Here is a 57,671-nt window from a genome sequence, read left to right on the forward strand (position 1 = left end):
ATCCCGAGATCGGCCAGGGCGTGAAGACCATGCTGCCGATGCTGATCGCCGAGGAACTCGACGTGGCGTGGAACCAGGTCCGCATCGAGCAGACCGACGCCGACGACAAGCGCTATGGCCTTCAGGTCGCCGGCGGCAGCACCGCGACGCCGAACAACTGGCTTCCCATGCGCCAGGCCGGCGCGGCCGCGCGCGCCATGCTGGTGGCGGCGGCGGCCAAGCAGTGGGGCGTCGCCCCGGCGTCGCTTTCGACCGAAGCCGGCAAGGTGATCGACAAGGCCGGCGGGCGCAGCATGCCCTATGCCGCGCTGGCGCGCGAGGCGGCCGGCATGCCCGTGCCCGATCTCGCCACGGTGCCGCTCAAGCCGGCGGATGCATTCCATATCATCGGCCAGCCGATGCAGGGCGTGGACACGCCCAAGATCGTCAAGGGCACGCCGCTGTTCGGGATCGATACGCACCTGCCCGGCATGCTCCACGCCGCGCTGGTCAAGTGCCCGGCGTTCGGCGGCACCATCGCCCGGATCGACGATGCGGCCGTGCGCGGGATTCCGGGCGTCGTCGCCGTGGTACCGGTCAACAGCGGCCTTGTCCCGCCGGGGCAGCAGGATGCCGTCGCGATCGTCGCCGACAGCTGGTGGAAAGCCAGCAAGGCGCGCGAAAAGCTGGTGGTGGCGTGGGACGATGCCGCGCAGAAGCAATTCTCGACCGCCGGCTATGCGAAGCAGGCCGCCGATGCGCTGGGCGCCGCGCCGCAGGCCGATCTGTTCAAGGCTGGCGACGCCGACAAGGCCCTGGCCGGCGCGACAAAGACCGTGACCGCCGACTATTCCTATCCCTTCCTGGCCCACGCCACGCTGGAGCCGCAGAACTGCACCGCGCTGTGGACGGCGGACGGCAAGCTGGAGCTGTGGGCGCCGACGCAGAACCCGGGCGCCGGGCGCAAGGAAGTGGCCGCCATGCTCGGCATCGCGCCCGAAGCGATGACCATCCACATGACGCGCATCGGCGGCGGTTTCGGCCGCCGGCTGATGAGCGACTACATGGTGCTGGCGGCGCAGGTGGCGAAGGGCGTACCCGGCCGGCCGGTCAAGCTGCTGTGGGACCGCACGGACGATCTGCGGCACGATTACTATCGTCCCGCCGGCTGGCACCGCTTCACCGCCGGCCTCGATGCCAAGGGCGCGCTGATCGCGTTCAAGGACCACTTCATCACCTTCGGCGCGGACGGGAAACCGATCCGCGCGGCGGAAATGAGCTCGACCGAATTTCCCGCTCCGGTCGTGCCTGATGCCCATCTGGGCGCGACTTATCTCAAGACCAACCTGCCGACGGGCTGGCTGCGCGCGCCGACCTCCAACGCCATGGCCTTCGTGTACCAGGGCTTCCTGGACGAAGTGGCCGAGGCCGCTGGCATCGACCTGCCCGAACTGATGCGCCGCACGCTGGGCGAACCGCGCGAACTGCCGACCGAGCGCAAGGGGCTGGTGTTCCACACCGGCCGCGCCCGCAGCGTGATCGACGCGGTGTGCAAGGCCGCGAACTGGACCGGGCGCACAGGCCCCGCAAAGGGCGCGGGCGACGCGGTCAAAGGGCGCGGCTTCGGCTTCTATTTCAGCCATCGCGGCTATTTCGCGGAAGTCGTCGACGTCACCGTTTCGGGCGGAACGTCGGTGAAGGTCGACAAGATCTGGATGGCGGGCGACATCGGCAGCCAGGTCATCAACCCGCTCAATGCCGAGCACCAGTCGCAGGGTGCGGCGATCGATGGCATCGCGCAGGCGCTGGTGTGGCAGCCGGTGGTGCAGGAAGCCGGCGCGGTCACGGCCGACAACTTCGGCGATTTCCCGCTGCTGCGCATCGATGCCGTGCCGCGCGATGTCGCGATCACCTGGGTGAAGAGCGATTTCCCGCCCACCGGACTGGGCGAACCGGCCCTCCCGCCGGTCATTCCGGCGATTGCCAACGCCATCCGCGCCGCCACCGGCAAACGGCTGCGATCCCTGCCGTTGCAGTTGACCTGATCGCGGCCCGAACGCCGCCCGTCAGGACAGCTTCCAACATCCAAAAGGCGTGTGATTCCAACCGGATCACACGCCTTTTTTCGCATCTGCAAAAAAGATGGGCGGCGCTGCAACAAAGGCGTTGACCAATCTTGGACAAGCGTCAAGCTTGCTCTCGTGACCCGCGCTCGAATCGCGCCGCTTCCGGTCCAATCAGGGGGATTTCGCGAGCATGGCCTACCCGGATACCGAGTCCCGTCCACACGACGCGCAGGATGCCGCCGCCAGCCCATCCTGGCGGGCCGCGCTGGCGACGCGCCTGTCGCTGCGCCCGCTGCTGCTGGCGGGCCTGTGCACCGCCACCGCCGTTGTCGCGCAGGCCGGGGGCATGACCGGCGGCATGGCTGGCGGGGCGGACAAGCCCGAAAGCGAGGAAGGCATCCCGGTCACCGATAGCCTGACCAAGGAAAAGTGCGGCGCCTGCCACACCGCCGACGCGAAGGGCAATCTTTCGCGCATTTCCTGGCTGCGCACCACGCCGGAAGGCTGGGCGCAGGCGATCAAGCGCATGGTCAAGCTGAACGGCTTGCAGATCACGCCCGAGGAATCGCGGCAGGTGGTCCGCTATCTTTCGAGCAGCCACGGGCTTGCCCCCGAGGAAGCAAGGCCGGTGATGTACCTCGTGGAGCATCGCATCCAGGACGAGACCAACATCCCCAGCGAATCCCTGCGCGGCGCCTGTGCCACGTGCCACGCCTTTGCCCAGCCGCTTTCCTGGCGACGGTCGGGCAGCGAATGGAAGCTGCTGCAGGATTTCCACGTCGCGCTCTATTCGCAGGCCGACGTCCAGTATCGCCGCCCCGCCACGGACGAACCCGGCGCGGTCTTCGGCCAGCCGACGCCGATCGTGACCAAGCCCGGCGCGACGCCGGTGACGCAGGGCCAGATCGCGCTGGACTATACGCGCAAGGTCGCCCCGCTACACACGCCCGAATGGACGCAGTGGAAGTCCCGGATGCAGGATCCGCGCCTGGCGGGCAAATGGCTGGTCAGCGCCTCCGCCCCGGGCAAGGGCCGGTTCATCGGCACGATGACCATCGGTGCCACGGCCGACAGCGACGAATTCAAGACCGGCATCGCGCTGCGGTCGCTGACCGACGGATCGACGCTGAGCCGGACCGGCAACGGCATCGTCTATGCCGGCTACAGCTGGCGCGGCCGCTCCGCGCCATCCGCGCAGCCTTCCGCGCCCGATGCGCTCGACAATCCGACGCGCGAGACCATGTGGTTCTCGCCCGATCGCAAGAACGCCGAAGGTCGCTGGTTCTGGGGGGAATATCAGGAATTCGGTTTCGACGTGAAGCTGGTACGCGCCGACGGCAGCCCGACGATCGGCGCTGTCTGGCCCAACGCGATCAAGGCCGGCACCAGGGGGGTGGACGTCCACATTTTCGGCGATAGCCTGCCGGCTGCGCCGACTGCGAAGGATATCGACCTTGGCGCCGGGCTAGCGGTGACCAGGGTCGTCACCGCGAGCCCCACCGAAATCGTCGTATCGGTCGATGCCGCCCCCGGCGCTGTCGCCGGCGTGCATGATGTTTCGGTGGGGAGCGCGGTGCTCGCTTCGGCCCTGCCGGTCTATCGCAAGGTCGATTACCTGAAGGTCACGCCTGACACCAACCTGTCGCGGCTGGGCGGCGCGCACTTCGCCAAGGGATACGCCCAGTTCGATGCCGTGGGCTTCGACAACGGCCCCGATGGCAAGCCCAACACCGCCGACGACGTGAACATCGGCCCCGTCGCCGCCGACTGGAGCATCCAGGAGTTCCAGTCGGTCTGGTACGATGACGACAAGGCCTATGTCGGTTCGATCAGCCAGAAGGCGCTGTTCACGCCGAACGTGGACGGACCGAACCCGCAGCGCAGCGGCAATCGCAACAACTATGGCGAGGTCTGGGTGGTCGCCACGGCCAAGGCCGAAAAGGACGCCCAGGGCAAGCCGCTGACGGCCAAGTCCTACCTCGTCGTCACCGTTCCCGCCTACAAGCGCTGGGATCAGCCGGAGGTTTCGCAATGACGACCATGCTGGCCCACCGCTACCGGCGCGGCGAACTTCACGAATTCCGCTCGTCCGACACGGACTTCATGTACCTGGTTTCGGCGGGCGCGATCTTCGCGCTCGACGAAGGCACCCGCGCCGTGCTCGATCTGCTCGACGAGGGCGAGATGAGCCACGAGGAACTGGCCACGGCGCTGGCCGGCGCAGGCCATTCCCCGGCGGACGCGGAGGACCTGATCCGCGAATTGCGGCAGGTCCGCGCGATCCATTCGGAACAGGTCACCATCGCACCCGCGCCGTCCGCCCCGCCGGCGGACTATCCCCTGCAGGCGCTGGTGCTCAACGTCACCAACCAATGCAACCTGGCCTGCACCTATTGCTACGAATTCGGCGCGGACAAGATCGCCACGCCCGCCGGCAAGCCGAAGTACATGGCGCTGGAAACCGCGAAGTCCTCGGTCGATTTCCTACTCGCCGGATCGGGCAACCGCGAAGCGGTGCACATCACCTTCTTCGGCGGCGAAACGCTGATGAACTTCCGCCTGCTGCGCGATGTGGTGGGCTATGCCAACGAGCAGGCGGCGGCGCAGGGGCGCAAGATCACCTTCAGCCTCACCACCAACGCCACGCTGCTGACCGACGAGATCATCGATTTCCTGTCGGACAACGCGATCGGCGTCACCGTCAGCATGGACGGCCCGGCGGAAATGCAGGACGCCCGCCGCGTCTACAAGAGCGGCAAGGGCAGCTATGCGGTGATCGAGCCGCGCCTGCGCAAGCTGATCGCCCGCCACAGGACGCGCGCGATCACAGCGCGCGTCACCCTGACGGCGGGGATCACCGACGTGATCCGCATCTACCGCCATCTCAAGGACGACATCGGCTTCCACGAAGTGGGCTTCGCGCCGGTGACGACCGCGGGCGAGGAGCGCGAATATTCGCTCAACGGCGATGACATGACCGGCGTCCTCGCCGGTTTCCATGCCCTCGCCGACGAATGGCTGGACTATGCGCTGCAAGGGCGGATGCACGGCTTCACCAACGTCAGCGAAACCATCGGTGAACTGATCCAGGGCACCAACAAGTCGCACCCGTGCGGCGCGGGCCTCGGCCTGCTGGGCGTGAGCCCGTCGGGCGACCTTTCGCCCTGCCACCGCTTCACCGATGCCGATACGCACACCCTGGGCCACATCTCCACCGGGATCGACCAGGGCAAGCGCGAGGACTTCCTTGCGCGCGGGCACGTTCAGGCCAAGTACGAATGCCAATCGTGCTGGGCGCGTCCGCTCTGCGCCGGCGGCTGCCATCACGAGGCCTTCGTCCGCTATGGCGATACCGGCCACGCCAACCTGCATTATTGCGACTGGATCCGCCAATGGACCGACACGTGCCTGAAGATCTACGGCACGCTGGCCGTGCGCAACCCCGGCTTCCTCGAACGCTTCGCTGAACGAAAGGGCTTGTCATGAAGCATCTCAAGCCGATCAATAAGAAGGCCCAGAAGATCGAAGAGACCATCACTTCGGTTGATGAAGACGTCGTCGCGCTGCAGCAGCAGCCGCGCCCACACGTACCGATGGGGTGCACCCTGTCGTTCTCGCCGGGGTGGGAAGTCGATGCCGGGGGCGGCACGGCGGGCCTGTGCCAGCCGGTCGAGCGCGACATCTACGATTGCTATGTCACCTGCTTCTGGCCGGTGCAGGTGCCCGACCACGTCAATTATTCGCCGGACTGGGCGAGCAATTGCGCGGCGGCAACGAAGGACTGGCGCAATCTCGATCTCGTCTTCCCGTGAGCGGGCGCGCCCGCGCCTGCCACGCCGAACCCTGACCATCCGGGGCGGACCTGCCGCGTTCCTGCGGCGCGCCCCTTCGAGGAAGAGAAGCACGATGAAGCAGCTTCGTTCCCTGCCCCGCCTGAAAGCCCTGATAGCGAAAGCACGGGTGGCGCCGGCACTCGTTACGGCGCTGGCCGCCGCGGCGCCCGCCCATGCCGGCACGATGATGATCGGCACGTATCCGGACAAGCTGTTCACGATCGACGACACCAACGGCGCGATCACAGACCGTATCCAGCTGCAGGCGGGCCTGCCCACCTCGCTGCGCCTGTCCAACGACAAGGCGAAGATCTACGTCACGACGATCACCACCAGCGGGATCGTGGTGCTGGACAGCGCCACGCGGCGCATCCTCAACCAGTTCAGCCTGAACACGCCCACCACCAAGTACCGCTTCATGGGCGGCGTTCCCGATCCGACGGGCCGCTGGTACTACACCCAGCTCATCCGCTTCGACAAGGAACCGGACCGCTACAAGGTTAGCAAGCCGCTCTACGCGGTGATCGATCTTCAGCAGAAGAAGGTCGCGCGGACAGTGGAAATCGATCCGCAGGACGATACGCTCGGCGGCTTCCGCCCCACCTTCGCGCTCTCGCCCGACGGCAAGACGCTGTACAAGTTCGGCGACAAGGTGCTGGTGATCGATACGGCGACCCTGAAGGTCAGCGACCGGCTGGACCTTGCCAAGCCGGAAACCACGGGCATGGAGAACGTGGCGTTCGGCGGCGGCGTGGAAGCGTTGCAGAATCCCAACGAGTTCGTCTCGCTGTTCAACGCTTCCGACCCCTATGTCCACGCCAAGATGTTCGGCATCGGGCGCTTCAACCTGACCAACCGCACGTTCGATTTCACCCCGATCGGCCCGGTGCCCACCGGCATGGCCGGGCTGGAAGTCACGCCCGACGGGAAGGACGGCTATACCGTCGTCACCAACGGCACGCTGGGCAACAAGCGCTGCGAATTCTGGCACTTCGACATGGCCACCAACAAGGTGATGGAGAAGGCGGAATTCCACTGCCGTTCGCGCTTCTCGTTCGGCATCTCGGCCGACGGCCAGAAGCTGTACATCCACGGCGCCAGCTATGACATCGAGGTGTACGACGCCAAGACGCTCAAGTACGAACGCACCTGGGATCTCGGTGCCGATGCCACCATGGCCGGCCTGCTCCACCTGAAATAGCGGGACGACGATGACAGGACGCCCATGACCGGACCACAGCCAGCGGTGCGATTGCGGGGCGGCGGCGTTTCCGTCGCGACCTGCGCGCACCTGCTGGCGCAAGACGGGTTTTGCCTGGCGGGGGCGGCGGTCGAACCGCGCGCCCCCGTTCCCGTGATCATGCTGAGCGATCCGGCGCTGGCGCTGCTGCGCGACATCTTCGGCCAGCCGGGCCTGTTCGCCGCCCTGCCTCGCATCGAACGACGTGTGGTTTCGTGGGGCGGCAGCGTGTCCGCGCCGCTGCCCCATGGCGCGGCGGTGGTGTCCGGCGCCCAGATCGAGGCCGAACTGGGCCTGCCGGCGCTGCCCGCCGACATGCTCCAGGAGGCACCCGCGCCGTTCACCATCCACGGCGCGCCGCCGTTTCCCGAACCCGCGCTGCACCGTTTCGGCACGCGCGAGGCCGTGGCTGTGCCGGTCACGCTGCGCGCGGGGGCCGATCGCGCGACCTGCCATGTCGAAGCCACGCCGGAAGGGTGGCTGTTCCTGATTCCGCAAGGGGCAGACGCCGCCTGGCTGCTGGGCGTGGGCAACGCGCCGGAAGCCTTGCTGGCGCAAAGCCGCATGGTCGCGCCGCTGGTCGACACGCTGGGGCCGGCAGGCGCCCGGTTCGAAACCGCGCCGCGCCTGCTCGACCGGCTCGCCGGTCCGGACTGGATCGCCTGCGGCACCGCGGCGATCGCCTTCGATCCGATCTGCGGCGACGGCACCGCGCAGGCCGCGCGCGAGGCCATCCTGGCAGCGGCGGTGCTGGCCGCGATCCGCGACGGCGGCGACCGCGAGGCGCTGCTCGCGCACTACCGGGCGATGCTGATCGCCTCGATGCGACGGCACCTGCAGGTCAGCCTGCCGTTCTACCGCTCAGGGGGCGACACGCCCTGGTGGCACGAACAGGCGGAGGCGCTGGCGCAGGGCCATGCCTGGTGCACCGGCCAGCTGGCGCGCGTGCCCGAACCGCGCTTCGTGCTGCGCGGCAACCGCCTGTTCGCGCGGGAGGCAGCCGCCTGAACCCGCCCCCCGCCCCGATGCCAGCCGCCCCGATGCCAGCGGCACCGCCGCCGCCCGTGGCCGACTGGGGCACCTATCGCCGGCTGCTGCCCTATGTGCGCCCCTATCTGCGGCCGCTGCTGGGCGTGCTGCTGGTCAGCCTGCTTTCGACCGGGGTGGGCCTGGCGCAGCCCTATCTTTCCAAGCTGATGATCGACGAGGCGCTGCTGCGCCGGAACATGGACGCGCTGCTCGCCGTGTCGGGCGCGATGATCGTGGTCACGCTGGCGGGCTTCGCGCTGAACATCCTCGCCAGCTATCGCTACGTCGGGCTGTCGGCGGCGATGCTCTACGACATCCGCGTGGCGCTGCTCCGCCACCTGCAAACGCTCAGCCCGCGCTTCTATGGCGGCTTCCGGCTGGGCGACCTGATGTCGCGCATCAACAGCGATGTCAGCGACGTGCAGCGGGCGGCGGGCGACACGCTGCTTTCGGTGCTGAGCAACGTGCTGTTCTTCATCGGCTGCGTGGCGATGATGGTGTGGCTCGACTGGCGGCTGTTCCTGATCGGCACGGTGCTGGTTCCGGTAGCGGTCATGGTCTTCCTCCACTTCCAGAAGAAGGTCACCGCGCTTACGCGCGAAATGCGCGAACGCGGGGCGGATCTCGGCAGCCTGCTGGTCGATACCGTCATGGGCATGCGCGTGGTCACCGCACTCGGCGCGGAAGCGCACGAGGTCGACCGCTTCGGCGCCCGCAACAGCGCCTTCGTGCGCGCCATGCTGAAGATGCAGGTCGCCTCGTTCATGACCGGCGCGCTCCCCGGCACGCTGCTGACCGCCTCGACCTCGGTGGTGATCCTCTATGGCGGCACGCGGATCATCCACGGCGAGATGACGATCGGCGCGCTCGTCGCCTTCATGGCCTATCACATGCGGCTGTTCGGGCCGATCCAGGCGCTACTGGGGCTGTCTTCGGGCCTGGCCTCCACCCGCGTCTCGCTGGCGCGGATCTTCGAGCTGTTCGATACCCCGGCGGAAGTGACCGAGCAGACCGATGCGCGCCCGCTCGGCCCGGTGCGGCAGGGCATCCGCTTCGAGCGCGTCTCGTTCCGCCACGATCGCGAACCGGTGCTGGCGGGCGTGGACCTGTTCATTCCCGCCGGCAGCTTCTGCGCGATCCTGGGCGAAAGCGGCGCGGGCAAATCGACCATGGCCGACCTGATGGTCCGCTTCCTCGATCCGCAACAGGGCCGCATCCTGGTGGACGGGCACGACCTGCGGCAGACGTGCCTGGCCGATCTGCGGCGCGAGGTGCTGCTGGTCGATCAGGCGCCGTACCTGTTCAACGACACCATCGCCGGCAACATCGCCTTCGCCATGGACGGCGTGCCCCGCGCGCGCATTGCGCAGGCCGCCGCGGCCGCCGGGCTGGAGCCGTTGCTGCGCCGCCTGCCGCAGGGGCTGGATACCCGCACCGGCGAGCGTGGCCTGGCGCTGTCGGCCGGCGAGCGCCAGCGCATCGCGCTGGCCCGCGCGCTGCTGCGCGAGCCATCGGTGCTGATCCTAGACGAACCGACCGCCGCGCTGGACGAGGGCACCGAGCAGCGCGTGGCCGACGGGCTGCGCGCGGCGCTGCCGCAGGCGACGATCGTGGTCATCACGCACAAGCCTGCGCTGGCCCGGCGCGCGGACCTGATCGTCACGCTGGACCGTGGCCACGCCACCATGGCCTCGAACGAGCCGGCTTTTGCCTGAAAGCCCTGCCCCGCCCGCCGGAAGCGGACGCAGCGTGCGCGTCGCCGTGATCGACAGCGGCGTCCACCCCGATCATCCACATATCGACGGCGCGAAGCTGCTGCCGGGCGTGGCCATCGCTTCGGACGGCACCCTGTCCGACGCAGCCGACGCCACGCTGGACCGGCTCGGCCACGGCACGGCCGTGACCGCCGCCATCCAGGAAAAGGCGCCGGACGCGCTGATCCTGCCGGTGCGCGTGTTCCACGACGCGCTGAAGACCAGCGCCCGCGCGCTGGCGCTGGCGATCGGCTGGAGCATCGAACAGGGCGCGGACGTGATCAACCTGAGCCTCGGCACGACCAATGCCGCGCATCGCGAAGGATTCGCGGCCGTGGCGGCCCGCGCGGCAGAGACCGGCGCGCTGATCGTTGCCGCGCGCGAGGCCGATGGCACCCCCTGCTGGCCCGGCGCGCTCGATGCGGACAACGTGCTGGGCGTGGGGCTGGACTGGGACTGTCCGCGCGAGACCTGGCGCGTGCGCGATGGCGTGCTGTTCGCCTCGGGCTATCCGCGCCCGATCCCCGGCGTTCCGCCCCGGCGCAACCTTTATGGCATCAGCTTCGCCACCGCGCAGGCGAGCGGCTTCGCGGCCCGGACGGGCGCCGGCTTGCCGCCCGATGGCAATCGCGCCGAACGGATGCGCGCGCTGCTGTTGTCCGGAGCGGAACTGCCCGCCTGACCGGCGCATCGCGCCACCTGCCCCACATCGCACGCCCATGAAAAATCCCCCCGCGACCGAAGTCGCGGAGGGATCATCCTGCGCTGCTATGCTGCGATCAGTATTTCACGCCGGCGCGCAAACCGAAGAACTGCGGCCGGATCGTGAAGTTACGCGACGATCCGGAGCAGAACGTGATCGAACAGAAGGTGTTCGTCGTCAACGTGCCACGCTTGTCGAACGCGTTCTGGATGAACACGTCGAAGCTCCAGTTGTTGATCTTGAGACCACCGGAGAAATCGAAGCTGACGAACCCCGGAGTGCTGCAGGATTTTCCGGCAGCGGTCTGCGAAGCGGCAAGCGCCAAGGTGCCGCAGGTCAGAAGGTTGTTCTGCTCGACGTTCAGGTCCTGCGTCGCCGAGGTCTGATACAACGCCGCGCCCTGCAGATAGACCGCATAGTCACCGACTGTGGTGTCATAGCGGATCGAGGTCGTCCCCTTGAACTGCGGCTGACGCGGCAGCCGGGTACCGTCTGCGGCAGCGACCGCGGAGGTCGAGGTGCCGTTCACGACGACCCTCGAACCGGTCGGACAAGAGGCCAGCTGCACGATCGACAACGCGGCACGGTCCGCCACGAAGTTGCAGAAGTTACCGGTCAGCTTGCCGTCGTTGTAAGCACCCGAGGTCGAGATGGTGACCTTGCCGAGCTTGAGATCGGCATCGTATTCCACGCCCTTAACCTGGGCCGTGCCGGCGTTGCCGGTATAACCCGCGCCCTGCGCGCCGGCGACAACCACGCCGTACTGGATATTATCCCAGTTTTCGAGGTAGATGGAGGCATTGAAGCGGAAGATGTTGTTCCACGTCGTCTTGATGCCCAGTTCGAAGTTGGTGAGCGTTTCCGACTTGAACGCCGGCGCGGCAACCGTCACCTGCGGCAGCCCGCCCGAAGCGCGGATGCGCAGCGGCCGGTTGTAGCCGCCCGGCCGGAAGCCGGTGGAATAGTTGAAATAGATCATCTTGGTTGGCGTGACCTGCCAGTCGAGCGCCACCTTGTGCGTTTCTCCCTGCTCCTTGTACCGGCCGTAGCCGTCCGCCGCGAGCGGGTTCTGGTTGGAACAGGCGAGCCGCTCGGCCGGCAGGGGCACGGTACAACCCACACCGAGCGCCGAAGCGGTAACGCCGGAGAAGCCCTTGATCTTGTAGTCGGTCCAGAAGTAGCGGATGCCGCCGGTCAGCTTCAGGTTCTCGAAGATCTTGTAGTGACCCTCGGCGAAGATCGCCTCGTCGTGGTAGCTCTGGTTGTTCTCGGTGATGTAGAAGCCATCGCCCTTCACCGCGGCGGACGGGCTGACGACCATCGTGCCGCCGGCCGCGGTCGGGATGCCGAAGCCCGCCAGAGACGTGGTATTGCCGCTGCCGGAGCTGTACGCGCCAGCCTTGGTATAGCCCGCGATCTGGTCAAGGCCGTGGATCGCGTAGTAGTTGTTGTTTTCCTGCTGTTGAGACTGGTAGAAACCGCCGATCGTCAGATCAAAGGGCCAGCTCTTCGGCGTCGAGATGCGCAGTTCCTGCGTGAACTTGTTACGGTTGTTATCCTGGTGATAGTACTGCGTCGGGTTGATCAGCGTCGAACACTTGAGCGTCAAGCCCGATCCGGTACAGCCCGCCTTGTCGAAGAACTGCAGATAGTTTTCATATCCGCCGCCGAAACCGTCATAAGTCACGGTGTAGTAGGTGTAATCGTTACGCAGCTTGGTGTTGCGGCGGAAGATGCCCGTCGCCGAGACGACGTCGAAGTCGCCGATGTGGCCGTGGATGCTCAACTGGGCCTGCACCCATTTGTCGTCCTGCCGCGTGAGATCGTAATCGTGGACCTGCAAATCGCCGACGCGCGGATCGTAACCGAAATAGCCGTAGGCGATCTGCCTTTGCGCCGTGACCTGCGGATTGACTTCCCAGCCGGGCGCCGGTTCCCACAGCAGCGACAGGCGGCCACCATATTCGTAGATCGGATTATAGTCCTTCTTGGCGATCGCGGCGTTGTTGAGCGTGTAGCTGGTGAGCGAATTGTTGTCCCCCAGTTCCAGCGTCGAAGACCGCCCGTCGTTGAACTTTCCATTGTTGGGCGTGTTGTCGACATAGCCGCCATCGCGCCGGTAGTAGGCCATCGCGCGCACCGCCACCGTTTCGGTGACGGGCAGGTTGACGTAGCCCTGGATCTGGCCGCCAAAGGCACCCTTGCCGTACTTGTTGACTTCGGATTCCGCGCCGAACTCGAACTTGCCCAGCTTGGGCTTGTTGGTGATGATGCGGATCGTGCCGGCCAGCGATCCCGCACCATACAAGGTACCCTGCGGACCGGACAGCGCCTCGACGCGTTCCAGATCGTAGGCATGGATGTCGGGCGAGCCGGTGCCCGTGATCGGAATATCGTCAATGTAATAGCCGGCCGAGGCGTAGTTGCCGCCGGCGGGGACGATCCCGCGGAAATAGATGGTCTGACGGCCAGGCCCAAGGCCCGCGAACGAAACCGACGGCAGCAGCGTGGCGAAGTCGCTCAGGCCCTTGACCTGCCGCTGCCCCAGCGTATCGGCGCTGAGCGCCTGCATGGAGATCGGCACCTTCTGGATGCTCTGCGCGCTGCGCGTGGCGGTCACGATGATTTCGCCAAGGCCCTCGCCAGCCGCGGGCGCGGCATCCGCCGGCTGTTCGGCGGGGGCGGCCTGATCTTCCGCGAAGGCGGTGCCCGGCAGCGCCAGTCCGGTCAGGAATGTCGACGCGCCCAGCATTCCCATGATCTTGAGCGAGCGCGACTTGCATGCAGTTTTCATAAGCCCCCCTTTTGACGTTCGCGCCTTTCATCCTTTCCCAAGGATCGTGCGGCCCGGTTTCCGGGTCTCGCCACCAGTGCCTGCCGCCTTGCCGAGCGGAAATTGTGCAATCGCGAACAACCATGCGCTCGCACACGCACAACCCCTCCGCCCCCGCGAAGCAGATGCCTCGCGGATCGCCGCCACGGCGTGGCGACGGCAGGTTCAAAATCTCAAATGCCCCGGACTTTCGCGCCCCAAACCGAAGTTAGTACGCCTGTCCGAAATCGATAGTGCCAGCGATTGGACAGGTGTCAACTTCCTTGTTGCAAAAGCACGGAGGTGCATATTGACTCGACAAATATCCTTTCCGTCGGCACAAATTTCGCAGTTGCAAACACGGGATCGACACATGGCGGGCAGCATGACGGCCAGTCGCGAAGAGACGGCGAACGAGGCGCTGGAGCGTGCCGTACGGCTGCTCGACGCCGAACCGGAAGCAGCGCTGACGCTGGCCGACGCGGTGCTGAAGAATGCGCCGGGGTTGCCGCCGGCGGAAATGATCGCGTGCCAGGCCCTGCGCCGGCTGGGTAACGCCGGGGCGGCCCTGCCGCGACTCGCCGCGCTGGCCCGCAGGCACCCCGGGGCGCCCCCGGTGCTGTGGGAATGGGCACAGGCGGCCAGCGAAGCGGGGGATGTCCATCAGGCAATCGCCGCGCTCGAAAGTCTCACCCGGCAGCAGCCCGGCGTGGCGAGCGGCTGGTTCCTGCTGGCGGGGGAATTGCGCAAGGACGGCCGCCACGAAGACGGCTGGCGCGCCGACCTTTCCGGCATTCACGCCGCTTCGCGCGATCCCGAACTGGTCCAGGCGGCGATGGCGATGAACGAAGGGCAGCTCGAGGACGCCGCCGCCACCCTGAAGGCACGACTGGAACGGTTGCCCGACGATCCCGTGGGCACCCGCCTGCTGGGCGAGGTTGCCTGGCGGCGCGCGGACATGGCCGAAGCGATGACGCTCGTCCGGCGCGCGCTGGACCTTGCCCCCGGCTTCGATCTGGCCCGCGATTTCCTGATCCGCCTGCTGCTGCAGACCAACCGCCTGCCCGAAGCGCTCGAGCACGCCGAAGTGCTGGCGCGCTCGCCGGTGAACAATCCGGGGCATGACCTGATCATGGCCTCGGTGCTGGTGCGGTTGGGCGATCAGGAACGGGCACGGGTACTTTACGAAAAGCTGCTGGCGCAAAAGGCGGACCAGCCGCAGGTCTGGCAGAACCTGGGCCATGTGCTGAAAACGCTGGGCGAACAGGCTGAAGCGGTGCACGCCTACCGCCAGGCGGTGGCGCACCTGCCAACGATGGGCGAGGCATGGTGGAGCCTTGCCAACCTCAAGACCGTCAAGTTCGGCACGGACGACATCACGGCGATGGAGCAGGCGCTGGCCACCCTGGAGCCGGAGGCGGCGGACCGGCAGGAAGACGTGTTCCACCTGCACTTCTCGCTGGGGAAGGCCTACGAGGACGCGAAGGACTATCCCGCCTCGTTCCGCCACTATGACCGGGGCAACCACCTGCGCCGCACGATGGTGCGGCATGACGCGGACCAGTTTTCAGCGGAAGTGGCCGCGACGCGCGAGACGTTTACCAGCGCCTTCATCGCCGCGATGGGCGAAGGCGGCTGTCCCGCGCCCGATCCGATCTTCGTTGTCGGCCTGCCGCGCTCCGGCTCGACGCTGGTGGAGCAAATCCTTTCCAGCCACAGCCAGGTGGAAGGAACGATGGAGCTGGCGGAGATGATGATCATCGCCAGCCGCCTGCAAGCGCGCGTGGACGAGGGCGAGTTTCCGGATTTCCGCGCGATGGTCTCCTCGCTGACCCCGACGGACCGGCTGCGGCTGGGCGAGGAATATATCGAGCGCACCCGCGTCCACCGCCAGACCGACAAGCCGCTGTTCATCGACAAGATGCCCAACAACTGGCAGCACGTCGGCCTGATCCGGCTAATCCTGCCCAACGCCAAGATCGTCGATGCGCGCCGCCATCCGATGGCCTGCTGCTTTTCCGGCTGGAAGCAGCATTTCGCGCGCGGGCAGACGTTCACGTATGATCTTGGCGACATCGGCCGGTACTATGCCGATTACGTCGCGCTGATGGCCGCGTTCGACCGCCAGGCGCCCGGTGCGGTGCACCGCGTGATCTACGAGAGAATGGTGGCCGATACCGAGGCCGAAGTCCGCCGCCTGCTCGGGCACCTGGGGCTGCCGTTCGAGGAGGCCTGCCTCTCGTTCTGGGAAACCCGGCGGGCGGTGCGCACGGCGAGTTCCGAACAGGTGCGCCAGCCGATCTTCACCGACGCGGTGGAGCACTGGGCTAACTACGCGGAATGGCTGGGCCCGTTGCGCGCCGCACTCGGCCCGGTGATCGACGCCTATCCGGACGCTCCTGCCAGCTAACCCACGGGCATGTTGTCGATCAGCCGCGCCTTGCCGATCCGCGCGGCCACCAGCAGACGGGCGGGCCGTCCGGTCAGGGCCGCCACCTCCTCCAGCGTCGCCGCATCGCGCAGGTCGGCGTAATCGATCGAGGCGAAGCCGGAAGCGAGAATTTCGGCACGCAGCGTAGCGAGCGTACCGGCCACCCCGGCGCCGCCTTCGATCGCGGCGATCGCCTTGCGCATCGCCTGCGAAAGGCCCGCCGCCTGAGCCCGTTCCGTGGGCGTGAGATACTGGTTGCGGCTGCTCATGGCGAGGCCATCGTCCTCGCGCACCGTGGGCACGCCGATGATCGCGTCGGCACAGGGCTGCGTCAGATCGAGATCGCGCGCCATGCGGCGGATGATGGCCAGCTGCTGCCAGTCCTTCTCGCCGAACAGCGCGATATCCGGCCGCACCTGGTTGAACAGCTTGCACACCACCGTCGCCACGCCATCGAAATGCCCCGGCCGCGCCGCGCCGCACAGCACCGCGTCCAGCCCGGAAACCGAGACATTGGTGGCATAGCCATCGGGATAGACCTGATCGACCGTGGGCGCCCACAGCAGGGCCACCCCCTCGGCCTCCAGCAGCGCCGCATCCTGCGCCATGCGGCGCGGATAGGCATCGAGATCCTCGTTCGGGCCGAACTGGCGCGGATTGACGAAGATGGAGACGGCCACGTGGTCGGCGCGGCGCCGCGCCTCGCGCACCAGCGTCAGGTGCCCCTCGTGCAATGCCCCCATGGTGGGGACGATCGCGAGGGTTTTTCCCCCGTTTTTGAGCAGGTCCACCGCTTCGCGCAGGGTATCGAGCCTAGAGATGGTTTGCACCGGGCCTGCCTCTCCTTTAATTCACGACAAGGGACGAAGCGGGGTTCCTACCCCCCGTCCCCCTCCGGCGGCAAGCACTGCCGGACCTGTCGGCAACACAAGCAGCGAGTTCATTCCTTGTCCATCGGAGCACCGCCACCCGCACCGCAGCAGCCCGCAGGTCCGCACCGGATCGTCTTTGCCAACGAAAAGGGCGGCACCGGCAAGTCCACCACCGCCGTGCACGTGGCGGTCGCGCTCGCCTATCAGGGCGCGCGCGTGGCGGCGATCGACCTCGATGCGCGGCAGCGCACGCTGCACCGCTATCTGGAAAATCGCGCGGAAACGCAGAAGCGCCGGCAGATCGATCTGCCGACGGCGACGTTCGCGGTCTATGGCGGTGACAATGTTGACGAGCTTGAAGCGCTGACCGAACAGCTTTCCGCCGGGCACGATTTCATCGTGTTCGATACCCCGGGGCGTGACGATCCGCTGGCCCGCCACGTCGCCACCCGTGCCGATACGCTGGTCACGCCGCTGAACGACAGCTTCGTGGATTTCGACCTGATCGGGCAGGTGGACGCGGAAACCTTCAAGGTCCGCCGCCTTTCGTTCTACGCCGAACTGATCTGGGAAGCCCGCAAGAAGCGCGCGATGACCACGATTCGCGAAGCGCGGCGCGAGATGGACTGGGTGGTCGTGCGCAACCGCACCCAGCATATCGAGGCGCGCAACCAGCGCCGCATCGATCAGGCGCTGGTCGAACTGTCCAAGCGCGTCGGCTTCCGCATCGCCAGCGGCCTGTCCGAACGCGTGATCTATCGCGAACTGTTCCCGTCGGGTCTGACGCTGCTCGACAAGGGTCATCTCGGCGAACTCGGCACCAGCCACCTTGTGGCGCGGCAGGAGCTGCGCTCGCTGGTCGCGGGCCTCAACCTGCCGATGCCCACCGGCGCGCTCGGCGCTCATGCGGGGACGCTGGAAAGCGCCGCATGATCAAGCTGATCTGGCTTGCGGTCCTGGCCAGTGTCGCCGTGCGATTGCTTGCCGGGCGCTGGCCATGGGAACTGTGGCGCGACAGCGAGCGCGCCGGCGCCGAAAGCCGTGCGCGCACGCTGCTGGGCGTGCCCCCGCAAGCCTCGCGGGATGACATCGTGGAGGCTCATCGCCGCCGGATCGCACAGGTCCATCCGGATCGTGGCGGCTCGTCGGAAGCGGTCCACGAAGCCAATGCCGCACGCGATCTCCTGCTCGGGCGGCTGGCGGAGCGGCGGTGACATCGCCCGTGCGGCCGCCGCGTCGACGGGGCGGCGGATCATGACGCACCGTTTTCATCCCTCCATCCTGCGCGAATACGACATCCGCGGCGTGGTCGGGCAAACGCTGGGCGAAGCCGACGCCCGCGCGATCGGGCAGACGTTCGGAACCCGTGCCCGGGCGGAAGCCGAAGCGCCGCGCATCGTGGTGGGCCGCGATGGCCGGCTGAGTTCGCCCGCGCTGGAGCAGGCGCTGGTGGAAGGGTTGCTCTCCGCCGGCGTCGATGTCGTGCGGATCGGGCTGTGCCCCACCCCGATGCTCTACTTCGCCGAAGCGACGCTGGACGGCGTTACCGGCGGCATCCAGGTCACGGGCAGCCACAATCCGGCCGACCAGAACGGCTTCAAGTTCGTGCTGCGGGGCCGCCCGTTCTTTGGCGAAGCCATCGCGGAACTCGCTTCCATGGCGCAGGCGGGGAACCATGCCACGGGCACGGGGCAGGTCACCGACGCCGCGGTGATCGACAGCTACGTCGCCACGCTGCTCGCGGCTCTCGATGGGATCGAACCCGCCGTGCTCGGCGGGTTGCGGATCGGCTGGGATGCCGGCAACGGCGCCGCCGGCCCGGTGGTCGACAGGCTGGTGGAGCGGATGCCCGGCTTTCATGTCCGCCTGCATACCGCAGTGGACGGCCGCTTCCCCAACCACCATCCCGACCCGACGGTGGAAGCCAATCTGGACGACCTGCGCGATACCGTGGCCGCGCACGCATTGCAGTTCGGCGTCGCGTTCGACGGGGACGGCGACCGGATCGGCGTGGTCGACAGTGTGGGCCGCGTGATCTGGGGCGATCAGCTGATGATGATTTTCGCCGAGGACGTGCTGCAAGCGCGCCCCGGCGCCGCGATCGTGGCCGACGTGAAAGCCAGCAACCATCTGTTCGCGCGCATCCGCGCGCTGGGCGGACAGGCCCACATGTGGAAGACCGGCCACAGCCTGATCAAATCCCGCATGGCCGAAATCGGCGCGCCGCTGGGCGGCGAGATGACGGGGCATATCTGCTTTGCCGATAGCTACTTCGGCTTCGACGACGCGCTCTATGCCGCGATCCGGCTGATCGTCGCCACCGTGCGGCTGGGCCGGTCGGTCACGGCGCTCCGCGGCGCGATGCCCGAATCGGTCAATACGCCCGAACTGCGCTTTCCCGTGGCGGAGGAGCGCAAGTTCGCGGTGATCGCTGACGTGACGGAGCGCCTGCGCCAGAGCGGCGCCGCGGTCGAGACCATCGACGGGGCGCGCGTGACAACACCCGACGGCTGGTGGCTGCTGCGCGCATCCAACACGCAGGCCGCGCTGACCGCGCGCGCCGAAAGCGACGATGCGGATGGCCTGGCGCGGTTGCTGGACGCGATCGACGCGCAACTTGCCGCATCGGGCGTCGCGCGCGAAGCGGGGCTCCCTTGATCGAAACAAGTCCGGAAAGGGGGCGCCTCCGCGGGCGGAAGCGCCCCACCGGGGCCAACACCAGGATGGAGGCTCGGCTCCGGCAATACCGCGCAGACCCGTATTGTTCCAATTCAGGACACTATAGAGCTTTCCCGCGCGCAGGTCAGTCCCGAAATTTCAGCGGGCTACGCCTTTTTGGCCCGTTCCGGACAAATTGTGCGATATTTCAACGATGAATAGAGGCGCAATTCCCCCCGAAATCAGCGCTTGGTTCGCCACGCGAAACTGGCGCGTCCGGCGGCACCAATGCGACATGCTCTCCGCCGACGACTCGCGGCGGCACGCCCTGCTCGTGGCCGATACTGGCGCGGGCAAGACCCTGGCGGGTTTCCTTCCGACGCTCGCGGCATTCGCGCCATCGCGGCTGGGTGGGATGCCTCCTCCCGACAGCCTCCACACGCTCTACGTTTCGCCGCTCAAGGCGTTGGCGCACGACGTTCAGCGCAATCTCATGGCGCCGGTGGAAGCGATCGGCCTGCCGATCCGCATTGAAACGCGCAGCGGCGATACCCCATCGGACCGCAAGGCCCGTCAGCGCGCCCGTCCGCCGCACGTGCTGCTGACCACGCCCGAATCGCTATCGCTGCTGCTGAGCTATCCCGAAGCGCAGACGATGTTCGCCGGCCTGCAGCGCATCGTCATCGACGAGGTCCATGCCTTCGCCTCGGGCAAGCGGGGCGATCTGCTGGCGCTGGCGATGACCCGGTTGCAGGCGATCGCCCCGCAACTGCGTCGCAGCGCGCTGTCGGCAACCGTGGCCGATCCGGACGCCTACCGGCGATGGCTGGCGCCAGGTGGAGATGCGGCGGCGGTTACGCTGGTCGAGGGGGAGCCCGGCGCGCCGCCGGAAGTCGATATCCTGCTGCCGGTGGAGCAGCGCGTCCCCTGGGGCGGGCACGCCGCCGCGTGGGCGGTGCCACAGCTTATGGACGCGATCCGCGCCAACCGGACGACGCTGGTCTTCACCAACACGCGGTTCCTGGCCGAATTCATCTTCGAAAAGCTGTGGGACGCGAACGAGGATCACCTGCCGATCGGCATTCACCACGGCTCGCTGTCGAAAGAGGCGCGGCGCAAGGTGGAAGGCGCGATGGCACGGGGAGAACTGCGCGCGCTGGTCGCCACCGCCAGCCTCGATCTTGGCGTCGACTGGGGCGATATCGATCTCGTCGTGCAAATGGGCGCACCCAAGGGGTCGTCGCGGCTGATGCAGCGGATCGGGCGCGCCAACCATCGGCTCGACCAACCGAGCCGCGCGCTGCTGGTGCCCGGCAACCGCTTCGAATTTCTGGAAGCCACGGCGGCGCAGGACGCGGTGCGCGAAGGCCAGCGCGATGGCGAGGAGTTCCGCGCGGGCGGCCTCGACGTGCTGGCGCAGCATGTCATGGCCTGCGCCTGCGCGGGGCCGTTCGACGAGGCCGCGCTGCTGGCCGAAGTGCGTTCGTCCGATGCCTATGCCTGGATCGACGATGCGATCTGGAAGCGCGTGCTCGCGTTCGTGGCCACCGGCGGCTACGCGTTGCGCGCCTACGACCGGTTCCGGAGAATCGTGCCCGGGAACGACGGAACGTGGCGCCTCGCGCATCCCGAACACGCCGCGCGGTTCCGCATCAACGCCGGGATCATCATCGATTCCGAAATGCTGGAGGTTCGATTCCGCAACGGGCGTTCGCTGGGGCGGGTGGAGGAAGGCTTCGGCGCCGCGCTCAGCCCCGGCGACACGTTTCGCTTTGCCGGGCTGGACCTGGAAGTGGAAAGCGTGCGCGATCTGGATCTGATCGTGCGCGCGGCAAAGGCATCGGGCCGCATCCCCAGCTACATGGGCGCTCGGATGCCGCTCACCACCCACCTTTCGGACCGGGTGCGCGCGATGATCGTCGATCGGGCAGGATGGGCGCGCTTCCCGGATGACGTGCGCGAATGGCTTGAAATGCAGGACTGGCGCAGCCGCCTGCCCGGCCCGGGCGACTTGCTGGTCGAAAGCTTCCCCCACGCCGGCCGCCACTACACCACCTATTACACGTTCGAAGGCTGGAACGCGAACCAGTCGCTGGGCATGCTGATCACGCGGCGCATGGAGGACCAGGGGCTCGGACCGATGGGCTTCGTCGCCAACGACTATTCGCTGGCAGTCTGGGGCCTGCGGCCGGTGGACGATCCGGCCAGCCTGCTTTCGCCCGACATTCTCTCGCACGAGTTCGTCGAATGGGTGCAGAACTCCTACATGCTGCGGCGCGCGTTCCGCGAAGTGGCGGTGATTTCAGGGCTGGTCGAGCGACAGCAGCCCGGTCAAGGGCGATCGGGGCGCAAGAGCGGCCGGCAGGTCACCTTCTCGACCGATCTGATCTACGACGTGCTGTGCAAGTACGAGCCGGACCACGTGCTGATCCAGGCCGCCTGGGCCGACGCACGGGCGCGGCTGACCGACGTGGGCCGGCTTGCCGATCTGCTGGAACGCGCCTCCGGGCAGCTCGTCCACGTTCGGCTGGATCGGGTCAGCCCGATGGCCGTGCCGGTAATGGTGATGATCGGCCGCGAGAGCCTGCCCGCCGGCGCGGCCGACGAGGAATTGCTGATCGAAGCCGAAACGCTGGCCGCCGCCGCGATGCGTCCGGCTTGATACGCTGCGAACGTAGAGATTTCCCACCCCCAACCCCTCCCGCAAGCGGGAGGGGAGCGAGACTTGCGCTGCCGTAGGCGGCGCTGGTCGCAGCGGGGTGAGCCAGCTACGCTTCACGCGTTCAAACTGCGCAACCCCCAAAAGCAAAGGGGGACGGATTGCTCCGTCCCCCCTCGTTCGTTCCCGCAAGGGGCGCGATGCTTATTCGCCGGCCTTCTGGAAGGTGGCGAAGTTCTCGTTGCCGACGAAGCCGAACTTCGTGACCTTCGAATCCGTGATGATCTTCAGGATCCGGTTCGCGGTCTCGTAGCTGGCGTATTCTTCCGGCTGGAACTGCAGTTCCGGTTCCGGATTCATCGCCTTGGTGGCCGACAGCAGCGAAACGAGCTGGCCTTCCGTCGTCGGCGCGCCGTTCCAGAGGATCTGGCCGGCGGTCGTGAGAACAAGCTTGTTCTTGACCGGATCGACCTTCTGGTCCGGGTTCGGCGGGCTTGCCTGCGGGAGGTTGATGTTGACCGCGTGGGTGGCCACGGGGATGGTGATGATGAACATGATGAGGAGAACGAGCATGACGTCGATCAACGGCGTCGTGTTCATTTCCATCATCGGCGAGCCATCATCCTTGCCGCCGCTCATTGCCATAAGGAGTTACTCCTGTTCGCTCTCTGGCCTGGTGTAACCGTTCGGTGACGGACGTCAGCCGTTCGGATCGACCGGGGTCGAGATGAAGCCGACCTTGGGGTAGCCCGCGGCCTGCACGTTGTAGATCGCACCGGCGATGCACTTCCACGGAACGTTGACGTCGCCGCGAATGTGCACTTCGGGGATCTTTTCCGGGTCCATGTTGGCGGCGCCGCCTTCACGCTTCACGATCGCATCGAGACGATCGAAAGCCTGCTTGTACAGCTCCTGGTTGTCCACCGGCGTGATATTGTTGAAATAGACGCGGCACTGGCCGTTACGCGTCGAACCCTCGTAGCCAGGCTCCTTGGGGCTGCGCCCCGAGGCATCCGTGGAAACGACCGAGAGCATCAGGTTTTCGACCTTGTTCTGCGATTCCTCGGAGACAAGGATCGGAACCTTCAGCTTTTCGACCGTCTGGATCGCGACTGGCACCGCGATGAGGAAGATGATCAGCAGCACGAGCATCACGTCCACGAGCGGCGTGGTGTTGATGTCCGACATCGGGCGCTCTTCGCCGCCGCCACCTACAGACATTGCCATTGGTTACATCCTATCCGATTTGAGCCACGGGAGGGCCGGAGGTTCGGTTCGCGGTTCCCCGCCAACCTGGGCCTCCGGCAAGACCCGTGTTCCGGACAGGACCGGCGGCGAACCGCCGGTCCCGGCTTTCGATTACTTCTTGACCGGAGCCGCGGCGGCCGGAGCAGCCGGCTTGGCAGCGGGAGCGGCCGGAAGAGCCGGCTTCACCACGCCCTTCGAGGCGAGGTTCGCGAGAACGTCGGTGCTGAAGCCGGTCAGCAGTTCGGCAACGCGCTTGTTGCGGCTCTGCAGGTAGTTGTAGGCAAGCACGGCCGGAACGGCGACGAGCAGACCCAGCGCGGTCATGATCAGAGCTTCACCGACCGGACCCGCGACCTTGTCGATCGAGGCCGAACCGGCGAGACCGATCGCGATCAGGGCGCGATAGATGCCGACGACGGTACCGAACAGACCGATGAACGGCGCGGTAGCACCCACGGTCGCGAGGAACGGCAGGCCGCCAGCGAGCTTGGCGTTGATCGTGGCTTCCGAACGGGCGAGCGAACCGTGCAGCCAGTCGTGGGCTTCGGTGGCGTCCATCTTCGAAACCTGTTCGTCGGCGGCGATACCGTCGTCGACGACCTGGCGCCAGGCCGAGTTCTTCTCGAGCTTGGTGGCGCCTTCCTTCAGCGAGGCGGCGCGCCAGAAACCGGCGATGCTCTTGTACTGGCCCAGGATCTTCTGCTGTTCGAAGAACTTGGTGAACAGGATGAAGAACGAACCGAACGACATGATGCCGAGGATCACGACGGTGGCGTAGGAAATGAAACCGCCGGCCTGAAGGGCTTCGACGAAGCCGAACTTGTTCTGCGGCGCGGCATCGGTGGCCGCAGCGGCGAGAGTCTGGATAAACATTCGGGTCTTCCTCTCAAAATCAAGTCAAAGTGCGAAAAGCTGATGATCGCGGAGAACGCTATTTCAAAACTTCCCCGGGGTCTGCCGGATCAATCCTTCGGGATGACCCAGCGGATCGAGCTTGCGTAGCTACCCGTGGTCGGATTGCCCTCGCCATCGGTGGCCGGAGTGAAGCGCGCGCGACGACGGACGTTCGCGCAGGTCGCATCGTCCAGATCAGGGCTGCCGCTCGACTTGGTGATCTGACAATCGACCACCTTGCCGTCGGTACCGATGGAGACACGGAAGCCCGTGACGCCTTCGCGTTCTTCACGCAGCGCGCGCGAAGGATAGTCGTTCGACGTCGCCCAGTTTGCCGGACTGCCCTTCGGCGAAGCGCCCTTGGGCTGGAACCGGGGAGGCGGCGGCGGCGGCGGCGCGGCGGGAGCCGGCGGCAGCACGACAGGCGCAGGCGCAACGACCGGCGGCGGCGTGGTAACGGCCTGAACCTGCGGAGCCGGCGCGTTAAAGCTGATCGGCGGCGGCGGAGCCACGATCGGCGGCGGCGGCGTATCCTGCTTCGGCGGCGGAGGCGGCGGTTCCTCCGGCGGCTTGTCTTCCTCGATCTTGACCGCCGAGGTCACCTCTTTCACCTTCTTGAACGCCGAGTACGCCAGCCCGCTCACCAGCGCATAGCCAACGACGACATGAAGGATCGCGACGATGATGAGCGCGGTGATCTTGTTACCGCTCATCTGTTGGTCAGCGTATGCCATTCAGCTCCAATACTCCATGATCCTCCACTCCGGTCCCGAACCGACGCACCCCCCGGTGCGCCGATTCCGGCCAAAGCAGAGCCTTCGGACAGAATCACCGTTCCATCCGACTGGCCAAACCAATAGAATTCAATCCACCCTGCCGGCAACCCGGTTACCGCCGACATCGGGCGCAAGGAGCCCGGCGGCGGCATCTCGGACTTGTGTTTTCAGCATTGCCCGAACGGGGCGAGCTTTAACGCCGAAGGCAAAGGCGCGCAAATGCTTTTCCGGTTAAGGTTCGATTCACGGTTGCACTGTCTGAAAATCCGGAAAAAACCGACGTACCTGATCACAGCGGAAGGACCGCCCATGCCCCCTATCCCGTTCCGCGTCCCAGCGCTCGCCGCGGCCCTCGCGCTGGCCGGCCTGACCAGCCCTGCCGGGTCGCAAACCCCGGCTCAACCCGCGATTCGCACCGCCTTTCCGGTGACGGCAACGTATGCGGACCTCGCCGATCTGGCGGTGCCGGCGCGCATCGTCGCGCGCGCGGAGGTGACGAAGATGGCGCCCCTTAAACCCGAACAGGCGCCCGATGTGGCGCCCGGCCACATCCGCGTCTATCTCGAAGCCCGCACCACCGCCGTCCTGATTGGGTCCGATCTGGGCGAATCGCTGCGGTTTCTGGCCGACGTGCCGCTCGATGCGCTGGGGAAAGCGCCCAAGCTCAGGAAAACGCAGGTCCTGCTCTTCGCGCAGGCGGTGCCCGGCCGGCCCGGCGAGCTACGGCTTGTCGCGCCCGATGCGATCATCCCGGCCACGCCCGAAGTCGAGGCCACCACCCGGTCGATCCTGACCGCGCTCGTCGCGCCCGACGCCCCGCCGATGATCACCCGCCTGCGCGAGGCGCTGCACGTATCCGGCAATCTCGTGGGCGAAGGCGAAACGCAGCTTTTCCTCGCCACGGCGAACGGGGCGCCGGTTTCCATCTCGATCCTGCGCCGCCCGGGTGAACCGACGCGCTGGGGCGTCAGCTTTACCGAAATCGTGGACCAAGCCGCGCGCCCGCCGGCGAAGGATACCCTGGCCTGGTATCGGCTCGCCTGTTTCCTCCCCCCCGCGCTGCCGCCACAGGCCAACCTTTCCGGATCGCCGGCAGACCGGCGCGCGGCCGCAGAGGACTATGTGCTGGTGCTGACAGACCTTGGCCCCTGCACGCGCAGCCGCCAACCCGCCGGTTAAGGCCCGGGTGAGGGCTTGCCGGCACCGTCGGCGCGGCTACAAGGCGGCCATGCCTTACGATCGCGACACGCCGTTCCGCCACACCTTCCGCGTCCGCTACGCAGAATGCGACCCGCAGGGCGTCGTCTTCAATTCGCGCTATCTTGAATACGCGGATGTCCTGATCAGCGAATTCTGGCGGGCGCTGGGCGTCAAGAGCGTCGGCGAAGGGTCGTTCGAAGTGCATGTGGCGCGCGCGATCGTCGATTACCGCGCGCCGATCCGCCCCGACGAGTTGATCGAAGGGCGCATCTGGCCCGGGCGTTTCGGCAACAGCAGCATGGTCACGCATATCGAACTGCACGGCGCCGGCGATGACGCCAGCCTGCGTTCGGCGATCGAGCTCGTGCAGGTCCACGTCGATCTCGAAACCGGCCAGTCGCAGCGCATTCCGGACGTAGTCCGCGCCCTGTTCGGCGTTGCGGAATTCGTCCACCCCGCCTAGGGCGCGAGCCGAAACCTGACGATGGGGATACCATGAGCGAACCCTTGCGCATCGCGCTTGCCGGACTGGGCACTGTCGGCGGCGGGGTGATCCGGCTGATCGAGACCAATGCGGAGATCATCGCGCGCCGCGCCGGGCGCCCCATCGTGATCACCGCCGTCAGCGCGCGCAACCGCGGTAAGGACCGGGGTGTCGACCTTTCCGGCTATCACTGGGAAGACGACATGGTGATCCTGGGCGAACGGCCCGATGTGGACGTGGTGGTCGAACTGGTCGGCGGCGCGGATGGCCCGGCGCTGGCCCTGGCGCGCACCACGTTCGAAGCGGGCAAGGCGCTGGTCACCGCGAACAAGGCAATGATCGCGCACCACGGCATCGAACTGGCGACACGCGCCGAAGCCGCGAAAGCCGCGCTGAAGTTCGAAGCGGCCGTCGCCGGCGGCATCCCGGTGATCAAGGGACTGAAGGAAGGCGCCGCCGCCAACGCGATCCAGCGCGTCTATGGCATTCTCAACGGCACCTGCAACTATATCCTCTCGACCATGGAGGACACCGGGCGCGACTTTGCCGACGTGCTCGCCGAAGCGCAGGCCAAGGGCTATGCCGAAGCCGATCCCACGTTTGATATCGACGGTATCGACGCCGCGCACAAGCTGTCCATCCTGGCCAGCGTCGCGTTCGGTACCGCGATCGATTTCCAGTCGGTCATCGCCACCGGCATCCGTCGGGTGCTGGCCGCCGACATCGCGCAGGCCGACGCGCTGGGGTACTACATCCGCCTGATCGGCATGGCCGAAACAGACGTGGACGCCGATGGCAACCGCCGCCTGTTCCAGCGCGTGCACCCCCACCTTGTCCACCGCGATCATCCGCTGGCCCATGTCGATGGCGCGACCAATGCGGTCGTGGTCGAAGGCAACTTCGCCGGGCCACTGCTGTTCCAGGGCGCGGGTGCGGGCGATGGCCCGACGGCCAGCGCCGTCGTCGCCGATCTGATCGACATCGCGCGCGGAGACATCGGCGCGCCGTTCTCGATTCCCGTGGCGGAACTGGACCCCGCCACGCCGGCCGCCAGCGGCCATCGCAGCGGCCGCGCCTATCTGCGCTTCACCGTGGCCGACCGGCCCGGCGTGCTCGCGGAAATCACCGCGGCGATGCGCGATGCCGGCGTCTCCATCGAGAGCATGATCCAGAAAGGGCGCGGCGTGGCCGGCGATGCGCCGGGCGCCGGGCAGGTCCTCGTCGCGATGGTCACCCACGAAGGGCCGGAAAGCGGGATTGCCGAAGCGCTGCGCCTGCTCGAAGGTTCGCCCAGCCTGGCCGAAGCCCCGCTGGTCATGCACATTCTCGGCGAATAACCGCCTCAGGCCAGCACTTTCAGGGCGCCGGGATCTCGCCGTTGGCGATCTTCTCGGCGTCGGACCCCTTCGGCGGTTCGGGCAACGCCGTGATGTCGAAGTAATAGACCGGCGCGGGCACCTTGCCGACGCGGATGCACCCGCGCGAGCAATCCGGCAATCCGCTGACGTTGGGCGCGCGCGGCAGGCCATCGTTGGTGGAACGCGCGGTGTCGGTCTGGTCGCGGTTGGGCAGGCGCTCCTTCTCGTTGCGCTCGGCATCGCCGCACACAACGATCTGGCCAGGAATGCGCGAGCGGGGGCGACACTCGGGACGGCGCAGATCAACCTGCTCCTTCTGCGTATCGATCGCCTGTTGAACCCGCCTGTCGGCTTCGGAAGCAACGTTCTGCGCAAGAACCGGCGAAGAAAAAGCAATCGGCAGTGCCAATATGGGCAGGAACAGCAAAGCTATTCTCGACAAGACCTGTCCCTCGCGTCTAGGGCCATCGCATTCGCCTGCGCAGCCTGAATCAGGAGTTAACGTGAGCAGCCAATCTACCGCAAAGCCCGCCCCCTCCAAGGTACTAGATCGCGTTCTCGTCCTGGAAATGGTCCGCGTGACCGAAGCCGCCGCGATCGGCGCCGCCAAACTGATCGGCCGGGGCGATGAAAAGGCTGCCGACGCCGCCGCCGTGGAAGCGATGCGCATCGCTTTCAACGAACTCTACATGGACGGCACCGTCGTGATCGGCGAGGGCGAGCGCGACGAGGCGCCGATGCTCTATATCGGCGAAAAGGTTGGCGCCGCGCCCGACAAGGGGCCGAAGATCGACATCGCGCTCGATCCGCTGGAAGGCACGACGATCACCGCCAAGGCCGGCCCCAATGCGCTGGCCGTGCTGGCCGCCGCCGAGGAAGGCGGCCTGCTCAACGCGCCCGACGTCTACATGGAAAAGCTGGCCGTGGGGCCGGGCTATGCCGAAGGCATCATCGATCTGGCCAAGAGCGTGAGCGAGAACGTGAAGGCGGTGGCCGACGCCAAGGGCGTGGCGCCCTGCGACATCACGGTCTGCGTGCTCGATCGCCCGCGCCATGCCGATATCATCGCCGAACTGCGCGGTCTGGGCTGCGGCATCCACCTGATTCCCGATGGGGACGTGGCCGGGGTGATCGCGGTGACCAACGAGGACACCGGCATCGACCTCTACATGGGCACCGGCGGCGCGCCTGAAGGCGTGCTGGCGGCAGCCGCGCTGCGCTGCGTCGGCGGCCAGTTCAAGGGCCGCCTGCTGTTCCGCAACGAGGACGAGAAGGCCCGCGCCCGCAAGTGGGGCATCGAGGATCTGAACAAGATCTACGATCTCAAGGAACTGGCCAAGGGCGATTGCATCTTCGCGGCAACCGGCGTGACCGACGGATCGTTGCTGAAGGGCGTGAAGGTCCGCAAGGACGGCGTGATGACCACCGACAGCGTGGTGATGCGCGCCGCGTCGGGCACCGTGCGCTGGGTGCGCGGCGAGCACCGCAACAAGCACTGATCGCCGCTTTCATCGGTTCTTGCACCCTTTGTCCGTCTGGGCCACCGTGACGGGCAAAGGGAGAGGACCTGCATGAACGGCGCGATGGAATTCGAGGCGGCGCTCGCCGCCGCAAACCTGCCCGGCGCGGTGGCGCTGGTCACCGACAGCACTGGAACCCGCTACCTGCGCGCCTTCGGCATGGCCGACGCGGTGGCCGGCGTGCCGATGCGGGAAGACACGCTCTTCCAGATCGCCTCGATGACCAAGGCGCTCACCTCCACCGCCGCGCTGCAACTGGTCGAACGCGGCCAGCTAGACCTCGATGCGCCGATCGGCGCGATCCTGCCCGATCTGGCCGATCTGCCCGTGCTGGAAGGGTTCGATGAGGCCGGCCAGCCCATGCTGCGCGCGGCTCGCACACCGGTCACGCTGCGCCACCTGCTGCTCCACACCGCCGGCTGCGGCTATACCTTCATGGACGAAACCCTGCTGCGTTGCGCCAAGGCCGGCCCGAAGACCGCGCCCGGCAGTCGCGAAAGCCTGCGCCTGCCGCTGCTGTTCGATCCGGGCGCGCAATGGCAGTACGGCACCGGCACCGACTGGGTGGGCCTCGCCGTCGAGGCGGTTTCAGGCCTGTCCTTGCAGGACTGGTTCGATCGCGAACTGACCGGCCCGCTGGGCATGACGGCAACGCGTTTTCACGCCGATCTTCCCGCCAACGCATCGCAGGTCCATGCCCGCGACGCCGACCGCGGGTTCGTGACGGTGCCGATGGTGCTGGGCGCCGGCAGCTATCAAAGCGGCGGCGGCGGCCTTTCCTCCACCGCAACCGACTATGCGCGGTTCCTGCGCATGGTGCTGCGCGGTGGCGAGTTGGACGGCGTGCGCGTGGTCTCGCCGGAAACGGCACGGCTGATGCGGGCGGACGCGCTGCCCGCGTCGCTCTCGGCCGGGGTGCTGACCAGCGCCCTGCCCCAGCTCGCCACGCCGTTCGATCCGCTGCCGGGGCAGCGCGGCGGCTGGACGCTGGGCGGCTTCCTGGTGAACACCGAGACGGGGCCGGCGGGCCGCTCGCCCGGCAGCCTGCACTGGGCCGGCATCCTCAACTGCTATTACTGGATCGATCCCGCGCGTGAAATGGCCGGCGTGATCCTGGCCCAGCTGGCGCCGTTCGCCGATGCCGGCGCGCTCTCCGCCTTTGCCGCGCTGGAACGGCTGGCCTGCGCGCAATAGGCGCCACGAGACCGCGCGCGCACGTCCCGCACGAAAAAGCCCCGCCGGATCGCTCCCGCGGGGCTTTTCTGGTCGGGCCTGCAAAGGCGCGAAGGCTTACGCCTCGTCGCCTTCGATCAGGTATTCGCCGGCGTCCGCGTCGGTGCCGTGGGTTTCACCCTCGACCGCCGCCAGCGGATCGTTACCGATCGCCGCTTCGGGACCCTGCGCCAGTTCGGCGGCATGTTCCTCGGCCGCCGTTTCCGGCGCGATCAGCGATTCCTGCAGCTTGCGATAGGACGCGCGGAGCGCGGCATCGCGGCTGGAAGCGGCCACGCGCAGTCGGTTCATGCCCGCACCGGTACCGGCGGGGATGAGACGGCCGACGATGACGTTTTCCTTCAGACCGATCAGGCTGTCGCGCTTTCCTTCGACCGCCGCCTGCGTCAGCACGCGGGTGGTTTCCTGGAACGACGCGGCGGAGATGAACGAACGCGTCTGCAGGCTGGCCTTGGTGATGCCCAGCAGCACCGGCTTGCCTTCGGCCGGGCGCAGGCCCGCTTCCAGCTTGCCGTTGACTTCGTTCATCTCTTCGAGATCGACCTGCTCGCCCGGCAGCAGGGTGGTATCGCCGCCATCGGTGATTTCCACCTTCTGCAGCATCTGGCGAACGATCACCTCGATGTGCTTGTCGTTGATCTTCACGCCCTGCAAGCGGTAGACTTCCTGGATTTCCGCGACGAGGTATTCCGCCAGCGCCTCGACACCGAGGACTTCGAGAATGTCGTGCGGGTCCGGCGAGCCGGAGATCAGGTTGTCGCCCTTCTTGACGTAGTCGCCTTCCTGAACGTCGATCACGCGGCTCTTGGGCACCAGGTACTCGACCGGTTCACCCTCTTCCGGGATGATCGCGATCTTGCGCTTGGCCTTGTAGTCGCGGACGAATTCGATCCGGCCCGCGATCTTGGCGATGATCGAGTTGTCCTTGGGCTTGCGCGCCTCGAACAGCTCGGCCACGCGCGGCAGACCGCCGGTGATGTCGCGGGTCTTGGCGGCTTCGCGGCTGGCGCGGGCGAGAATGTCGCCGGCGTTGACCTCCTGGCCGTCCTCCACCGAGAGCGTCGTGCCCACCGCGAGCATGTAGCGCGCGGTTTCGCCCGAGTTCTCGTCCAGCAGGGTCAGGCGCGGACGGAGATCATCCTTCTTGGCCCGCCCGCCGGCGCGGTTCTCGGTGACGACGCGCTGCGCGATACCGGTCGCTTCGTCGACCTGTTCGGTCAGCGTGCGGCCGTCGATCAGGTCCTGATAGCGCACGATACCCGGCTTTTCGGTGATGACCGGGGTGGTGAACGGGTCCCATTCGGCCAGGCGATCGCCCTGGCTGATGATCGCGCCGTTCTCGTGCAGCAGGTGCGTACCATAGGGCACGCGGTGCATCGCGCGTTCGCGGCCTTCGGTATCCATCACCACGATCTCGCCGTTGCGGGCCAGCGACAGGCGGCGGCCACGGCTGTCCGTGATCGTCGGGATGTCGCGGTACTGCACGGTACCGTCGCAGAGCGATTCGAGGTGCGACTGTTCGTTGAGCTGCGCCGCACCACCGATGTGGAAGGTACGCATGGTCAGCTGCGTGCCCGGCTCGCCGATCGACTGCGCGGCGATGACGCCCACCGCCTCGCCGATGTTGACCGGCGTACCGCGCGCGAGGTCACGGCCATAGCACTTGCCGCACACACCCTGCTGCGCTTCGCAGATCAGCGGCGAACGGATGCGCGCGGACTGGACGCCCGCCGCCTCGATCTTCGCCACCGCCGGCTCGTCCAGCAGCGTGCCCTTCTCGACGATGACGGCACCCGTCTTCGCCTCGATCAGGTCTTCGGCCAGCGTGCGGCCGAGGATGCGTTCGCCCAGCGAGGCGATCGTCGTACCGCCCTGCACGATCGCGCGCATTTCGAGCGCCCGTTCGGTGCCGCAATCGTCGATGATCACCACGCAGTCCTGCGACACGTCGACCAGACGGCGGGTCAGGTAGCCCGAGTTCGCCGTCTTGAGCGCGGTGTCGGCCAGACCCTTGCGGGCGCCGTGCGTCGAGTTGAAGTATTCAAGGACGGTCAGGCCTTCCTTGAAGTTCGAGATGATCGGCGTTTCGATGATCTCGCCCGAAGGCTTGGCCATCAGGCCGCGCATGCCCGCAAGCTGCTTCATCTGCGTCGGCGAACCACGCGCGCCGGAGTGCGACATCATGTAGATCGAGTTGACCGGCTTCTCGCGGCCGTGCTCGTCCACCGGGGTCGCGCGGATTTCGTCCATCATGGCGTTCGCCACCTGGTCGCCGCAACGGCTCCAGGCGTCGATGACCTTGTTGTACTTTTCCTGCTGCGTGATCAGGCCGTCCTGGTACTGCTGCTCGTAATCGGCCACCAGTTCCTTGGTTTCGTTGACCAGCGCATCCTTGCTGTCGGGGATGATCATGTCGTCCTTGCCGAACGAGATGCCCGCCTTGAACGCGTTGCGGAAGCCGAGGCTCATGATCGCGTCGGCGAACAGCACGGTCTCCTTCTGGCCGGTGTGGCGATAGACCTGGTCGATGACGTCCGCGATTTCCTTCTTGGTGAGCAGGCGGTTGACCAGCTCGAAGGGAACCGTGTGGCTCTTGGGCAGGCATTCGCCGATCAGCATGCGGCCCGGCGTGGTCTCGTACCGCTTCAGGTACTGCTGACCGCTTTCATCGGTCTGCGGCACGCGCGCGATGATCTTGGAGTGCATGGTCACGGCACCGGCGTGCAGCGCCTGATGCACTTCGGCCATGTCGGCCAGCATCATGCCTTCGCCGGGCTCGCCCTTGCGATCCATCGACAGGTAGTAAAGCCCCAGCACCATGTCCTGCGACGGCACGATGATCGGCTTGCCGTTGGCGGGGCTGAGGATGTTGTTGGTCGACATCATCAGCACGCGCGCTTCGAGCTGGGCTTCCAGCGAAAGCGGCACGTGGACGGCCATCTGGTCACCGTCGAAGTCGGCGTTGAAGGCCGAGCAGACCAGCGGGTGCAGCTGGATCGCCTTGCCCTCGATCAGCACCGGCTCGAACGCCTGGATGCCAAGGCGGTGCAGCGTCGGCGCGCGGTTCAGCATCACCGGGTGTTCGCGGATCACCTCGTCCAGGATGTCCCAGACTTCCTTGCGTTCCTTCTCGACCCACTTCTTCGCCTGCTTCAGGGTCATCGAGAGACCCTTGGCGTCGAGCCGGGCGTAGATGAACGGCTTGAACAGTTCGAGCGCCATCTTCTTGGGCAGCCCGCACTGGTGCAGCTTGAGTTCGGGGCCGGTCACGATGACCGAACGGCCCGAATAGTCGACGCGCTTGCCGAGCAGGTTCTGGCGGAAGCGGCCCTGCTTGCCCTTGAGCATGTCGGACAGCGACTTCAGCGGACGCTTGTTGGCGCCGGTGATGACGCGGCCGCGACGGCCGTTGTCGAACAGCGCGTCCACCGCTTCCTGCAGCATGCGCTTTTCGTTGCGCACGATGATGTCGGGCGCGCGCAGCTCGATCAGGCGCTTGAGGCGGTTGTTACGGTTGATGACGCGACGGTAGAGATCGTTGAGGTCCGAGGTCGCGAAGCGGCCGCCGTCCAGCGGCACCAGCGGGCGCAGTTCCGGCGGAATAACCGGCACCACGTCGAGGATCATCCATTCGGGGCGGTTGCCCGAATCGATGAACGATTCCACGACCTTGAGGCGCTTGATGATCTTCTTGGGCTTCAGCTCGCTCTTGGTGGTGGCGAGCTCCTCCATCAGGTCCTTGCGTTCCTGTTCGAGGTCGAGGTCGATCAGCATCTGCTTGACCGCTTCGGCGCCGATGCCGGCGCTGAACGCGTCTTCGCCGTATTCGTCCTGCGCGTCGAGCAGTTCGTCCTCGGTCAACAGCTGGTAGCGTTCGAGCGGGGTGATGCCCGGCTCGATGACCACATAGCTTTCGAAGTAGAGGATGCGCTCAAGCTGCTTGAGCTGCATGTCCAGCAACAGGCCGATGCGCGAGGGCAGCGACTTCAGGAACCAGATATGTGCGACCGGGGCGGCCAGCTCGATGTGGCCCATGCGCTCGCGGCGCACCTTGGTGACGGTGACTTCGACGCCGCACTTTTCGCAGACGACGCCCTTGTACTTCATGCGCTTGTACTTGCCGCACAGGCATTCGTAGTCCTTCACCGGACCGAAGATGCGCGCGCAGAACAGGCCGTCGCGCTCGGGCTTGAACGTGCGGTAGTTGATCGTTTCCGGCTTCTTGATCTCACCGAAGGACCAGGAGCGGATGCGCTCGGGCGAGGCCAGACCGATCTGGATCTGGTCGAACGTCTCGGGCTTGGCGAGCTGGTTGGTGAATTTGGTCAGGTCGTTCATCGGTTTCTTCCTTTATCCCCCTCCCGATCGCGGGAGGGGTTAGGGGTGGGTCTGGTGCCGGGGTGGTGCCTGGTCGGCCCACCCCGATCCCCTCCCGCAAGCGGGAGGGGCGATGCGAAGTCCCTTTACTCCGCCGCCTCTGCAAGGCCGTCGTCGTCTTCCTGATCGTCCAGCGACGACAGTTCGACGTTGAGGCCCAGCGAGCGCATTTCCTTGACGAGCACGTTGAAGCTTTCGGGAATGCCGGCCTCGAAGGTGTCGTCGCCCTTGACGATCGCTTCGTAGACCTTGGTGCGGCCGACCACGTCGTCCGACTTCACCGTCAGCATTTCCTGCAGCGTATAGGCCGCGCCGTAGGCCTGGAGCGCCCAGACCTCCATTTCCCCGAAGCGCTGGCCACCGAACTGGGCCTTGCCGCCCAGCGGCTGCTGGGTGACGAGGCTGTACGGCCCGATCGAACGCGCGTGGATCTTGTCGTCGACCAGGTGGTGGAGCTTCAGCATGTAGATGATGCCCACCGTGACCTTGCGGTCGAAGGCTTCGCCCGTGCGCCCGTCATAGAGCGTGGACTGGCCCGAGGTGTCGAGACCGGCCTTGGTCAGCATCGCCGAGATGTCGGATTCGCGCGCGCCGTCGAACACCGGGGTACCCATGGGCACGCCGGCCTTCAGGTTCTCGGCCAGCTCGACGATCTCGGCCGTGTTCCGGCTGTCGATATCGGCGTGGTACTGCTCGCCGTACACGTCCTTGAGCTTGTCGATCAGCACGCTCGGCGGCGCGGCCGCTTCCGGATTGGGATTGGCATAGCGCCAGTCCTCAAGCGCGTGCTTGATCTGCTGGCCCAGGCCGCGCGCGGCCCAGCCCAGGTGGGTCTCGAAGATCTGCCCGACGTTCATGCGCGAAGGCACGCCCAGCGGGTTCAGCACGATGTCGACGTGGGTGCCGTCTTCCAGGAACGGCATGTCCTCGATCGGCAGGATGCGGCTGATGACGCCCTTGTTGCCGTGACGGCCGGCCATCTTGTCGCCCGGCTGCAGCTTGCGCTTCACCGCGACGAAGACCTTGACCATCTTGAGCACGCCCGGAGCGAGTTCGTCGCCGCGTTCGAGCTTTTCCTTGCGGTCCTCGAACTTCTCCTGGATCGCCTTGACGGTCTCGTCGTACTGCGCCTTGACCGCTTCAAGCTGCGCCTGGCGCGCATCGTCGGCCACCGCGAACTTCCACCATTCGTGGCGTTCGACATCGGCAAGCACCTGCTCGTCGATCTCGATGCCCTTCTTCAGGCCCTTCGGCGCGGCCGCGGCCACCTGGCCGAGCAGCATGTCGCGCAGACGGTTGAAGGTGGCGCGGTTGAGGATCGCGCGTTCGTCCTCGCGGTCCTTGGCGAGGCGTTCGATTTCCTCATTCTGGATGGCGCGGGTACGGTCGTCGATCTCGATGCCGTGGCGATTGAACACGCGCACTTCGACGATCGTGCCCGAAACGCCCGGCGGCAGGCGGAGCGAGGTGTCGCGCACGTCGCTGGCCTTTTCGCCGAAGATCGCGCGCAGCAGCTTTTCTTCCGGGGTCATCGGCGATTCACCCTTGGGGGTGATCTTGCCGACCAGGATGTCGCCCGGATGCACTTCGGCGCCGATGTAGACGATGCCCGCCTCGTCGAGGTTGCGCAGCGCTTCCTCGCCGACGTTGGGAATGTCGCGCGTGATGTCTTCCGGCCCCAGCTTGGTGTCGCGGGCCATGACCTCGAACTCCTCGATGTGGATCGAGGTGAACACGTCGTCCTTCACGATCCGTTCGGAGATCAGGATCGAGTCTTCGTAGTTGTAGCCGTTCCACGGCATGAACGCGACGAGCGTGTTCCGGCCGAGCGCCAGCTCGCCGAGATCGGTCGAGGGACCGTCGGCCAGCACGTCGCCCTTTTCGACCACGTCACCCACCTTCACCAGCGGACGCTGGTTGATGCAGGTGTTCTGGTTCGAACGCTGGAACTTCTGCAGCGTGTAGATGTCCACGCCCGACTGGCCGGGTTCGACATCGCCCGAAGCGCGGATGACGATACGCGTCGCGTCGACCTGGTCGACGATGCCGCCGCGCAGCGCCGCGATCGCGGCGCCCGAATCGCGCGCCACGGTCTCTTCCATGCCGGTGCCCACGAACGGCGCGTCAGCCTTGACCAGCGGCACCGCCTGGCGCTGCATGTTCGAGCCCATCAGCGCGCGGTTGGCGTCGTCGTTTTCCAGGAACGGAATGAGCGAGGCGGCCACCGAAACGAGCTGCTTGGGGCTGACGTCCATCAGCGTGATCGTGTCGCGCGGAGCCATCACGAATTCGCCGTTCTGGCGCGCCGAGACGAGTTCCTCGACGAACGAGCCGTCGGCCGTGGTTTCGGCCGAAGCCTGCGCCACGGTGTGCTTCTGCTCTTCCATGGCCGAGAGGTACACGACCTCCTTGGTCACCTTGCCGTCCACGACCTTGCGGTACGGCGTTTCGATGAAGCCGTACTTGTTCACGCGGGCGAAAGTGGACAGCGAGTTGATCAGACCGATGTTCGGGCCTTCCGGCGTTTCGATCGGGCAGATGCGGCCATAGTGCGTCGGGTGGACGTCGCGGACTTCGAAGCCCGCGCGTTCGCGGGTAAGACCGCCCGGCCCAAGCGCCGAAACGCGGCGCTTGTGCGTCACTTCCGACAGCGGGTTGGTCTGGTCCATGAACTGCGACAGCTGCGACGAGCCGAAGAATTCACGCACCGCCGCCACCGCCGGCTTGGCGTTGATCAGGTCGTTCGGCATGACCGTCGACACGTCGACCGACGACATGCGCTCCTTCACCGCGCGTTCCATGCGCAGCAGGCCGACGCGGTACTGGTTCTCCAGCAGCTCGCCCACCGAACGCACGCGACGGTTGCCGAGGTTGTCGATGTCGTCGACTTCGCCCTTGCCGTCCTTCAGGTTCACCAGTTCCTTAACCACCGCGAGGATATCGTCGGTGCGCAGGGTGGTGACCGTGTCGGGGCAGTCGAGGCCAAGGCGCATGTTGAGCTTGACGCGGCCCACGGCCGAAAGGTCATAGCGGTCGGCGTCGAAGAACAGGCCGTCGAACAGCGCTTCGGCGGTTTCGCGCGTCGGCGGTTCGCCGGGGCGCATCACGCGGTAGATGTCGGCCAGCGCCTGGTCGCGGTCCTCGGCCTTGTCGGCCTTCATCGTGTTGCGGATCCACGGACCGGTGTTGACGTGGTCGATGTCGAGCAGCTCGAGCCGGTCGACGCCCGCCTTGTCCAGCACTTCGAGGTTCTCGGGGCTGACTTCGTCGCCCGCCTCGATCCAGATGCGGCCGGTCGATTCGTCGATCAGGTCCTTGGCCGAATAGCGGCCGAAGATTTCCTCGGTCGGGATCAGCAGTTCCTCAAGCCCGTCCTTGGCCGCCTTGTTGGCCGCGCGCGGGCTGATCTTCTGGCCGGCGGGGAAGATCACCTCGCCCGACTTGGCGTCGACGATGTCGAACGCCGGCTTCGCGCCGCGCCACTGTTCCAGCACGAACGGCACGCGCCAGCCGCCTTCGCCGCGCGCCCAGGTGACCTTGTCGTAGAAATAGTCGAGGATCTGCTCGCCGTTGAGGCCCAGCGCATAGAGCAGCGCCGTGACCGGCAGCTTGCGCTTGCGGTCGATGCGGACGTTGACGATGTCCTTGGCGTCGAATTCGAAATCGAGCCACGAACCGCGATAGGGGATCACGCGGGCGGCGAAGAGGTACTTGCCCGACGAGTGCGTCTTGCCGCGGTCATGGTCGAACAGGACGCCCGGCGAACGGTGCATCTGCGACACGATGACGCGCTCGGTCCCGTTGATGAAGAAGGTGCCGTTGTCGGTCATGAGCGGGATATCGCCCATGTAGACGTCCTGCTCCTTGATATCGATGAGCGACTTGGTTTCGGTCTCGGCGTCGACCTCGAAGGTCGCCAGCTTGAGCGTCACCTTCATCGGCGCGGCATAGGTGATGCCGCGCTGACGGCATTCGTTGACGTCGTACTTCGGCGCCTCGAGCACGTAGCCGTCGCGCTCCTTGATATCGAGGCTGGCGGTGCCGGCGAAGTCCTGGATCGGGAACACCGACCGCAGCGTCTTTTCCAGGCCCGAGACATAGCCCGTGGCCGGATCGGAGCGCAGGAACTGCTCGTAGGATTCGCGCTGAACCTCGATCAGGTTCGGCATCTGCACGACTTCGTGGATGTCGCCGAAGATCTTGCGGATGCGCTTCTTCACGCCGGGGCGTGCGGGAGCCTTGGTCGCCATGGAGGAGTTCTGCCTCTTCGCTCTATCAAAGGCCGGGCGAACCCGGCGAAACGGTGCCAAACGCGGCGTTGGCGCATCAAACGCGAAAAGGCCGCACGGCACGGCACCCGATTCGGGAACCCGGCCAGCAGCCTTCGCGTCAGATAAACCCGCGCGCTTCCTTCCTTGTGCCGTCCCCCGCGTATGGGAAAGCCTTGCTCGAAGCGCCGGTTGTGAAAGGCCATATAGGGAGGCGATCGCGCGCTGTCAAAGGGGTGGCCGCAGTTCGACGCGATCTACATATCGATTTTCGATATTATTGATTGACGATAAGAAAAGGTGCTCTTATTGAATATCGATATCGACCACCTGGAGAAGTCCCATGCCCAGCCCTCGCCCTGCAGGATCGCGCACTGCCATCGTGCCGCTCGCCTGCGCGCTGCTGCTGCTCCTTCCAGCGCTTGCCACCGCCACCGCATCGGGACCGCGCCAGGCGCTTGCCCCCACCTTGCCGCTGCCGACGCTCGCCTGACCCTATCAACGAGGAAACCACCACCATGTCTCTTCGCCCCCGCGACCCCCTGCTGACGGCGGGGCGCCTGATCGTCACCGCCGGCCTCGGCCTCGCAGCCCTGATCGGCGTGACCAGCCTGCTCGGCGCGCCGGCCATCGTCCTGTTCCGAGCCGACGTGCTAGCCGGCATCGCCTCGGAAACCGGCCACGCCGCCAGCACGCAGACCATTCCGGGCCTCGCCGTGATCCTGCTGCTGATCGCCGCAATGGCCGGCGCGGCCTTCCTGTTCCTGCTCGACCTGCGGCGCATCATCGACAGCGTGGGCGCCGGCGATCCCTTCATCCCCGCCAACGCCCGGCGCTTGACCCGCATGGGCTGGCTGACGCTGGCGGTGGAAGGCATGTCGTGGCCGGTCGGCGCGATGGGCATGTGGCTGGCCGGCATGATCGGCAACGCCACGGCGGACTTCGATATCTCGCCGGGATCGTTCCTGCTGGCGATCGTGCTGTTTATTCTCGCCCGCGTCTTTCGCGAAGGGGCGCGGATGCGCGACGATCTGGAAGGAACCGTGTGATGCCGGTCGTGGTCAAGCTCGACGAACTGCTCCAGGCCAGGGGCATGACGCTCACCCAACTGGCCGAGCGGGTCGACATGACGCTCGCCAACCTGTCCATCCTCAAAACCGGCAAGGCCAAGGCCATCCGCTTCTCGACACTGGAAGCCATCTGCCAGGAACTGGGATGCCAGCCGGGCGATCTGCTGGGCTACCGGGGCGAGGCGGAGTGACCGCACCGCGCGGCCTCCGGCCCTTGCCACGGGGACTCCAGCCTTGACTCGGCGCCCCGTCCTGCTATTGGCCCGCCCCTGATCGAAGGGCGCAAGTCCCGACATCATCCGTCCGAGACAGCTGGTGCGGGCTTCCCGCTTAATCTCCAGCCTAGGCGGGGAAAAGAGTTTCCGGGGCCGCGTGCCCCTTGGCCCGGCGTTCCGCCCCGCGGATCGTGGTGCCAGCCGCGCTTTCGGGCGCGCCTCCTTCCCTTGTCAACGGACTCGCCGGTGCTCCTCCGTGGGGCATCGACCCCTGCATCCGCAGGGGCAAGCAAACGTAGCCGGCCGTTCCGGGCCTGTCCCGGGCGGCCATTGTGAAGGAGTAAGGCATGGATCGTTCGCAGAAAGCCGAATCGGTCGCGTTCCTGAACTCGGTCTTCTCCGAGGCCGGCGCGGTGGTCATCACCCGCAACCTCGGCATGACGGTGGCCCAGTCCACCGCCCTGCGCACGAAGATCCGGGAAGCGGGCGCGACTTACAAGGTTGCGAAGAACCGTCTTGCCAAGCTTGCCGTCGCGGGCACCGATTACGAAGGCATTGGTGATTTCTTCACCGGTCCGACGGCGATCGCTGCCTCGGCCGATCCGGTTGCCGCCGCCAAGGCGGTGATCGAATTCGCCAAGACCACCGACAAGATCGAAATTGTCGGCGGTGCGATGGGTGGCCAGATTCTCGACGCGGAAGGGGTCAAGGCGCTCGCCTCGATGCCGTCGCTCGACGAACTGCGCGCCAAGCTTATCGGCCTCATCCAGGCTCCGGCCACGAAGATCGCCCAGCTCACCACCGCTCCGGCGGCGAAGCTGGCCCGTGTCTTCGGCGCCTACGCCAAAGAAGCCGCGTAAGACGTATCGAAACGATTTTCGTCCGGCGCGCCGCGCCGGGCGCCACGAAATCAGGAGTGAAATATCATGGCCGATATCGCCAAGCTTGTTGAAGAACTGTCGAAGCTGACCGTCCTCGAGGCCGCTGACCTCGCCAAGGCCCTGGAAGAAGCATGGGGCGTTTCCGCCGCTGCCGCCGTTGCCGTTGCCGCCGCTCCGGCTGCCGGTGGCGAAGCTGCCGCCGCTGAAGAAAAGACCGAATTCGACGTCATCCTGACGGGCGACGGTGGCAAGAAGATCCAGGTCATCAAGGAAGTCCGCGCGATCACCAACCTGGGCCTGACCGAAGCCAAGGCGCTGGTCGAAGGCGCGCCGAAGGCCGTCAAGGAAGGCGTTTCGAAGGCGGAAGCCGAAGAAATCAAGAAGAAGATCGAGGAAGCCGGCGGCACCGTCGAGCTCAAGTAATCTTCTTCCGGTCTTCCGGACAGAAACAGCAAAGGGCGGTCCTTCGGGGCCGCCCTTTTCGTTTGTCGATCGTATTGATTGCAAACGATCGTGCTTCGCCCACCCCCATCCCCTCCCACCAGCGGGAGGGGCGCGAGACTTGCGTCGCCGCAGGCGGCGTTAGTCGCAGCGGGGTGGGCTAGCCACGGGCCGCACTCCGCCCGTCAGACTCTACCCGTCCAGCTCGGCCTTTTCGGGGTGCGCGGCCTTGATCCGGCTCACCAGCACCTTGTCGATCTTGCGGCCGTCCATGTCGACGATCTCGAAGCGCCAGCCCTGCTCGGCGAAATGCTCGCCCTCCGTCGGCAGGTGCTTGAGCACCGACAGCACATAGCCCGCGGCGGTGGCGTAATCGCGGTCTTCGGGCAGGTCGATCGCCAGCCGGTCGCCCAGCGCGTCGGCGGGCAGCGCCCCGGCGATCAGCAGCGAACCGTCGTCGCGCTCCACGATCATCGGCGCATCGCCCTCGTCGCCGTGGCCCACGAAATTGCCGGCGATCGCCGCCAGCAGGTCCGCCGGGGTGACGATGCCTTCCAGATGGCCGTATTCGTCATGCACCAGCGCCAGCGCGACTTCGGCCTGCTGGATCACGCGCAACGCATCCATGGTGTCGAGCTGGTCGGGCACGATCGCCGGCTTCTTCATCAGCCGCGTCAGCATGATCTTGCGCCCGCGCAGCAGCACCGACAGCACGTCGCGCACCTTGGCCACGCCCACGATCCGGTCGACCGAACCGTCCGCCACCAGCAGCAGCGAATGCGGGCTGTCCTCGATCGCGGCGCGGATTTCCGCCTCGCTCGCCTTGCGCTCGATCCAGTGCAGTTCGGTGCGCGGCGTCATCACCTCGCGCACCGGGCGTTCGGCCAGCCGCATCACGCTGGTCATCAGCGCGCGCTCGTCCTCCTCGATCACGCCGGAGCGGGTGGCCTCGGCGAAGATCATCTGGAGTTCCTCCGCCGTGACTTCCTGCTCGGCCCCCTTGTTCAACCGCAGCAGGCGCAGCAGCAGGCCGGACGAGCGGTCCAGCGCCCACACGAACGGCGCGTTGATGCGGGCGATCAGCACCATCGGGCGCGCGGCGACGATGGCGATCGGTTCCGCCGCGCGCAGCGCCAGCTGCTTGGGCACCAGTTCCCCGACGACGAGGCTGAGGTAGGTGGTGATCGCGATGACCAGGATGAAGCCCGCCTCGCCGGCATAGCGCGCGGGCACGCCCGCCGCCGCCAGTCGCTCGCCCACCGGGCCACCCAGGCTCGCGCCCGAATAGGCGCCGGCCACGATGCCGACGAGGGTGATGCCGATCTGCACGGTCGAAAGGAACTTGCCGGGATCGGCCGCCAGCTCCAGCGCGGTGCGCGCGCCCCGGCTGCCGGCCTCGGCCGCAACCTTGAGGCGCGCGGGACGCGCGGAAACGATCGCCAGTTCCGACATGGAAAACAGGCCATTGAGCACGACGAGGCCCACGATGACGAAGACGTCAGGCCAGGGAAAAGGTGTCACGCCCTGTCCGCTAGCAGATTCATCGCCATTCGCGAAGTCCCACCGTTCGGGAACAGTTCAGACTGGCGGTGCGTAATCAGGTCGATGTAGGTTAATCACGCCGGTTCACCGCCGCGGGAGAGAGCGGCCGGGGCGAAGCGTCGCAAGAAGGGGAATACAACATGAAGATTCGTCGGGTCCTCGTTTCGAGCCTGTGCGCGGTGTCGCTCGTCAGCCTCTCGGCCTGCGTCACCGATCCCAACACGGGCGAGAAGAAGGTATCGCGCACCGCCATCGGCGGCGTCGGCGGCGCGCTGGGCGGCATGCTGCTGGGCGGCCTGATCGGCGGCAAGACCGGCCGCATCCTGGGCGCGGGCATCGGCGGCATCGCCGGCGCCGCGGTGGGCTATTCGATGGACAAGCAGATCAAGCAGCTGCGCGAATCCACCGCCGGCAGCGGCGTGGATGTGACGCCGACCGACAACGGCTCGGCCATTCTCGTCAACCTGCCCAACGGCGTGACGTTCGATACCGACAGTTCGGCGATCAAGCCCACGTTCCGCGATACGCTGGACAAGGTGGCGCAATCGCTCAACCAGTATCCGGACAGCCTGATCGACGTGTACGGCCACACGGATTCGACCGGGTCGGACGCCTACAACCAGGCCCTTTCGGAACGCCGCGCCCGCGCGGTGGCCGATTACCTGACCTCGCGCGGGGTTTCCTATTCCCGCATTCGCAGCCAGGGTTTCGGCGAGACGCAGCCGGTCGCCTCGAACGATACCGAGGCGGGCCGTTCGGCCAACCGCCGCGTCGAGATCAAGATCGTGCCGATCTCGCAGGATGACGTGGCCCGCGCCCGCTCGGGCCAATAACGCGGCTCTCATGGCATGATACCGAACCAGCCGGGTTGACGTTCCGCGCACCCGGCTGGCATCGGCGTGGCAAAGGAGATTCTGCCATGCCGATCCAACGCCGCCCCATCGCCGGACGCCCGACCAACCCCGTGGGGCTCGGCTGCATGTCACTTAGCTGGGCCTATGGCGGCCGCCCGAGCGACGAGGACGGGCTGCGCCTGCTCGATCGCGCGATAGAAGTAGGCTATGATCATTTCGACACCGCCCGCCTCTATGGCATGGGCCACAACGAAACGCAGGTCGGCAAGGCGCTGAAGGGCAAGCGCGACAAGGTGTTCCTCGCCTCCAAGATGGGCATCTTCGCCAGCGGGGAGAAGCGCGGGATCGATTGCCATCCCGACACCATCCGCAGCGAACTCGAAGTCTCGCTGCGCCTGCTCCAGACCGACCACATCGATCTCTACTATATGCACCGGCGCGATTTCAGCGTGCCGATCGAGGACTCGGTCGGCGCGATGGCGGACCTTGTGCGCGAGGGCAAGATCGGCGCGATCGGCCTGTCCGAAATGTCGGCCGAGACGCTGCGCAAGGCCGCCGCCGTCCACCCCATCGCCGCGATGCAGACCGAATATTCGCCGTGGACGCGCCAGGCGGAAATCGCCGTACTCGAAGCCTGCCGCGAACTGGGCACGACCTTTGTCGCCTTCTCGCCCGTCGCGCGCGGCGTTCTCGCCAACGGCGTGGCGGACCCGGCGGCGCTGGAGGAAAAGGACATCCGCCGCGCCATGCCACGCTTCCAGGGCGATAACTGGACGCACAACTACGGCCTGGTGCAACAGTTCAACGCCATCGCCACCCGCGCGGGCGTGACACCGGCGCAATTGTCGCTCGCCTGGGTGCTGTCGCGCGGGGAGCATGTCGTTGCCATCCCCGGCACCGGCAAGATCGCCCATCTCGAGGAAAACATCGCGCGCTGGGACTGGGTCCTTCCCGCCGATGTGGCCGCCGAAGTGGACGCGCTGATCAACCAGCAGACGGTCGCCGGCCACCGTTACGCCGGGGCGATGCTGCCGACGATCGACACCGAGGATTTTGCCGAAGCCTGAGAAGTGGCCCGGAAAGGGCGCGTCAGGCGAGCCTGGCCGCCCGTTCCGCCAGCCGGTCCACCGCCGCCGCGTGAATCGCGGGGGCGGTTACCAGCAGCCCGAACGCGCGGGGATCGCGCTTGTTGAAGACCAGCGGCTGCCCGAAGGCGTCGGTGGTGGTGGCACCCGCCTCGCGCGCGATCAGCGCGGCGGCCGCCACGTCCCATTCGAAGCCCCAGCGCAGCGTGGCCAGCAGGTCCGCTTCATCGGCGGCGACCATCGCGATACGCAGCGCGATCGAATTGGGCTTGTCCACCAGCACCAGGTCGCCATCGACTCCCGCCAGCGCATCGGCCGGCACGCGCGATCCGGTCAGCTCGGCCCGGCTGCTCGCATGAAGCGCCACGCCATTGCGGGTGGCGCCCTTGCCGGCAGTGGCCCGCCAGAACTCGTCGCGCGCCGGGGCGCTCATCATGCCGATCAGTGGACGGCCGCCGCTGACGAGTGCCACGGAAACCGCCCACCCCGGACGTCCGCGCACGAAATCGCGCGTGCCGTCGATCGGATCGACCAGCCAGCACAGCCCGCGCTCAAGCCGCTCCGGGTGATCGACCGTCTCTTCCGACAGCCAGCCGGCGGAAGGCAGCAGTGCGTGCAGTTCGCGCTTCAGATAGGTATCGACGGCGATGTCCGCCTCGCACACCGGATTGCCCGGCGTCTTGTCCCACACTTCCAGCGCGTGTCCGTGGCCGGGCCAGCGCGAAAGCGCCATCTGTCCGGCCTGGTGGACAATTGCTTCAAGGCGATCGAAGTCGATCATGGGCATCGCGTTTTCCGCCCTGCTGGACTTGGGCAGCCAACGCAAGCATCGTGCGTGTATTATTCCACCAAGGTCGCAAGGACGCGGCAGCGCCGCCACCAAGCCTTGCATGGGATCATTCCTGTTTCGGGGGGTGCTCAGCCAGGATGCACCCGTAAGGTCCGGCTCCGCGAATCCTGCCTTTGCCATCGGCCGATCGATTTTCTTTCCACGCCAGCGGCAGATAGATTGACGTTTACGTAAACGCAAATTATGCCGCCACCATATCCAACTGGGAAAGGCTTTGAAGCGATGAAAGCCCTGGTCTGCGTGAAGCGGGTGATTGATTACAACGTGAAGCCGCGAGTGAAGGGTGATGGGACGGGTGTTGATCTTGCGAACGTGAAGATGAGCATGAACCCGTTTGACGAGATAGCGGTTGAGGAAGCGATCCGCCTGAAGGAGAAGGGCGTGGTATCGGAGATCGTGGCGGTATCGGTGGGGCCTGCGAAGGCGCAGGAGACGCTGCGCACGGCCCTGGCGATGGGGGCGGACCGGGCGATCCTGGTGCAGTCGGACGACGAGGTGGAGCCGCTGGCGGTGGCGAAGATCGTCAAGGCGATCGCGGACGAGGAAGCGCCGGGTCTGATCATCACGGGCAAGCAGGCGATCGACGACGATTCGAACCAGGTGGGCCAGATGGTGGCGGCGCTGCTGGGCCGTCCGCAGGGCACCTTCGCCAACGAGGTGACGGTCGAGGGCGACGCCGTGGTGGTGAAGCGCGAGATCGACGGCGGTCTGGAGACGGTGCGCCTGGCGCTGCCGGCGGTGGTGACGACGGACCTGCGCCTGAACGAGCCGCGCTATGCCAGCCTGCCCAACATCATGAAGGCGAAGAGCAAGCCGCTCGCGAATAAGACGCCGGCGGATTACGGGGTGGACACGAGCCCGCGCCTGAAGACGCTGAAGGTATCGGAGCCGCCGGTGCGGTCGGCGGGGATCAAGGTGGCCGATGTGGACGCGCTGGTGGCCAAGCTCAAGGAACTGGGAGTAGCCTGAGATGACCAAGGCACTGGTATGGGTCGAACACGATGGTTCGGCGGTGAAGGATGCGACGCTGTCGGCGGTGAGCGCGGCGGCGCAGCTGGGCGAGGTGACGCTGCTGGTGGCGGGCGCGGGCGTGGACGGCGTGGCCCAGGCGGCGGCGCGGATCGCGGGCGTGGCCAAGGTGGTCACGGCCGATGACGCGAGCCTGGCCCACGCGCTGGCGGAGAACGTGGCGCCGCTGGTGGCGGGTCTGATGGCGGACTACGACGCGTTCGTGGCGCCGGCAACGACGACGGGCAAGAACGTGGCGCCGCGCGTGGCGGCGCTGCTCGACGTGATGCAGATCTCGGACATTCTCTCGGTGGAAGGGCCGAAGACGTTCACGCGGCCGATCTACGCGGGCAACGCCATTGCCACGGTGGAGAGCGGCGACGCCAAGCTGGTGATCACGGTGCGTGGCACGGCCTTTGCCAAGGCGGCGGCGGACGGCGGCAGCGCGGCCATCGAGACCGTGGGCGGCGCGGCCGATGCCGGGACGAGCAGCTTCGTGGGCTCGGAGATCGCCAAGAGCGAGCGTCCCGAACTGACCTCGGCCAAGATCATCGTCTCGGGCGGGCGCGCGCTGAAGGACGCGGAGACGTTCGCGGCGACGATCGTGCCGCTGGCGGACAAGCTGGGCGCGGGCGTGGGCGCGAGCCGCGCGGCGGTGGACGCGGGCTATGTGCCCAACGACTACCAGGTGGGCCAGACGGGCAAGATCGTCGCCCCCGAAGTCTACATCGCCGTCGGCATCTCCGGCGCCATCCAGCACCTTGCCGGCATGAAGGATTCCAAGACCATCATCGCCATCAACAAGGACGAGGACGCCCCCATCTTCCAGGTCGCCGATATCGGCCTCGTGGGCGACCTGTTCACGCTGGTGCCGGAACTGACCGGCAAGCTCTGAACGCCGCTCCGTTTCAAGGAGACACGAAGGCCCCGCGCGCTGCGCGGGGCCTTTTGCGTTGCGCGCGCGGCGCTGCCCACCCCCCAGCCCCTCCCGCCAGCGGGAGGGGAGCGGTGCTTGCGCCGCCGTAGCGAGGTGGGCTTTGGATGATCGCCCAAGGAAAAGGGCCGGGAAGGTTTCCCCTCCCGGCCCCGATCCTGTGTTCGGACTGAACGGTATCGGACTTAGAAGTCCATGCCGCCCATGCCGCCCATGCCACCGCCCATCGGCGGCATCGCGGGCTTGTCGTCCGGCTTTTCGCTGATCGCCGCTTCGGTGGTGATCAGCAGGCCGGCGACCGAGGCAGCATCCTGCAGCGCGGTGCGGACGACCTTGGTCGGGTCGATCACGCCAGCGGCCTTCAGGTTTTCATAGACGTCGGTCGCGGCGTTGAAGCCGATGCCTTCGTCCGTCTGGTCGAGCAGCTTGCCGGCGACGACGGCGCCATCGTGGCCCGCGTTTTCAGCGATCTGCTTGACCGGGGCGGTGATCGCCTTGCGGACGATGTCCACGCCACGGGTCTGGTCTTCGTTGGCGCCGGTCAGGCCGTCGAGCGCGCGGGTGGCGTAAAGCAGCGCCGTGCCGCCGCCCGTGACGATGCCTTCTTCCACCGCAGCGCGGGTGGCGTGCAGGGCATCGTCAACGCGGTCCTTGCGTTCCTTCACCTCGACTTCGGTCGCACCGCCGACCTTGATCACGGCCACGCCGCCAGCAAGCTTGGCCAGGCGTTCCTGCAGCTTCTCGCGGTCGTAGTCGCTGGTGGTGACTTCGATCTGGGCGCGGATCTGTTCGACGCGGGCCTTGATCTCGTCCGCCGAACCGGCGCCGTCGACGATCGTGGTGTTGTCCTTGTCGATGGTGACCTTCTTGGCTTGGCCGAGCATGGCGAGCGTGACGCTTTCCAGCTTGATGCCGAGGTCTTCCGAGATCATCTCGCCGGCGGTCAGCGTGGCGATGTCGCCCAGCATGGCCTTGCGACGGTCACCGAAGCCCGGCGCCTTGACGGCGGCGATCTTGAGGCCACCGCGCAGCTTGTTGACCACGAGGGTCGCCAGCGCTTCGCCTTCGATGTCTTCGGCGATGATCAGCAGCGGACGGCCCGACTGCACCACCGCTTCGAGGATCGGCAGCATCGCCTGCAGCGACGACAGCTTCTTCTCGTGGATCAGGATGTACGGGTTTTCGAGTTCGACCGTCATCTTGTCCGGGTTGGTGATGAAGTAGGGCGAGAGATAGCCGCGGTCGAACTGCATGCCTTCGACGACATCGAGTTCGAATTCGAGGCCCTTGGCCTCTTCCACGGTGATCACGCCTTCCTTGCCGACCTTTTCCATCGCTTCCGCGATCTTCTGGCCGACTTCGACGTCGCCGTTGGCCGAGATGATGCCGACCTGCGCGATTTCAGCCGAACCGGCGACCGGGGTCGAACGGGCCTTCAGGTTTTCGACGACCTTGGTCACGGCGATGTCGATGCCGCGCTTCAGATCCATCGGGTTGATGCCGGCGGCAACCGACTTCATGCCTTCGCGCACGATAGACTGGGCAAGCACGGTCGCGGTGGTGGTGCCGTCACCGGCCTTGTCGTTGGCCTTGCTGGCCACTTCGCGCAGCATCTGCGCGCCCATGTTCTCGAACTTGTCCTTGAGTTCGATTTCCTTGGCGACCGACACACCGTCCTTGGTGATGCGCGGCGCGCCGAAGCTCTTGTCGATCACGACGTTGCGGCCCTTGGGGCCGAGCGTGACCTTCACCGCGTCGGCGAGGATGTCGACGCCCTTGAGGATGCGTTCGCGCGCGTCGCGCGAAAAGCGTACTTCCTTGGCAGCCATTTCGGTTTCCTTTGAATATCTGGACGGGAAAGAGGACTATCTTCAGCCGATGACGCCGAGGATGTCCGATTCCTTCATGATGAGGAGGTCTTCACCGGCGACCTTGACTTCGGTGCCGGACCACTTGCCAAACAGCACGCGATCGCCAACCTTGACGTCAAGCGGCGTGATCGTGCCGTTTTCAGCGCGGGCGCCGGTGCCGGTGGCGACGATTTCGCCTTCAGCAGGCTTTTCCTTGGCGCTGTCGGGGATGATGATCCCGCCGGCGGTCTTTTCCTCGGCTTCGACGCGGCGCACCAGCACGCGATCGTGCAGCGGACGGAAACTCATGGGTTGCTCCCTCTTCCAAAAATACGAACCTTGCTTGGCACTCTCACGGGGAGAGTGCCAGCGGGCGGGATATGGGTGAGGGGCGGGGGAGCGTCAACAGGGGGCGGGCAGATTTTTTTGCGTCCCCTGCCCCTGCACGGCACACCCATGCGGCGGCATCAGCCGGGCGTCAGCAGACCCAGCCGTTCGCGCCGGTGCCAGCGCCAGAGCATCAGCGCCGCGACGACGATCAGTCCGATCATCAGGCCAAGCCACACGCCCACCCCGCGCAGCGGGGTGAACAGGCCCAGTCCGATCGCCGTGCCCAACCCCGGCACCCAGTAGCCGAACAGCGCGATGCCCATGGGCACGCGCGTATCCTGGATGCCGCGCAGCAGCGCCGCGCCCACCGCCTGCGCGCCATCGAACAGCTGGAAGGCGGCGCAGACCACCATGTACTGCACTGCCAGCGCGACCAGCGCGGCGTTGGCCGGGGCATCGGGATCGATGTAGAGCCGCATGATCGCGCGCGGGGCCAGCAGCATGGTGCCGGCGGAGAGCAGCATGAACCCCATGCCCAGCGCGATCGCCACGCGCCCGGCCACGCCCACCGCGTGCCGGTCTCCCGCCCCGAACGCCAGGCCGACCCGGATCGTCGCCGCCTGCGACACGCCGAACGGCACCTGGAAGGCGATCGCGGCCAGCTGGAGCGCCACGGTATGCGCCGCCAGTTCGGTCTCGCCAATCCGCCCCATCAGGAAGGCGGCGCCGTTGAACATGCCCGCTTCCGCCAGAATCGTGCCGCAGATCGGCAGGCCGACGCGCAGCACGCCGCCGAAACGCTTCCATTCCGGGCGCCACCAGCGGCCCAGCAGGCGATAGCGGTGCAGGCGCCGGTCGAACCGGATCACAGCCGCATAGGCCAGCAGCATGGCGACGGCGGTGACCACGCTGGACACGGCGGAGCCCGTCAGGCCCAGCGCCGGCATACCGAAGTGGCCGAACACGAAGATCCAGTTGCCGGTGGCGTTGACCACCACGGCAAGGCCGGTGATCGCGGTGCCGATGCCCGGCCGGCCCAGCGTGGCGACCACAGTGCGCAGCAGCGCCGCCAGGACCATCGGCAGCGCCGCCCACATCAGCACGCGCAGGAAAGGTTCAGCCAGCGCGATGACCGCTTCCTGCTGCCCGGTCAGCCGCATCAGCGGCCCGCCCAGCAGGCACACGCCCATCGCGCAGATTGCCGCGAGAATGCCGACCCATGCGGCCATGCGCGTGGTCCGGCGCACTTCGCGCACGGCGTGTTTGCGCTGCCCCAGCTCGGCCGCGATCAGCGGCGAGGCCGCGCCGACGAGGCCCGTCAGGCTCCACATCAGCAAGCCGAACAGCGCGACCGACAGCGACGAAGCCGCCAGCGCTTCCGGCCCCAGCCGCGCGACGAACACCACGTCGACCGCGAACACCGCCATCTGCAGCAGGTTCGCGCCCACGAGCGGCGCGGCGAGCTTCAGCGTCGCGCGCAATTCGTCGATCCAGTGCAAAGGCGGCTTTTCAAACATGGAACACGGGCGCATAGGCGCGGCGCGGTCCCAAGGAAAGGCAAAGCTGCCTGTCCCGAACGCGGCTTTGCCCTGATGGAAAGGGTAGTTTGACATGAGAATGGTGGTGAAAAGCGCATGCGCGGCCGGACTGGCCCTGGCGCTTTCGGCCTGTGGCGGCGCGAAGCAGGAGGAGACGCCGGCTGGCGGCAGCGCCCCGGCGGATACGGCCGCTCCGGCCACGGCGAAAACCACGCCGGTAGCCGCCGCCGATGGCGCGCCGATCGCCTTCGGCATCTGCAAGTCCTGCCATTCGGTCGAAAAGGGCAAGAACATGATCGGGCCGAGCCTGGCCGGGATCGTGGGCACCAAGGCCGGCGACGTCACGGGCTTCAGCTTCAGCCCGGCGCTGAAGGGATCGGGCCTGACCTGGGATGACGCCACGCTCGACAAGTGGCTGGAAAACCCGATGAAGCTCGTGCCCGGCACGCGGATGACCTATTCCGGCCAGACCGATCCCGCCAAGCGCAAGGCCATCATCGCCTATCTCAAGACGCTGAAATAGGCGGCTCGCGCTGCCGGAGGGCCGTCGCGGGAAGGCGCGGCGGCTCCCCCTTCACAGGGCCTCCGCCCAGACGATGAAGCGCAGCGGCCCGTGCTCGGTCGCGCCGAAGGGATAGCACGTCACCAGCGCCAGCAGCGGCCGGGCAGGATCGCGGGGCGCGGCGAAGCCGTCCCAGCGCACCACCTGGAAGCTGGTGACGCGATAGCGCCGGTGCGCGCCGCCGATCGCCTGCACGTCGATTGCGTCACCTGCCCGCGCGTTCCGCAGGAAGGCGAAGTGCGTATCGCGGTGCGCGGCCACGATCGTCACATCCGCGCCCGCCCCGCTACCGCCGCCACCGTCGCGCCGGTTCGGCACCACGGTCGGCCCGAACGCCAGCGCCTGTCCCGATCCGCCCGAGAGCACCACGTCGCTCGCACCCAGCCGGGGCAGCGTGAGCCGCGCCACCGGCATCGTATCGGCCCAGGGCCACGGCCTGACCGGATGTCCTTCGGCCAGGCTCCGCGCAAAGGCCCGGTCGAGCAGCACTTGCGCCACGCGCGCCTTGATCGGCACGGCCAGACCCTGCGCCATCACCGCAAGACCGAGCGCGCAGAGCAGCGCCCCGGCGGTGCGCAGCAGGACGCGCGCCGTGGCGCGCGTCCCTTTCACCGTGAACACGGCGGCGGTCATACCCGGACCTTCCGCCGCGCGCCCGCCAGCAACAGCGCCACGCCCAGCAGCAGCGCCAGGCCGCCCTTTTCCACGAGAGCCATGTACCCGGTAGCGGTGCGCGGCAAGGTAACCGCTTCGGCTTCGCCCGCTTCGGCACCCGCCGCAGGAGGCGTGGCATGGGCGGCCGCGCCATTGAACAGCGTGTCGAAATCCCAGCCGGCCGGCAGCAGCAGCGGCAGTTCCTCGCGCGTCAGCCGCGCGCCGGCCGGCCGGGTCGGCGTTTCATCGACCGCGACCAGGCTCGTCTGCGAGGTGACGAGGCTGTAGGCGAGGCCGAGTTCGGCGATCTGGCCGTCCGCCTGATCGTCCTCGGTCTCCCCGGCGGCGCGCGCGGCCTCGATCTCCGCGACGCGGCGGTTGGCCCAGAGTCGCGCTACGGCGGGGCTGTCCACGGCGGCGGACAGGTCCACCGTTTGCGACCACGGCTTGTCGCCGATCATGCCGCTGACCGTCAGGCGGCCGGACAGGTTCTGCCCCTGCCCCAGCAGCACCAGCGGTTCGCCGGCATAGAGATCGGGCAGGCGGCGCGGCGTGAAATCGAGCGGCGCGCCATCGACCGTGACCGTGAGATCGCGCGCCACCGGGGCCTTCAGGCGATCGAGCAGCGCGTTCATCTTCGCGTTCACTTCGCTGCCATCGCCGATGTTGGTGTAGGTGCCGCGCCCCGCTTCGGCCATGCGGCGCATCAGGAAGGTGTTGGGCGCGGACCCGATGCCGACCATGAACACCCGGCTGCGCCCGCCGTGCGCGGCGATTTCCGCCATCATGTCCTTCTCGTTGGACAAGTCGCCATCGGTCAGGAAGATCACCTGCCGCACGCCCTTTACGTCGTCCGGCGTGGCGTCGACCAGCGCGGCCTTCAGCGCGGGCAGCATCTCGGTGCCGCCGTTGGCTTCCAGCCCTTCGGTGAAGCGGCGCGCGGTGGCGATCTGTTCGGGCGTGGCCGGCACGCTCTGTTCGAACAGCTGCGTCATCGTGTCGTCGAAGCGGATCACGTTGAAGCGGTCCTCCGGCCGCAGCGTGTCGAGCGCGTGGAGCAGGCTTTCCTTGGCCGCGTCCATCGATTGCCCGCCCATCGAGCCGCTGTTGTCGATGACGAACACCATCTCGCGCGGGGGAGCCTTGCCCTGCGGCAGGCGGGCCGGCGGCACGATCGAGGCCATCACGTAGTCCTTTCCATCGAGCGCCTGGCGGAAGAGGCTGAGCGTGGGATCGGCGCTGGCCGAGCGCCAGCGCAGTTCGAAATCGCGGTCGGCCGGAACCGCGCCATCGGCCAGCCGGATCGTGCGCGCCTGCGCGCCATCGTCGCTCACCGCGATGCGGTGATAGGGGCTGATGAGATTGGCGGGGACGAAGCCGGGCGCGAGATGGACCGTGATCGAGACGGGGTTGAGCCCCTTGCCCAGCGCGGGCGCGGCCAACGGCGCGGTGACTTCGTCGATATCCTTCGCCACGGCCGTTTCGGAGCGGGCGGGGTTTTCGGCGGTGGCCTGGGCTGGCACGTAGCGCGGCCCCACCACCAGCGGCAGGCGCAGCGCGAACTCGCCCGATACCTGGCGGACCGGGGCCTGGTATTCGATCTGGATCAGCACCGTTTCGCCGGGGCCGACATTGGCCACGCTGTTGCGGAACATGTTGGGCCGCTCGGCTTCGACCAGCCCCGCCTTCTGCCCGCGTTCGCGCGCCTTTTCATAGATTTCGCGGGCTTCGGCGCGGCGCTTGATATGGCCGACGATCACGCGGTCGCCCACCACCATCTTCAGGCTGTCGACCGCGCCGTCCTCGGGCAGGGGATAGAGGTAGGTCGCTTCCATCCAGCGGTCGCTGGTGTTGCGGAACGCCTGCGTCACGCGGACGCGGGCAATGGGGCCGCTGACCGTCACGTCCATGTCGGTGCCCAGCCGCACGGCGGGCAGGCTTTCCGCCACGCCCTTGCCGGACAGCAGCAGGGTGCCGCTGCCGATCGCGTCACCGTCGGCCGGGGCGTCTTCGGCCTGCAACCGGCCAGCCAGCAGCGTGCCGCCCACGACTGCCAGCAACAACGCCAGCGCCAGCGCGATCCGGCAGCGGGATCGGCCCGAAAGGAAAGATATGCGCGAGAGGACCATGACAGGCTCCATCATCAAGGGGAGCCTTCCCGTTAGGCGGCAGCGGCGCCGCACAGCCACGGGCAGTCCCCGCCAGTTTCGTCCGGTCGATCCGCACCGGTGCGGATCGTGGCGGGATCGCTTGACGGACTGTGCGGATATGTGCGCAGATGTCCGCAGTTTGACGCAAAGGACATGCCGTGCCCGAACCCGATGAAATGCGTGCCGCCGAAGGACACGCTATCGCCGCGCGGCTGCGCGAGGAGCTGGCGCGGCGGCGCATCTCGCGCCAGGCGCTGGCGGACATGGCGCGGATCAGCCTGTCCACGCTGGAAAAGGCGCTGTCGGGCAGCCGCCAGTTCACGCTGGCCACGGTGATCCGGCTGGAAGAGGCGCTGGGCACGCGCCTGCGCGATGGCGCTGCCGCTCCAGAGACCGCACCCGCGCCGGATACCGCGCCCGAGCACATGGGCGCCTACAGCCGCGCCGCCGTGCACTGGATCGAGGCGGACTACCTCACGCTGCGCGCCAGCTTCGGCGAACCCGGCGCGATCTATGCCTATGTCACGCGCATCTTCTGGGACGATGCGGCAGGCCATCTGCGCTTTACCGAGGCCGAACGGATCGATGGCGCCTTCGCGCAGAAGGGCCACGTCTCGATGCCCAACCTCTCCGGCCACACCTACCTCGCGACCTGCGAGGCGGGGCAGCACCGGCTGATCACGCTGGGCCGGCCGACGCGCGATGGCTGCATGTTCGGCCTGCTGGCCACGCTGCACGCGGGCACCGGATCGCAGCTGATTCCCATCGCCAGCCCGGTGGCCTTCGTGCCGCGCGGGCAAACGAAAGAGTCCGGAACGGGTCTTGTTCGGCCCGGCGACCCCGCCTTCGCGGCGTTCCGCACCATCCTCGATCGCGCGATAAACGACGATTTCTGCCGCTTTCGGCAGTAGTCGGCACCGGTTCCGCACCGGGCCTGACCGCCCCTCCGCGGCCAGGACCGGCGGCTTGCACCGATCCGGCGGGAAGGCTAGTCCGATCTGGAGCAACCCGGTATTTCCGGGCCTGGGACGGGATCATGGACATCGACGCAACCCCGGCACGACCCGGCCGTATCGCGCGGCTGGGGCGGCTGACCATCACGCGCAAATTCGTGGGGCTGAGCGTGACGCTGCTGGCGATCATGCTGGCGGCGGCGGTCTATGCCTTCGTGCAGTCCGCCAAGGTCAACCGCGAAACGGCGCTGCTGGTGGAAGTGCTGGAACCGCTCAAGCGCGAAGTGGCCACGATCGAGGAATTCGCGGCCGAGGAGGAGCTCGCAAGCGAGCGGGCGCTGCGGTACGGCGGACCGCAGGTGCGCGATGCCGCGTTGCACGAAAGCTATCTCGAACGCTTCCGCGCGTTGAACACCCGCGTCGACAGCCAGCTCGCCCAGCTTGATACCCATATCAGCCGGTTCGAGACGATGCCGGTCTCCAACGATGTCGCCGTGTTCCTGGGCCGCCTGCAGCTGGAAAGCGAGGCCGTGCGGCGCGAACACGCCGCCTATCGCGCGGCGATGGACGCCTTTCTCGATCCCAAGGCCCCGGCGATGGTGGATGGCGTGCGCCTGCGCCAGAACACCGCAATGGACGCCGAACGGCGCGTGCTGGCCGCGATGGAGCGCATGTCGCGCGAGGCCTCCATACTCAGCGGCAAGGACGAACGCCAGCTGGAGGCGCTGGAGCGGCGCGGCTTTTCGGTCACGGTCGAGAACCTGATCCTTGCCGTCTTCGCCTTTCTGGCGGGCGCGGTCATCTCGGTGCTGCTGACCCGCCGGATGCTGACGCCGGTGCGCAGCCTGATCGCCGGTGCGGAGGAAGTGGGGCGCGGCAACCTGGAAGTCTCGCTGCCGGCCACGACGCACGACGAGCTGGGCCAATTGACCACCGCATTTTCCGCGATGGTGGAGGAGCTGCGGCAGAAGGTCGCGCTGAAAAACACTTTCTCCAGCTATATGGACCCCCGCGTGGTCGATCGTCTGCTGGGCGCCAACCGCGCGGAGCTGGAAGCCGGCGAAAAGCGCGAAATGACCGTGTACTTCTCCGACGTCCAGGGCTTCAGCGCGATTTCGGAAACGCTGACCCCCACCGCGCTGGTGCGGCTGGTCAACCGCTACCTGACGCTGGCGGCGGAGCCGATCCACCGTCACCACGGCGTGATCGACAAGTACATCGGCGATGCCGTCATGGCCTATTGGGGGCCGCCGTTCGCGCTGGAGGAACCGGCGCTTTCCGCCGTCACCGCCGCGCTGGAACAGCGCGAACAGATCGCGCGGCTGCAGCGCGAACTGCCCGAACTGCTCGGCCTGCGCCG

General features: G+C 66.9%; 46 protein-coding genes (2 of these 46 only partly in view). 30 read left to right on the plus strand and 16 right to left on the minus strand.

The features are described 5' to 3' along the window. The 8 genes from NMD1_RS06240 to NMD1_RS06275 all read left to right on the plus strand — a co-directional run. Positions 1 to 2,024, plus strand: the 3' portion of a protein-coding gene (locus NMD1_RS06240) for a molybdopterin cofactor-binding domain-containing protein (protein ID WP_233497379.1). Its footprint begins 220 nt before the window's first position; the window shows 2,024 of its 2,244 coding nt (coding positions 221-2,244); its start codon lies off the left edge, out of view; the stop codon is at positions 2,022 to 2,024. A gap of 211 nt (positions 2,025 to 2,235) precedes the next feature. Further along, entirely contained in the window at positions 2,236 to 4,080 is a 1,845-nt protein-coding gene (gene peaA / locus NMD1_RS06245) for a quinohemoprotein amine dehydrogenase subunit alpha (protein WP_233497380.1), read from the plus strand. Further along, the gene (gene peaB / locus NMD1_RS06250; protein WP_125954080.1) at positions 4,077 to 5,531 is read left to right on the plus strand and encodes a quinohemoprotein amine dehydrogenase maturation protein; all 1,455 of its coding nucleotides are present in this window, start codon (positions 4,077 to 4,079) and stop codon (positions 5,529 to 5,531) included. The genes peaA and peaB overlap by 4 nt, the downstream gene beginning before the upstream one ends. Then, positions 5,528 to 5,857, plus strand: coding sequence for a quinohemoprotein amine dehydrogenase subunit gamma (qhpC, locus tag NMD1_RS06255; protein WP_124808088.1), 330 nt, complete (start codon positions 5,528 to 5,530; stop codon positions 5,855 to 5,857). Before peaB ends, qhpC begins: the two co-directional genes overlap by 4 nt. A gap of 94 nt (positions 5,858 to 5,951) precedes the next feature. Next, complete coding sequence (locus NMD1_RS06260) at positions 5,952 to 7,079, plus strand: hypothetical protein (RefSeq protein ID WP_233497381.1); 1,128 nt, start codon at positions 5,952 to 5,954, stop codon at positions 7,077 to 7,079. Between the two features lie 24 nt (positions 7,080 to 7,103). After that, the gene (locus NMD1_RS06265) at positions 7,104 to 8,126 is read left to right on the plus strand and encodes a hypothetical protein (RefSeq protein WP_125954081.1); all 1,023 of its coding nucleotides are present in this window, start codon (positions 7,104 to 7,106) and stop codon (positions 8,124 to 8,126) included. A gap of 32 nt (positions 8,127 to 8,158) precedes the next feature. Continuing rightward, entirely contained in the window at positions 8,159 to 9,862 is a 1,704-nt protein-coding gene (locus NMD1_RS06270; RefSeq protein WP_125954082.1) for an ABC transporter ATP-binding protein, read from the plus strand. 34 nt (positions 9,863 to 9,896) lie between these two features. Next, positions 9,897 to 10,583 (plus strand): S8 family serine peptidase, encoded by a 687-nt coding sequence (locus NMD1_RS06275; RefSeq protein WP_125954168.1) that lies wholly within the window; start codon positions 9,897 to 9,899, stop codon positions 10,581 to 10,583. A 97-nt stretch (positions 10,584 to 10,680) separates the two neighbouring features. Here NMD1_RS06275 and NMD1_RS06280 read toward each other — a convergent pair whose 3' ends face one another. Next, positions 10,681 to 13,398: a TonB-dependent receptor gene (locus tag NMD1_RS06280; RefSeq protein ID WP_223806471.1), complete on the minus strand. Its 2,718-nt coding sequence runs from the start codon at positions 13,396 to 13,398 to the stop codon at positions 10,681 to 10,683. A 403-nt stretch (positions 13,399 to 13,801) separates the two neighbouring features. On the opposite strand from NMD1_RS06280, the gene NMD1_RS06285 reads away from it, so the two are divergent. Continuing rightward, positions 13,802 to 15,826, plus strand: a complete 2,025-nt coding sequence (locus tag NMD1_RS06285) for a tetratricopeptide repeat-containing sulfotransferase family protein (RefSeq protein WP_125954169.1) — start codon at positions 13,802 to 13,804, stop codon at positions 15,824 to 15,826. Here the strand turns inward: NMD1_RS06285 and panC are convergent. Beyond that, positions 15,823 to 16,677, minus strand: a complete 855-nt coding sequence (gene panC / locus NMD1_RS06290; RefSeq protein WP_125954083.1) for a pantoate--beta-alanine ligase — start codon at positions 16,675 to 16,677, stop codon at positions 15,823 to 15,825. The genes NMD1_RS06285 and panC overlap by 4 nt on opposite strands. A gap of 123 nt (positions 16,678 to 16,800) precedes the next feature. Here panC and NMD1_RS06295 point away from each other — a divergent pair, with 123 nt between their 5' ends. From NMD1_RS06295 to NMD1_RS06310, 4 genes are all read left to right on the plus strand, one after another. Then, the gene (locus tag NMD1_RS06295) at positions 16,801 to 17,652 is read left to right on the plus strand and encodes a division plane positioning ATPase MipZ (protein WP_124808236.1); all 852 of its coding nucleotides are present in this window, start codon (positions 16,801 to 16,803) and stop codon (positions 17,650 to 17,652) included. Then, entirely contained in the window at positions 17,649 to 17,933 is a 285-nt protein-coding gene (locus NMD1_RS06300; protein WP_124808082.1) for a molecular chaperone DnaJ, read from the plus strand. Before NMD1_RS06295 ends, NMD1_RS06300 begins: the two co-directional genes overlap by 4 nt. Positions 17,934 to 17,973: 40 nt before the next feature. Then, positions 17,974 to 19,377, plus strand: a complete 1,404-nt coding sequence (gene pgmG, locus NMD1_RS06305) for a phosphoglucomutase/phosphomannomutase PgmG (protein WP_124808081.1) — start codon at positions 17,974 to 17,976, stop codon at positions 19,375 to 19,377. A gap of 214 nt (positions 19,378 to 19,591) precedes the next feature. Beyond that, positions 19,592 to 22,039, plus strand: a complete 2,448-nt coding sequence (locus NMD1_RS06310) for a ligase-associated DNA damage response DEXH box helicase (protein WP_125954084.1) — start codon at positions 19,592 to 19,594, stop codon at positions 22,037 to 22,039. A 201-nt stretch (positions 22,040 to 22,240) separates the two neighbouring features. Here the strand turns inward: NMD1_RS06310 and NMD1_RS06315 are convergent, their stop codons facing one another. The 4 genes from NMD1_RS06315 to NMD1_RS06330 all read right to left on the minus strand — a co-directional run bounded on the left by NMD1_RS06315 (position 22,241) and on the right by NMD1_RS06330 (position 24,912). Beyond that, positions 22,241 to 22,681: a biopolymer transporter ExbD gene (locus NMD1_RS06315; RefSeq protein ID WP_124808079.1), complete on the minus strand. Its 441-nt coding sequence runs from the start codon at positions 22,679 to 22,681 to the stop codon at positions 22,241 to 22,243. Positions 22,682 to 22,735: 54 nt separating this feature from the next. Then, positions 22,736 to 23,263 (minus strand): biopolymer transporter ExbD, encoded by a 528-nt coding sequence (locus tag NMD1_RS06320; protein ID WP_124808078.1) that lies wholly within the window; start codon positions 23,261 to 23,263, stop codon positions 22,736 to 22,738. Positions 23,264 to 23,395: 132 nt separating this feature from the next. After that, positions 23,396 to 24,157 carry a MotA/TolQ/ExbB proton channel family protein gene (locus tag NMD1_RS06325; protein WP_124808077.1) on the minus strand — a complete coding sequence of 254 codons (762 nt, stop codon included), beginning with the start codon at positions 24,155 to 24,157 and terminating at the stop codon, positions 23,396 to 23,398. An 89-nt stretch (positions 24,158 to 24,246) separates the two neighbouring features. Next, the gene (locus NMD1_RS06330) at positions 24,247 to 24,912 is read right to left on the minus strand and encodes an energy transducer TonB (RefSeq protein ID WP_124808076.1); all 666 of its coding nucleotides are present in this window, start codon (positions 24,910 to 24,912) and stop codon (positions 24,247 to 24,249) included. Between the two features lie 351 nt (positions 24,913 to 25,263). Here NMD1_RS06330 and NMD1_RS06335 point away from each other — a divergent pair, with 351 nt between their 5' ends. The 3 genes from NMD1_RS06335 to NMD1_RS06345 are packed head-to-tail and all read left to right on the plus strand — an operon-like array spanning position 25,264 to position 27,975. After that, positions 25,264 to 26,133: a hypothetical protein gene (locus tag NMD1_RS06335; RefSeq protein WP_125954085.1), complete on the plus strand. Its 870-nt coding sequence runs from the start codon at positions 25,264 to 25,266 to the stop codon at positions 26,131 to 26,133. Positions 26,134 to 26,182: 49 nt separating this feature from the next. Next, positions 26,183 to 26,617, plus strand: coding sequence for a thioesterase family protein (locus tag NMD1_RS06340; protein WP_125954086.1), 435 nt, complete (start codon positions 26,183 to 26,185; stop codon positions 26,615 to 26,617). A gap of 32 nt (positions 26,618 to 26,649) precedes the next feature. After that, positions 26,650 to 27,975: a homoserine dehydrogenase gene (locus tag NMD1_RS06345; RefSeq protein WP_124808073.1), complete on the plus strand. Its 1,326-nt coding sequence runs from the start codon at positions 26,650 to 26,652 to the stop codon at positions 27,973 to 27,975. A 19-nt stretch (positions 27,976 to 27,994) separates the two neighbouring features. On the opposite strand, the gene NMD1_RS06350 is transcribed toward NMD1_RS06345, so the two are convergent. Then, the gene (locus NMD1_RS06350; protein WP_124808072.1) at positions 27,995 to 28,438 is read right to left on the minus strand and encodes a hypothetical protein; all 444 of its coding nucleotides are present in this window, start codon (positions 28,436 to 28,438) and stop codon (positions 27,995 to 27,997) included. A gap of 61 nt (positions 28,439 to 28,499) precedes the next feature. On the opposite strand from NMD1_RS06350, the gene glpX reads away from it, so the two are divergent. Together glpX and NMD1_RS06360 are read left to right on the plus strand one after the other, a co-directional pair. Beyond that, positions 28,500 to 29,495 carry a class II fructose-bisphosphatase gene (glpX, locus tag NMD1_RS06355; RefSeq protein WP_223806470.1) on the plus strand — a complete coding sequence of 332 codons (996 nt, stop codon included), beginning with the start codon at positions 28,500 to 28,502 and terminating at the stop codon, positions 29,493 to 29,495. A gap of 72 nt (positions 29,496 to 29,567) precedes the next feature. Continuing rightward, on the plus strand, positions 29,568 to 30,710 hold the full coding sequence (locus NMD1_RS06360; RefSeq protein ID WP_125954087.1) for a serine hydrolase: 1,143 nt from the start codon (positions 29,568 to 29,570) through the stop codon (positions 30,708 to 30,710). 96 nt (positions 30,711 to 30,806) lie between these two features. Here NMD1_RS06360 and rpoC read toward each other — a convergent pair whose 3' ends face one another. Then, positions 30,807 to 35,087 (minus strand): DNA-directed RNA polymerase subunit beta', encoded by a 4,281-nt coding sequence (gene rpoC, locus NMD1_RS06365; RefSeq protein ID WP_125954088.1) that lies wholly within the window; start codon positions 35,085 to 35,087, stop codon positions 30,807 to 30,809. A gap of 125 nt (positions 35,088 to 35,212) precedes the next feature. After that, a complete protein-coding gene (rpoB, locus tag NMD1_RS06370) occupies positions 35,213 to 39,376 on the minus strand; it encodes a DNA-directed RNA polymerase subunit beta (RefSeq protein WP_124808068.1) in 4,164 nt (1,387 codons plus the stop codon). A 361-nt stretch (positions 39,377 to 39,737) separates the two neighbouring features. Here rpoB and NMD1_RS21210 point away from each other — a divergent pair, with 361 nt between their 5' ends. From NMD1_RS21210 to rplL, 5 genes are all read left to right on the plus strand, one after another. Beyond that, the gene (locus NMD1_RS21210; RefSeq protein WP_158453918.1) at positions 39,738 to 39,887 is read left to right on the plus strand and encodes a hypothetical protein; all 150 of its coding nucleotides are present in this window, start codon (positions 39,738 to 39,740) and stop codon (positions 39,885 to 39,887) included. A 25-nt stretch (positions 39,888 to 39,912) separates the two neighbouring features. Then, the gene (locus tag NMD1_RS06375; protein WP_125954089.1) at positions 39,913 to 40,443 is read left to right on the plus strand and encodes a DUF2975 domain-containing protein; all 531 of its coding nucleotides are present in this window, start codon (positions 39,913 to 39,915) and stop codon (positions 40,441 to 40,443) included. Next, positions 40,443 to 40,655: a helix-turn-helix transcriptional regulator gene (locus NMD1_RS06380; RefSeq protein WP_124808066.1), complete on the plus strand. Its 213-nt coding sequence runs from the start codon at positions 40,443 to 40,445 to the stop codon at positions 40,653 to 40,655. The genes NMD1_RS06375 and NMD1_RS06380 overlap by 1 nt, the downstream gene beginning before the upstream one ends. 371 nt (positions 40,656 to 41,026) lie before the next feature. Then, positions 41,027 to 41,539: a 50S ribosomal protein L10 gene (gene rplJ / locus NMD1_RS06385; RefSeq protein WP_124808065.1), complete on the plus strand. Its 513-nt coding sequence runs from the start codon at positions 41,027 to 41,029 to the stop codon at positions 41,537 to 41,539. A gap of 66 nt (positions 41,540 to 41,605) precedes the next feature. After that, on the plus strand, positions 41,606 to 41,983 hold the full coding sequence (rplL, locus tag NMD1_RS06390) for a 50S ribosomal protein L7/L12 (RefSeq protein ID WP_124808064.1): 378 nt from the start codon (positions 41,606 to 41,608) through the stop codon (positions 41,981 to 41,983). Positions 41,984 to 42,193: 210 nt separating this feature from the next. On the opposite strand, the gene NMD1_RS06395 is transcribed toward rplL, so the two are convergent. Then, positions 42,194 to 43,522, minus strand: a complete 1,329-nt coding sequence (locus tag NMD1_RS06395; protein WP_124808063.1) for a hemolysin family protein — start codon at positions 43,520 to 43,522, stop codon at positions 42,194 to 42,196. 161 nt (positions 43,523 to 43,683) lie between these two features. On the opposite strand from NMD1_RS06395, the gene NMD1_RS06400 reads away from it, so the two are divergent. Together NMD1_RS06400 and NMD1_RS06405 are read left to right on the plus strand one after the other, a co-directional pair. Beyond that, positions 43,684 to 44,376 (plus strand): OmpA family protein, encoded by a 693-nt coding sequence (locus NMD1_RS06400; RefSeq protein ID WP_124808062.1) that lies wholly within the window; start codon positions 43,684 to 43,686, stop codon positions 44,374 to 44,376. A gap of 86 nt (positions 44,377 to 44,462) precedes the next feature. After that, on the plus strand, positions 44,463 to 45,464 hold the full coding sequence (locus NMD1_RS06405) for an aldo/keto reductase (RefSeq protein ID WP_125954090.1): 1,002 nt from the start codon (positions 44,463 to 44,465) through the stop codon (positions 45,462 to 45,464). Positions 45,465 to 45,486: 22 nt separating this feature from the next. On the opposite strand, the gene NMD1_RS06410 is transcribed toward NMD1_RS06405, so the two are convergent. After that, on the minus strand, positions 45,487 to 46,263 hold the full coding sequence (locus tag NMD1_RS06410; protein WP_125954170.1) for a 3'(2'),5'-bisphosphate nucleotidase CysQ: 777 nt from the start codon (positions 46,261 to 46,263) through the stop codon (positions 45,487 to 45,489). 291 nt (positions 46,264 to 46,554) lie between these two features. On the opposite strand from NMD1_RS06410, the gene NMD1_RS06415 reads away from it, so the two are divergent. Beyond that, entirely contained in the window at positions 46,555 to 47,301 is a 747-nt protein-coding gene (locus NMD1_RS06415) for an electron transfer flavoprotein subunit beta/FixA family protein (RefSeq protein WP_125953194.1), read from the plus strand. Position 47,302: 1 nt separating this feature from the next. Beyond that, complete coding sequence (locus tag NMD1_RS06420; protein WP_125954091.1) at positions 47,303 to 48,235, plus strand: electron transfer flavoprotein subunit alpha/FixB family protein; 933 nt, start codon at positions 47,303 to 47,305, stop codon at positions 48,233 to 48,235. A 224-nt stretch (positions 48,236 to 48,459) separates the two neighbouring features. Here the strand turns inward: NMD1_RS06420 and groL are convergent, their stop codons facing one another. The 3 genes from groL to NMD1_RS06435 all read right to left on the minus strand — a co-directional run bounded on the left by groL (position 48,460) and on the right by NMD1_RS06435 (position 51,971). Next, positions 48,460 to 50,103 (minus strand): chaperonin GroEL, encoded by a 1,644-nt coding sequence (gene groL / locus NMD1_RS06425; protein WP_124810633.1) that lies wholly within the window; start codon positions 50,101 to 50,103, stop codon positions 48,460 to 48,462. 42 nt (positions 50,104 to 50,145) lie between these two features. Continuing rightward, positions 50,146 to 50,433 carry a co-chaperone GroES gene (groES, locus tag NMD1_RS06430; RefSeq protein ID WP_124810632.1) on the minus strand — a complete coding sequence of 96 codons (288 nt, stop codon included), beginning with the start codon at positions 50,431 to 50,433 and terminating at the stop codon, positions 50,146 to 50,148. 158 nt (positions 50,434 to 50,591) lie between these two features. Continuing rightward, positions 50,592 to 51,971, minus strand: a complete 1,380-nt coding sequence (locus NMD1_RS06435) for an MATE family efflux transporter (protein ID WP_124810631.1) — start codon at positions 51,969 to 51,971, stop codon at positions 50,592 to 50,594. A 106-nt stretch (positions 51,972 to 52,077) separates the two neighbouring features. On the opposite strand from NMD1_RS06435, the gene NMD1_RS06440 reads away from it, so the two are divergent. Continuing rightward, entirely contained in the window at positions 52,078 to 52,515 is a 438-nt protein-coding gene (locus NMD1_RS06440) for a cytochrome c family protein (RefSeq protein ID WP_233497382.1), read from the plus strand. Between the two features lie 51 nt (positions 52,516 to 52,566). Here NMD1_RS06440 and NMD1_RS06445 read toward each other — a convergent pair whose 3' ends face one another. Beyond that, on the minus strand, positions 52,567 to 53,187 hold the full coding sequence (locus NMD1_RS06445) for a class GN sortase (RefSeq protein WP_125954092.1): 621 nt from the start codon (positions 53,185 to 53,187) through the stop codon (positions 52,567 to 52,569). Continuing rightward, positions 53,184 to 55,352 carry a marine proteobacterial sortase target protein gene (locus NMD1_RS06450; protein ID WP_233497383.1) on the minus strand — a complete coding sequence of 723 codons (2,169 nt, stop codon included), beginning with the start codon at positions 55,350 to 55,352 and terminating at the stop codon, positions 53,184 to 53,186. Before NMD1_RS06450 ends, NMD1_RS06445 begins: the two co-directional genes overlap by 4 nt. Positions 55,353 to 55,516: 164 nt before the next feature. On the opposite strand from NMD1_RS06450, the gene NMD1_RS06455 reads away from it, so the two are divergent. After that, the gene (locus NMD1_RS06455) at positions 55,517 to 56,269 is read left to right on the plus strand and encodes a helix-turn-helix transcriptional regulator (protein WP_233497384.1); all 753 of its coding nucleotides are present in this window, start codon (positions 55,517 to 55,519) and stop codon (positions 56,267 to 56,269) included. A 125-nt stretch (positions 56,270 to 56,394) separates the two neighbouring features. Then, positions 56,395 to 57,671: the 5' portion of an adenylate/guanylate cyclase domain-containing protein gene (locus tag NMD1_RS06460; RefSeq protein WP_125954093.1), read on the plus strand. The gene runs 505 nt beyond the window's last position; only the first 1,277 of its 1,782 coding nucleotides appear in the window; its start codon is at positions 56,395 to 56,397; the stop codon falls past the right edge of the window.

This window comes from Novosphingobium sp. MD-1 (assembly GCF_001014975.1).
In the GTDB taxonomy this organism is placed as follows: Bacteria; Pseudomonadota; Alphaproteobacteria; order Sphingomonadales; family Sphingomonadaceae; genus Novosphingobium.

Excerpts from the sequence above, each read along its gene's own strand:
- peaA (WP_233497380.1), top strand. The coding sequence starts at position 2,236 with ATGGCCTACCCGGATACCGAGTCCCGTCCACACGACGCGCAGGATGCC.
- peaB (WP_125954080.1), top strand. The coding sequence starts at position 4,077 with ATGACGACCATGCTGGCCCACCGCTACCGGCGCGGCGAACTTCACGAA.
- qhpC (WP_124808088.1), top strand. The coding sequence starts at position 5,528 with ATGAAGCATCTCAAGCCGATCAATAAGAAGGCCCAGAAGATCGAAGAG.
- NMD1_RS06260 (WP_233497381.1), top strand. The coding sequence starts at position 5,952 with ATGAAGCAGCTTCGTTCCCTGCCCCGCCTGAAAGCCCTGATAGCGAAA.
- NMD1_RS06265 (WP_125954081.1), top strand. The coding sequence starts at position 7,104 with ATGACCGGACCACAGCCAGCGGTGCGATTGCGGGGCGGCGGCGTTTCC.
- NMD1_RS06270 (WP_125954082.1), top strand. The coding sequence starts at position 8,159 with ATGCCAGCGGCACCGCCGCCGCCCGTGGCCGACTGGGGCACCTATCGC.
- NMD1_RS06280 (WP_223806471.1), bottom strand. The coding sequence starts at position 13,398 with ATGAAAACTGCATGCAAGTCGCGCTCGCTCAAGATCATGGGAATGCTG.
- NMD1_RS06285 (WP_125954169.1), top strand. The coding sequence starts at position 13,802 with ATGACGGCCAGTCGCGAAGAGACGGCGAACGAGGCGCTGGAGCGTGCC.
- NMD1_RS06300 (WP_124808082.1), top strand. The coding sequence starts at position 17,649 with ATGATCAAGCTGATCTGGCTTGCGGTCCTGGCCAGTGTCGCCGTGCGA.
- pgmG (WP_124808081.1), top strand. The coding sequence starts at position 17,974 with ATGACGCACCGTTTTCATCCCTCCATCCTGCGCGAATACGACATCCGC.
- NMD1_RS06310 (WP_125954084.1), top strand. The coding sequence starts at position 19,592 with ATGAATAGAGGCGCAATTCCCCCCGAAATCAGCGCTTGGTTCGCCACG.
- NMD1_RS06315 (WP_124808079.1), bottom strand. The coding sequence starts at position 22,681 with ATGGCAATGAGCGGCGGCAAGGATGATGGCTCGCCGATGATGGAAATG.
- NMD1_RS06320 (WP_124808078.1), bottom strand. The coding sequence starts at position 23,263 with ATGGCAATGTCTGTAGGTGGCGGCGGCGAAGAGCGCCCGATGTCGGAC.
- NMD1_RS06325 (WP_124808077.1), bottom strand. The coding sequence starts at position 24,157 with ATGTTTATCCAGACTCTCGCCGCTGCGGCCACCGATGCCGCGCCGCAG.
- NMD1_RS06330 (WP_124808076.1), bottom strand. The coding sequence starts at position 24,912 with ATGGCATACGCTGACCAACAGATGAGCGGTAACAAGATCACCGCGCTC.
- NMD1_RS06335 (WP_125954085.1), top strand. The coding sequence starts at position 25,264 with ATGCCCCCTATCCCGTTCCGCGTCCCAGCGCTCGCCGCGGCCCTCGCG.
- NMD1_RS06340 (WP_125954086.1), top strand. The coding sequence starts at position 26,183 with ATGCCTTACGATCGCGACACGCCGTTCCGCCACACCTTCCGCGTCCGC.
- NMD1_RS06345 (WP_124808073.1), top strand. The coding sequence starts at position 26,650 with ATGAGCGAACCCTTGCGCATCGCGCTTGCCGGACTGGGCACTGTCGGC.
- NMD1_RS06360 (WP_125954087.1), top strand. The coding sequence starts at position 29,568 with ATGAACGGCGCGATGGAATTCGAGGCGGCGCTCGCCGCCGCAAACCTG.
- rpoC (WP_125954088.1), bottom strand. The coding sequence starts at position 35,087 with ATGAACGACCTGACCAAATTCACCAACCAGCTCGCCAAGCCCGAGACG.
- rpoB (WP_124808068.1), bottom strand. The coding sequence starts at position 39,376 with ATGGCGACCAAGGCTCCCGCACGCCCCGGCGTGAAGAAGCGCATCCGC.
- NMD1_RS21210 (WP_158453918.1), top strand. The coding sequence starts at position 39,738 with ATGCCCAGCCCTCGCCCTGCAGGATCGCGCACTGCCATCGTGCCGCTC.
- NMD1_RS06375 (WP_125954089.1), top strand. The coding sequence starts at position 39,913 with ATGTCTCTTCGCCCCCGCGACCCCCTGCTGACGGCGGGGCGCCTGATC.
- NMD1_RS06380 (WP_124808066.1), top strand. The coding sequence starts at position 40,443 with ATGCCGGTCGTGGTCAAGCTCGACGAACTGCTCCAGGCCAGGGGCATG.
- rplJ (WP_124808065.1), top strand. The coding sequence starts at position 41,027 with ATGGATCGTTCGCAGAAAGCCGAATCGGTCGCGTTCCTGAACTCGGTC.
- rplL (WP_124808064.1), top strand. The coding sequence starts at position 41,606 with ATGGCCGATATCGCCAAGCTTGTTGAAGAACTGTCGAAGCTGACCGTC.
- NMD1_RS06400 (WP_124808062.1), top strand. The coding sequence starts at position 43,684 with ATGAAGATTCGTCGGGTCCTCGTTTCGAGCCTGTGCGCGGTGTCGCTC.
- NMD1_RS06405 (WP_125954090.1), top strand. The coding sequence starts at position 44,463 with ATGCCGATCCAACGCCGCCCCATCGCCGGACGCCCGACCAACCCCGTG.
- NMD1_RS06410 (WP_125954170.1), bottom strand. The coding sequence starts at position 46,263 with ATGATCGACTTCGATCGCCTTGAAGCAATTGTCCACCAGGCCGGACAG.
- NMD1_RS06415 (WP_125953194.1), top strand. The coding sequence starts at position 46,555 with ATGAAAGCCCTGGTCTGCGTGAAGCGGGTGATTGATTACAACGTGAAG.
- NMD1_RS06420 (WP_125954091.1), top strand. The coding sequence starts at position 47,303 with ATGACCAAGGCACTGGTATGGGTCGAACACGATGGTTCGGCGGTGAAG.
- groL (WP_124810633.1), bottom strand. The coding sequence starts at position 50,103 with ATGGCTGCCAAGGAAGTACGCTTTTCGCGCGACGCGCGCGAACGCATC.
- groES (WP_124810632.1), bottom strand. The coding sequence starts at position 50,433 with ATGAGTTTCCGTCCGCTGCACGATCGCGTGCTGGTGCGCCGCGTCGAA.
- NMD1_RS06435 (WP_124810631.1), bottom strand. The coding sequence starts at position 51,971 with ATGTTTGAAAAGCCGCCTTTGCACTGGATCGACGAATTGCGCGCGACG.
- NMD1_RS06445 (WP_125954092.1), bottom strand. The coding sequence starts at position 53,187 with ATGACCGCCGCCGTGTTCACGGTGAAAGGGACGCGCGCCACGGCGCGC.
- NMD1_RS06450 (WP_233497383.1), bottom strand. The coding sequence starts at position 55,352 with ATGATGGAGCCTGTCATGGTCCTCTCGCGCATATCTTTCCTTTCGGGC.